Annotated in this window: 49 protein-coding genes (1 of these 49 cut by a window edge); 33 read left to right on the top strand and 16 right to left on the bottom strand. The window is 72.2% G+C overall.

What is annotated here, in order from left to right; genetic code table 11:
* The 8 genes from ACTWQF_RS26100 to ACTWQF_RS26065 all read right to left on the bottom strand — a co-directional run.
* On the bottom strand, nt 1-38 hold the beginning of the coding sequence (locus ACTWQF_RS26100) for a dihydrodipicolinate synthase family protein (protein ID WP_443282130.1). 919 nt of this gene lie to the left of the window's left edge; the window shows 38 of its 957 coding nt (coding positions 1-38); the start codon lies at nt 36-38; the stop codon falls past the left edge of the window.
* Nucleotides 35-1600, bottom strand: coding sequence for an FAD-dependent oxidoreductase (locus ACTWQF_RS26095; protein ID WP_443282129.1), 1566 nt, complete (start codon nt 1598-1600; stop codon nt 35-37). Before ACTWQF_RS26095 ends, ACTWQF_RS26100 begins: the two co-directional genes overlap by 4 nt.
* Nucleotides 1597-1938: a (2Fe-2S)-binding protein gene (locus ACTWQF_RS26090; protein WP_443282128.1), complete on the bottom strand. Its 342-nt coding sequence runs from the start codon at nt 1936-1938 to the stop codon at nt 1597-1599. The genes ACTWQF_RS26095 and ACTWQF_RS26090 overlap by 4 nt, the downstream gene beginning before the upstream one ends.
* The gene (locus ACTWQF_RS26085; protein ID WP_443282127.1) at nt 1935-3167 is read right to left on the bottom strand and encodes an NAD(P)/FAD-dependent oxidoreductase; all 1233 of its coding nucleotides are present in this window, start codon (nt 3165-3167) and stop codon (nt 1935-1937) included. Before ACTWQF_RS26085 ends, ACTWQF_RS26090 begins: the two co-directional genes overlap by 4 nt.
* Before the next feature lie 214 nt (nt 3168-3381).
* Entirely contained in the window at nt 3382-4023 is a 642-nt protein-coding gene (locus ACTWQF_RS26080) for a helix-turn-helix domain-containing protein (protein ID WP_443282126.1), read from the bottom strand.
* A gap of 117 nt (nt 4024-4140) precedes the next feature.
* The gene (locus ACTWQF_RS26075) at nt 4141-6366 is read right to left on the bottom strand and encodes an ABC transporter permease (RefSeq protein ID WP_443282125.1); all 2226 of its coding nucleotides are present in this window, start codon (nt 6364-6366) and stop codon (nt 4141-4143) included.
* Entirely contained in the window at nt 6363-7163 is an 801-nt protein-coding gene (modA, locus tag ACTWQF_RS26070; RefSeq protein ID WP_443282175.1) for a molybdate ABC transporter substrate-binding protein, read from the bottom strand. The genes ACTWQF_RS26075 and modA overlap by 4 nt, the downstream gene beginning before the upstream one ends.
* Before the next feature lie 198 nt (nt 7164-7361).
* Complete coding sequence (locus ACTWQF_RS26065; protein WP_443282124.1) at nt 7362-7757, bottom strand: TOBE domain-containing protein; 396 nt, start codon at nt 7755-7757, stop codon at nt 7362-7364.
* A 252-nt stretch (nt 7758-8009) separates the two neighbouring features.
* Between ACTWQF_RS26065 and ACTWQF_RS26060 the strand changes: the two genes are divergently transcribed.
* Nucleotides 8010-8789: an SAM-dependent methyltransferase gene (locus ACTWQF_RS26060; RefSeq protein WP_443282174.1), complete on the top strand. Its 780-nt coding sequence runs from the start codon at nt 8010-8012 to the stop codon at nt 8787-8789.
* A gap of 23 nt (nt 8790-8812) precedes the next feature.
* Here the strand turns inward: ACTWQF_RS26060 and ACTWQF_RS26055 are convergent, their stop codons facing one another.
* Nucleotides 8813-9487: a response regulator gene (locus ACTWQF_RS26055; RefSeq protein WP_443282123.1), complete on the bottom strand. Its 675-nt coding sequence runs from the start codon at nt 9485-9487 to the stop codon at nt 8813-8815.
* Complete coding sequence (locus ACTWQF_RS26050) at nt 9457-10632, bottom strand: sensor histidine kinase (protein WP_443282122.1); 1176 nt, start codon at nt 10630-10632, stop codon at nt 9457-9459. Before ACTWQF_RS26050 ends, ACTWQF_RS26055 begins: the two co-directional genes overlap by 31 nt.
* A 110-nt stretch (nt 10633-10742) precedes the next feature.
* On the opposite strand from ACTWQF_RS26050, the gene ACTWQF_RS26045 reads away from it, so the two are divergent.
* The 26 genes from ACTWQF_RS26045 (at nt 10743) to ACTWQF_RS25920 (ending at nt 42378) form a co-directional block, all read left to right on the top strand.
* Nucleotides 10743-11615 carry an ABC transporter ATP-binding protein gene (locus tag ACTWQF_RS26045; RefSeq protein ID WP_443282121.1) on the top strand — a complete coding sequence of 291 codons (873 nt, stop codon included), beginning with the start codon at nt 10743-10745 and terminating at the stop codon, nt 11613-11615.
* A gap of 50 nt (nt 11616-11665) precedes the next feature.
* On the top strand, nt 11666-14032 hold the full coding sequence (locus tag ACTWQF_RS26040; protein ID WP_443282120.1) for an ABC transporter permease: 2367 nt from the start codon (nt 11666-11668) through the stop codon (nt 14030-14032).
* 278 nt (nt 14033-14310) lie between these two features.
* Entirely contained in the window at nt 14311-15291 is a 981-nt protein-coding gene (locus ACTWQF_RS26035) for a pentapeptide repeat-containing protein (RefSeq protein ID WP_443282119.1), read from the top strand.
* Between the two features lie 376 nt (nt 15292-15667).
* Nucleotides 15668-17419 carry a tetratricopeptide repeat protein gene (locus ACTWQF_RS26030; protein WP_443282118.1) on the top strand — a complete coding sequence of 584 codons (1752 nt, stop codon included), beginning with the start codon at nt 15668-15670 and terminating at the stop codon, nt 17417-17419.
* A 327-nt stretch (nt 17420-17746) separates the two neighbouring features.
* Nucleotides 17747-19477, top strand: coding sequence for a thiopeptide-type bacteriocin biosynthesis protein (locus ACTWQF_RS26025; RefSeq protein WP_443282117.1), 1731 nt, complete (start codon nt 17747-17749; stop codon nt 19475-19477).
* A 20-nt stretch (nt 19478-19497) separates the two neighbouring features.
* A complete protein-coding gene (locus tag ACTWQF_RS26020; RefSeq protein ID WP_443282116.1) occupies nt 19498-20865 on the top strand; it encodes a lanthionine synthetase LanC family protein in 1368 nt (455 codons plus the stop codon).
* 230 nt (nt 20866-21095) lie between these two features.
* Nucleotides 21096-22922: a glycoside hydrolase family 15 protein gene (locus tag ACTWQF_RS26015; protein ID WP_443282115.1), complete on the top strand. Its 1827-nt coding sequence runs from the start codon at nt 21096-21098 to the stop codon at nt 22920-22922.
* 258 nt (nt 22923-23180) lie between these two features.
* Nucleotides 23181-25043: a fatty acyl-AMP ligase gene (locus tag ACTWQF_RS26010; RefSeq protein ID WP_443282114.1), complete on the top strand. Its 1863-nt coding sequence runs from the start codon at nt 23181-23183 to the stop codon at nt 25041-25043.
* The gene (locus tag ACTWQF_RS26005) at nt 25040-26941 is read left to right on the top strand and encodes an acyl-CoA dehydrogenase family protein (RefSeq protein WP_443282113.1); all 1902 of its coding nucleotides are present in this window, start codon (nt 25040-25042) and stop codon (nt 26939-26941) included. Before ACTWQF_RS26010 ends, ACTWQF_RS26005 begins: the two co-directional genes overlap by 4 nt.
* Nucleotides 26935-28767 carry an acyl-CoA dehydrogenase family protein gene (locus ACTWQF_RS26000; protein ID WP_443282112.1) on the top strand — a complete coding sequence of 611 codons (1833 nt, stop codon included), beginning with the start codon at nt 26935-26937 and terminating at the stop codon, nt 28765-28767. The genes ACTWQF_RS26005 and ACTWQF_RS26000 overlap by 7 nt, the downstream gene beginning before the upstream one ends.
* 34 nt (nt 28768-28801) lie before the next feature.
* Nucleotides 28802-29140 carry an acyl carrier protein gene (locus tag ACTWQF_RS25995; RefSeq protein ID WP_443282111.1) on the top strand — a complete coding sequence of 113 codons (339 nt, stop codon included), beginning with the start codon at nt 28802-28804 and terminating at the stop codon, nt 29138-29140.
* Between the two features lie 2 nt (nt 29141-29142).
* Nucleotides 29143-32181, top strand: coding sequence for a type I polyketide synthase (locus tag ACTWQF_RS25990; RefSeq protein WP_443282110.1), 3039 nt, complete (start codon nt 29143-29145; stop codon nt 32179-32181).
* Nucleotides 32181-33278, top strand: a complete 1098-nt coding sequence (locus ACTWQF_RS25985; RefSeq protein ID WP_443282109.1) for a 3-oxoacyl-ACP synthase III family protein — start codon at nt 32181-32183, stop codon at nt 33276-33278. Before ACTWQF_RS25990 ends, ACTWQF_RS25985 begins: the two co-directional genes overlap by 1 nt.
* Nucleotides 33271-34422, top strand: a complete 1152-nt coding sequence (locus ACTWQF_RS25980; protein ID WP_443282108.1) for a hypothetical protein — start codon at nt 33271-33273, stop codon at nt 34420-34422. The genes ACTWQF_RS25985 and ACTWQF_RS25980 overlap by 8 nt, the downstream gene beginning before the upstream one ends.
* Nucleotides 34423-34426: 4 nt before the next feature.
* Entirely contained in the window at nt 34427-34654 is a 228-nt protein-coding gene (locus ACTWQF_RS25975) for a phosphopantetheine-binding protein (RefSeq protein ID WP_443282107.1), read from the top strand.
* A 114-nt stretch (nt 34655-34768) separates the two neighbouring features.
* Nucleotides 34769-35647: a 4'-phosphopantetheinyl transferase superfamily protein gene (locus ACTWQF_RS25970; protein WP_443282106.1), complete on the top strand. Its 879-nt coding sequence runs from the start codon at nt 34769-34771 to the stop codon at nt 35645-35647.
* The gene (locus ACTWQF_RS25965; protein WP_443282105.1) at nt 35637-36965 is read left to right on the top strand and encodes an FAD-dependent monooxygenase; all 1329 of its coding nucleotides are present in this window, start codon (nt 35637-35639) and stop codon (nt 36963-36965) included. Before ACTWQF_RS25970 ends, ACTWQF_RS25965 begins: the two co-directional genes overlap by 11 nt.
* Entirely contained in the window at nt 36962-38065 is a 1104-nt protein-coding gene (locus ACTWQF_RS25960) for an alpha/beta hydrolase (protein WP_443282104.1), read from the top strand. Before ACTWQF_RS25965 ends, ACTWQF_RS25960 begins: the two co-directional genes overlap by 4 nt.
* Nucleotides 38062-38430 (top strand): DUF4260 family protein, encoded by a 369-nt coding sequence (locus tag ACTWQF_RS25955; protein ID WP_443282103.1) that lies wholly within the window; start codon nt 38062-38064, stop codon nt 38428-38430. Before ACTWQF_RS25960 ends, ACTWQF_RS25955 begins: the two co-directional genes overlap by 4 nt.
* 138 nt (nt 38431-38568) lie before the next feature.
* Nucleotides 38569-38778 carry a hypothetical protein gene (locus ACTWQF_RS25950; RefSeq protein WP_443282102.1) on the top strand — a complete coding sequence of 70 codons (210 nt, stop codon included), beginning with the start codon at nt 38569-38571 and terminating at the stop codon, nt 38776-38778.
* A gap of 5 nt (nt 38779-38783) precedes the next feature.
* On the top strand, nt 38784-39317 hold the full coding sequence (locus tag ACTWQF_RS25945) for a DUF6879 family protein (RefSeq protein WP_443282101.1): 534 nt from the start codon (nt 38784-38786) through the stop codon (nt 39315-39317).
* Nucleotides 39314-40156 (top strand): helix-turn-helix domain-containing protein, encoded by an 843-nt coding sequence (locus ACTWQF_RS25940; RefSeq protein ID WP_443282100.1) that lies wholly within the window; start codon nt 39314-39316, stop codon nt 40154-40156. The genes ACTWQF_RS25945 and ACTWQF_RS25940 overlap by 4 nt, the downstream gene beginning before the upstream one ends.
* 270 nt (nt 40157-40426) lie before the next feature.
* Nucleotides 40427-40723, top strand: a complete 297-nt coding sequence (locus ACTWQF_RS25935; RefSeq protein WP_443282099.1) for a hypothetical protein — start codon at nt 40427-40429, stop codon at nt 40721-40723.
* Between the two features lie 205 nt (nt 40724-40928).
* Nucleotides 40929-41153, top strand: coding sequence for a hypothetical protein (locus tag ACTWQF_RS25930; protein ID WP_443282098.1), 225 nt, complete (start codon nt 40929-40931; stop codon nt 41151-41153).
* Nucleotides 41146-41553: a hypothetical protein gene (locus tag ACTWQF_RS25925; protein ID WP_443282097.1), complete on the top strand. Its 408-nt coding sequence runs from the start codon at nt 41146-41148 to the stop codon at nt 41551-41553. The genes ACTWQF_RS25930 and ACTWQF_RS25925 overlap by 8 nt, the downstream gene beginning before the upstream one ends.
* Nucleotides 41554-42030: 477 nt before the next feature.
* Nucleotides 42031-42378, top strand: coding sequence for a hypothetical protein (locus tag ACTWQF_RS25920; RefSeq protein ID WP_443282096.1), 348 nt, complete (start codon nt 42031-42033; stop codon nt 42376-42378).
* 82 nt (nt 42379-42460) lie between these two features.
* Here the strand turns inward: ACTWQF_RS25920 and ACTWQF_RS25915 are convergent, their stop codons facing one another.
* Entirely contained in the window at nt 42461-43819 is a 1359-nt protein-coding gene (locus ACTWQF_RS25915; protein WP_443282095.1) for a cytochrome P450, read from the bottom strand.
* A 142-nt stretch (nt 43820-43961) separates the two neighbouring features.
* On the opposite strand from ACTWQF_RS25915, the gene ACTWQF_RS25910 reads away from it, so the two are divergent.
* A complete protein-coding gene (locus ACTWQF_RS25910) occupies nt 43962-44567 on the top strand; it encodes a response regulator transcription factor (RefSeq protein ID WP_443282094.1) in 606 nt (201 codons plus the stop codon).
* 24 nt (nt 44568-44591) lie between these two features.
* Here the strand turns inward: ACTWQF_RS25910 and ACTWQF_RS25905 are convergent, their stop codons facing one another.
* The 3 genes from ACTWQF_RS25905 to ACTWQF_RS25895 form a co-directional block, all read right to left on the bottom strand.
* Complete coding sequence (locus ACTWQF_RS25905; protein ID WP_443282093.1) at nt 44592-45731, bottom strand: sensor histidine kinase; 1140 nt, start codon at nt 45729-45731, stop codon at nt 44592-44594.
* Between the two features lie 141 nt (nt 45732-45872).
* Nucleotides 45873-48164 carry a TOMM precursor leader peptide-binding protein gene (locus tag ACTWQF_RS25900; protein WP_443282173.1) on the bottom strand — a complete coding sequence of 764 codons (2292 nt, stop codon included), beginning with the start codon at nt 48162-48164 and terminating at the stop codon, nt 45873-45875.
* 39 nt (nt 48165-48203) lie between these two features.
* Complete coding sequence (locus ACTWQF_RS25895; protein WP_443282092.1) at nt 48204-48560, bottom strand: hypothetical protein; 357 nt, start codon at nt 48558-48560, stop codon at nt 48204-48206.
* Nucleotides 48561-48856: 296 nt separating this feature from the next.
* Between ACTWQF_RS25895 and ACTWQF_RS25890 the strand changes: the two genes are divergently transcribed.
* The 3 genes from ACTWQF_RS25890 (at nt 48857) to ACTWQF_RS25880 (ending at nt 51613) form a co-directional block, all read left to right on the top strand.
* Nucleotides 48857-49720 carry an AfsR/SARP family transcriptional regulator gene (locus ACTWQF_RS25890; protein WP_443282091.1) on the top strand — a complete coding sequence of 288 codons (864 nt, stop codon included), beginning with the start codon at nt 48857-48859 and terminating at the stop codon, nt 49718-49720.
* Between the two features lie 113 nt (nt 49721-49833).
* Nucleotides 49834-50709, top strand: coding sequence for a thioesterase II family protein (locus ACTWQF_RS25885; RefSeq protein ID WP_443282090.1), 876 nt, complete (start codon nt 49834-49836; stop codon nt 50707-50709).
* Between the two features lie 49 nt (nt 50710-50758).
* Nucleotides 50759-51613 (top strand): AfsR/SARP family transcriptional regulator, encoded by an 855-nt coding sequence (locus ACTWQF_RS25880; protein WP_443246518.1) that lies wholly within the window; start codon nt 50759-50761, stop codon nt 51611-51613.
* A gap of 236 nt (nt 51614-51849) precedes the next feature.
* Here ACTWQF_RS25880 and ACTWQF_RS25875 read toward each other — a convergent pair whose 3' ends face one another.
* Nucleotides 51850-52929: a hypothetical protein gene (locus ACTWQF_RS25875; RefSeq protein ID WP_443282089.1), complete on the bottom strand. Its 1080-nt coding sequence runs from the start codon at nt 52927-52929 to the stop codon at nt 51850-51852.
* Nucleotides 52926-54416 carry a DUF6002 family protein gene (locus ACTWQF_RS25870; protein WP_443282088.1) on the bottom strand — a complete coding sequence of 497 codons (1491 nt, stop codon included), beginning with the start codon at nt 54414-54416 and terminating at the stop codon, nt 52926-52928. Before ACTWQF_RS25870 ends, ACTWQF_RS25875 begins: the two co-directional genes overlap by 4 nt.
* Before the next feature lie 218 nt (nt 54417-54634).
* Here ACTWQF_RS25870 and ACTWQF_RS25865 point away from each other — a divergent pair, with 218 nt between their 5' ends.
* Nucleotides 54635-55888, top strand: a complete 1254-nt coding sequence (locus ACTWQF_RS25865) for an aldehyde dehydrogenase family protein (protein WP_443282087.1) — start codon at nt 54635-54637, stop codon at nt 55886-55888.
* A gap of 167 nt (nt 55889-56055) precedes the next feature.
* Nucleotides 56056-57582, top strand: a complete 1527-nt coding sequence (locus ACTWQF_RS25860) for a serine/threonine-protein kinase (RefSeq protein ID WP_443282086.1) — start codon at nt 56056-56058, stop codon at nt 57580-57582.
* The last annotated feature ends 89 nt before the right edge of the window (nt 57583-57671 follow it).

Raw genomic sequence — 57671 nt, 5'->3', positions numbered from 1 at the left:
GCGGGTTGCTTCTGGGCGGGTTGTTTGTCGTCGGTCATGAACTGCTCTCCTCGGGAGGGTCGGTGGGAACGGGCGAGACGGGAGAGGCGGCCAGTTCGCCGAGCCGGAGTGGCTGGGCGATCGGCCTGCGATGCGGACTGGCGGCGGGCAGGCCCTCGGCGGACCGGTCGGCGGGCCCGTCGCCGAGCCGGGTGCGGAGCTCGGCGACTGTGGGGCCGCAGATCCTGGCCTGACATGGACCGAGCCCGGCCCGGGTACCCAGCTTCGCGACGCGGGGCGCTGACTCCGCCTCGCTGCCGAACGCCGCACACAGCGCGCCGTAGTCGGTCTCCTCACAGCGGCACACAAGCGTGTCGGTGCGCAGCCATCCGGGCCAGCCCGCACCGATCGGGTGTGCCAGCGCGAGCCGCCGCGCGAACGCCCGCCCCTGGTCCCGGCTGCGCCGCAGTACCCGCAGCGCCCGCGCGGACCGGTCACCCCCGGCGGCCGTCCACCCGGCGACGGCGCCCTCGGCACGCGCGGCGGGCGCACCGGCGATCCCGGTGATCTCCCCGGCGGCGAAGACGCCGGGCACGCTGGTGCGCTGCTCGTCGTCGACCGCCACGAACTCCCCGGCTCCGCCGGCCTCCGACGCCTCCAGCACGGCCGGCACGTCCGGCACGTTCGGCCGGGAGGCGGCCCCAGGCTGCCCGCCGCGCAGGGCACACCCTGCTGCCAGCGGGAGCTCCAACTGGGGGCTGAAACCGTGACTGACGCACAGCGCGTCCACCGGCACGGTGCGCTCCGTTCCCGGCACCACCGACCAGTCCGGGCGCAGCCGCGCGGTGACGACCTCCTCCAGGCGCCCCGCACCCCGCGCCTCGACGACCGTACCGCCCAGTCGGTACGGCACCCGGTGACGGGCCAGCGCGGCGGTGTAGTCGGCCAGTTCGGCAGCCTTGCCCAGCTGCGTGGCCAGCTCCCACGGGCGGCGGCCCCAGCCACGGGCCACGGTGCCCGGGGTGTTGGCCTCCAGCACCTCCAGCACCCGGGAACCCGCCTCCAGCAGGGAGGCCGCCACCGGGAGCAGGAACGGGCCGCTGCCCGCGACCACGACCCGGTCACCCACCAGCACCCGCTCACCCTTCGCCAGCGCCTGAGCGGCTCCCGCGGTGAAGACGCCCGGCAACTGCCAGCCGGGGAAAGGGAGTACCCGGTCGTGGGCGCCGGTCGCCAGCACCAGTGCGTCGGCGTCGAGAGTGCGCCGCGTACGGCCGGAGCCGTCCACGGGCCCGCCGCACAGCAGATGCACACGTGGCGGCGAGCCGGGCGGTTCCTCGCCCTGTCCGGGTTGCTCCAGCGCCCAGACCGAGGTCTCCGGCAGCCAGCTGCAGCGCGGGTGCGTCAGCACCTGGTGGCGGCGCCGCTCGAACGCCGCCCAGCCGCGCTGGAGTTCGGGGCGCTCAGCGGCGTACGCGTCGGGCAGCATGCGGTGGTACTGGCCGCCGGGCTGCTCCGCGGAGTCGATCAGCGTCACCCGGGCGCCTGCCGCCAACGCGGCGTGCGCTGCGGCCAGCCCAGCCGGCCCCGCGCCGACGACCGCGACATGGCGGAGGGTCATTTCGCCTCCTCGGCCTGCGGGCCGGCCTGCGGGCGGTGGTGTGCGCGAGTCTGGGTGCGCACCACGTCACCGTCCACGGCCCGCCGCAGGCAGGCGCGTACGTCGCGGTCGTCATTGACGGTTACCAGGCAGTCGAAGCAGACGCCGATACCGCAGAACACCCCGCGCGCGGCGCCCGAAGGGCCGGTGCGCCAGGCCGTCCGGCCGGAGGCGAGCAGCACACCGGCCAGCGTCTGACCCTCGATACCGTCGGCCGGTTCGCCGTCGACGCTGATCCGCAGCGGCCGGTCCCGACGTCCGGTGGAGTCGCTCCCGGCGGGTACGAGTCTCGGGCTCATGCCCCCTCCTGCTCCTGCTGTCGGTCCTGCTTGTGCTGCCGGGGCGCGGTTGCGGGTTCGAGTACGGCTGGTCGGTCCACCCGGAACGCGTGGGCGTCGATCTCGGTCGGCTCGCCCAGTACGAGGTTCCGCAGCAGCCGTCCGGTGCCCACCGACAGCCCGATCCCGGCCCCTTCGTGACCGCTCGCGTGCCACAGTCCGGCCAGCCTGGGATCGGCGCCGATGACCGGCAGATGATCGGGCACGTACGGCCGGAACCCGCCGTACGCCCGCATCACCGGCACCCCGGCCAGCGAGGGGAAGAGCCGCAGGGCCTTGGCGGCAACAGCCGACAGCACCTCGGGCCGCAGCCGGTCGTCGAAGCCGACCCGGCGCCGCGAGGAGCCGATCAGTACGCTGCCCGCCTGCGTGGACTCGACCACGGCGGAGGTCTGCAACTCCTCCTCGCTGCTGCCGACAGCGCCCACATAGTCGGCGTCGTACACCTTGTGGAAGACGGTCGGGGGGAGCGGCGTGGTCACCAGGACGTCGCCGCGCCGTGGTTCGACGGCGACGGGTGCGCCGAGCCGGGCGGCGAGCGCGCCCGACCAGGGGCCGGCCGCGTTGACGAACAGGTCGGCCTCCACCAGCCCGTCGGACGTGCGCACACCGGTCAGCCGACCGCCGCGGCCTGCCCCGGCCAGCACTTCTTCGCCGGTCCGCAGCGTGGCCCCTGCCGCGAGGGCGTCGGTGAGCAGCGCCGCTGCCGCGCCCGCGGGCTGGACCTGGGCGTCCTGCGGATAGTGGACGGCTGCCGTATGGGCGTGGGTGACGAAGGGCTCGGCTGCGCGGAGCGTGTCCGTGGTCAGCGCGTCGGCCCGTACCTCGGCGCCGCGTTGCGCGGCGGCGAACTCGGTGAGCCCGTGTGCTCCCGCCTCGGTGGTGGCGACGACGATGCCGCCCTTGGGGTCCCATTCGGCGGCTTCGACGGCCCGTCGCCCGGCCGGGGAGCGTTCGGCGATCGCGGCCAGCGTCTCGGGCCACAGCCTTCGGGAGAGCTGCGCGAGCCGGAGTTCGGGACCCGGGCCCTTGTCTGAGACGAGGACGTTGCCCTCGCCGTGCGAGGTGGTCGCCGCCGCAGCGCCGCCACGGTCGAGGAGCGTCACCTCCAGCCCGGCCAGGGCCAGTTCACGAGCGCAGGCCGCTCCGATGATGCCGGCGCCGAGCACCACGACTCGCGTGCCGTTCACCGAACCCTCCTTGTTCGTCAAAGCGAACGATGGGGACGCTATGCGAGCGCTCGGGACGTGTCAACGGTTTCGCGGCACGCTGCTGATGGGCTGCCGGTGGGCTGTGGGCGCGCTGTTGGGCTGCCGGTGGGGTGCCGGTGGGGTTGCTGGGGCAGTGCCGGGGGACTGATGGGCGGGTGCCGCGGCCGGCGGTGTGCGCCTGTTCGGGGTGCCTCTACTCGCCGGCCGGCGTGCCCGGTCCGCCGCACAGGGCGCCCTCGCCGGGGAGGGAGTGCGGGGCGTCGTGGTGCAGCCGCTGGTCCGCGCGGTACTGGAGGAGCAGCACCGAGCGCACCGTGCCGTCCAGGGCGGCGTAACTGTGCGGCAGCGTGGCGTCGAAACCGACGTAGTCCCCGGCCTCCAGCTCCACCTCGTGCCCGTCCACCGTGATCTGCAGTCGCCCGGCCTGCACGATGGTGTGCTCGATACCGACGTGACCCAGCGAGTCCCGTCGCTCACCGGCCCTGACCTGCTGGTCGTACACCTCGAAGACAGCCTGCCCCTCCTCGATCCGCTGGAGCGGGCGCAGGTCGATGCCCTGGCCGCTGAGCATCTCGACGTCCTTGGCCCGGACCACCCGCAGGCCCGCGGGCTGCTGGGTGTCCAGCAGATCGGAGATCGGCACCTCCAGGACGCGCGAGAGGCTGAAGACCGTCTCGATGGTGGGGTTTCCGGTGCCTGACTCCAACTGGGACAGCGTCGCCTTGCCGATCTTCGACCGTCTGGACAGCTCGGAGATCGACAGCCCCCGCTGGGCCCGCGCCCGCTTCAGATTGAGCGCCAGCATTCCCCGGATCGACCCCTCAGGACCGCTCACGGCCCCTCCCTTCCCTCACGGCGACCGTTCGCTTTACGGAACGATTTCCTGGCGTGCCGGGTCATTATCCCGAACGAAGGACTGTGAAGGTTCGGCTGACCCCTCCACCCTCAGCTCTCATCTCTCCACGAGGGTGATCTCCGTGGCCTTGACGCTGGTGAACACCTCCGCACCGTCCACCAGCCCGAGCTCCGCAGCGGCCTCCGTGGTGATCTCGGCAACAAGGTCTGGGCCGGACCGGCTCCCCGGGCCGGGCGGGGTGTCCGGGTCGGACCGGCTCTCCGGGTCGGGAGGGCTGTCCGGGTCGGGAGGGGCGTCCAGGTCGGATGTGTGGTGCAGGCCGTGTGAGCTGTGTGAGCCGTGTGGGCTTCCAACGCTGGGCGTCGATGTGACGAGCACCCGCAGCCTGCTGCCGACCGCCGTGATCTCCCGTACCGTCCCCGGCCACACGTTTCGCGGGCTGCCGTGCGGGCGGTCGCGGTGCAGGGCGACCGCCTCCGGAGCTATGACCGCCAGCGCGGCGGTCCCCTCCGCCACCGGGTCGGCGACCACCAGGCTGCCTCCGTCGTCGAGCATCAGCGTGCCGTCCCCCGCGGCCGTTCCCGCCAGTGCGTTACGTCCGAGCATCCGTGCCACCCACGGCGAGCGCGGATGCCGGGTGACCTCGGCGGGCGAAGCGTCCTGAAGGGCCCGGCCGTCCTCCAGCACCAGCACCCGGTCGGCCAGCGAGACCGCCTCCACCGGGTCATGTGTGACCAGCAGACAGACGCCGCCGAATCCGGCGAGATGGCCGCGCAGCGTGTGCCGTACGTGCGCGCGCGTCGTCTGGTCGAGCGCGGCCAGCGGCTCGTCAAGCAACAGCAGCCGGGGCCGCGCCGCCAGCGCACGGGCCAGCGCCACCCGCCCCGCCTGTCCGCCGGAGAGCTGACCCGGTCTGCGGTGCGCCAGGTGCCCGACACCCAGCCGCACCAGCCACTCCTGGGCCTGGCGGCGCGCCTCGGTACGCCGTATGCCCTGTGCGCGCAGCCCGTACGCCGTGTTCGACAGTGCGCTCAGATGCGGGAAGAGCGCACCGTCCTGCGGGACCCATGCGACACCGCGCTGGTGCGGGGGCAGCGCGCCTACCTCCGAGTCCCCCAGCGACAGTTCGGCCCGGGCGCGCGGCGTGAGACCGAGGAGCGCGCGCAGCAGCGTCGTCTTGCCCGCACCGTTGGCACCGACGACAGCCACGGTGGTGCCGGGCGCGGCATCCAGCGTCAGCTCTGTGAAACCGGTGACGCGGGCGTGCAGCGGCCAGCTTCCGCGGGGGCCGGTGCCGTCGACGGGATGCCCGGCGGGGCTGACGGCGATTCCGGAGGTGGCGGGGTCCCTTTCGGCGGGGGTGGGGGCGGCCGGGTCGGGGACGGTGGCCTCGGGCGGCGAGGCGGTCCCGCCAGGAGTTGGGCCGGGAGCTGGGATGACTCCCCCGCGGGTGCGCCCGGCGCCCGTCCACCGGCCGCGCAGCCCGACCAGCACCGCCATGGCTATGACGAGCAGCAGAAGCGAGACGGACGTCGCCGCCTCCGGCTGTTCCTGGAGCAGCAGGTACACCTGGAGCGGCAGCGTCTGCGTCGTCCCCGGCAGGTTCCCCGCGAACGTGATCGTCGCCCCGAACTCGCCCAGCGCCCGCGCCCACGTGAGCGCCGCACCCGCCGCCAGCCCCGGAGCGACGAGCGGCAGCGTCACCGTGCAGAACACCCGCAGCGGCCCGGCACCCAGCGAGGCCGCAGTCTCCTCGTAGGCGGGCCGCAGCCCGGCCAGCGCCCCCTCCAGGCTGATCACCAGGAACGGCATCGCCACGAACGTCGCCGCGACCACCGCACCCGAGGTGTGGAACGGCAGGACGATGCCGAACGTGTCCTCCAGCCAAGGCCCCAGCAGCCCGCGCCGCCCGAAGCCCAGCAGCAGCGCCACGCCTCCCACGGTCGGCGGCAGCACCATCGGCAGCAGCACCAGCGAGCGCACCACCGACTTGCCGGGGAAGCTGACCCGCGCCAGCAGCCAGGCCAGCGGAACGCCCAGCACCAGGGAGAGCGCGAGCGCACCGAAGGACACCAGCAGCGAGAGCTTCAGCGCCTCGGTGACGCCCTCACTGCCCAGATGCGAGCCCAACTCCCGCCATTCCGTTCGCGCCAGAATGCCGAGCAGCGGCACCAGCAGAAACGCGATCGCGAGCAGCGCGGGCAGCGCCAGCGCGAACGGCGTACGCGGTCGGCTATGGGGCCTCACACGACGGGTGCCGGACCTCGCGGGGCCGGTACCGGACCCCGCGGGGCGGGTGCTGAGCTTCGCCGGGCGGATCATGGGTGCTGGAAACCGGCCTTACGCAGCAACTTCTGCGCCTTGGGGGTGCTCAGCCACTTCACGAACGATGCGGCCTCCTTCTGGTGTTCGGACTGTGTCAGAGGGGCGGCGGGGTAGGAAGCAATGGCGTTCTGGCGGTCAGGGATGTCGACGGCGTCGACCTTCTTGGGCGCCGTGGCCGCGTCCGTCTTGTAGACGAGACCCGCGTCCGCCTCGCCCAACTCCACCTTGCTGAGCACAGCTCGTACGTTCGGCTCCTGCGAAACGGGCTTGACCTTCAGCTTCTGCGCGTCCAGCACCTGTTTGCCGTAGCGCCCGACGGGCACCTCCCGCGCGGCCAGCACCACCTTGAGCTTGCTGTCCGTCAGGTCCTTGAGGCCCTTCACCCGCCTCGGGTTGCCCTCGCCCGTGGCGATCACGAGCCGGTTCTTGGCGAAGACGGCCGGCTTGCCGGTCTCGCCCTTGAGGCCGTCCATGGTCCTGGTGTCGGCGGTTGCCAGCACATCCGCGGGCACACCCTGCTTGACCTGCGCCGCTAGCGCCTGCGACCCCGCGAAGGAGAACTTCACCTTCGTGCCGGGGTGCTCCCTCTCGTACGCCTTGCCCGCCGCCTGGAACACATCGGTGAGGGACGCGGCTCCGAGCACCGTCAGCTCGGTCTTCCCGCCCTTGCCCGCGCCACCCTTACCGTCTCCGTCGCCGCTGGCCTCACCGCCACTTCCGCATGCGGTGAGGGGGACGAGAACGGCAACGGCGGCAAGCGCGGCAGCCGCCCGCCGAGGCGTCAGAGTACTCATGGCCATGGGGAAACTCCTGGTGAGGCGAGGCGGCATAAGACGAGGGGAGGGCACGACGGGCCCGCGAAGGTCCTACCGGCCCGGGAGGTCCGACGGAGCCCGCCGAGGTCCGACGGGGCCCGCCGAGGTCCGATGGGGCCCGCGAAGGGGGCGACGGCGATGACGGATGGCGGGGACGGTGGACGGCGGGGCCGGACCTCACGGACGGTCGATATGGACATTGGTCGACTTCACCCGGGCGGTGGCCTGCATACCGACCTTCAGCCCCAGCTCCTCAACGGCCTCCCGAGTCAGCAGGGAGACCAGCCGGTGCGGGCCCGCCTGGATCTCGACCTGCGCCGCCACGTCCCCCAACTTGACGGCGGTGACAATGCCGGGGAACGCATTGCGGGCCGACGTGTAGGGATTCTCCTCGTCCTCGCCGGTGTGCTGGGCGAGCTCGACGGAGAAGGCTGCCAGGTCACGCCCCTCGATAAGCCGGCGACCGCTCTCATCACGGTGCGTAACGACCCGGCCCGCGTCGGCCCAGCGTCTGGCCGTGTCCGGACTGACGCCGAGCAGCCGCGCGGCCTGCCCGATGGTGTACGACTGCATGTGCGACAACGTATGAGGTCTTACCTCGCATCTGCAATGTTTATCGCCTCTCTCTATAGCATCTGCCAGCCCCTCCTGGAGGAATCGCCAACTACGCCTCTCCCCCGAGCGGCCGGGCGAGCGTGACCGCGCCACCGGCGCTGCGCTGCCGGAACACCCACCCCACGGCCTAGACTCGGCCGACAGCTCCTGGGCGCAGGCGTCGAGTGGAGAGGCACCGAGTTGAGTGAGCGCAGCGACCCCCCAGGGGACATGCCCCCGGTTGCCCACGTCGCCCACAACGCCAGGGTGTGGAACTACTGGCTTGGCGGCAAGGACTTCTACGACGTGGACCAGCAGGTCGGTGACCGCGTCACCAGCATGTTTCCCAGCATCCGCGAGGTCGCCCGCGCGGACCGTGCCTTCCTCGGCCGCGCCGTAGGGTTTCTCGCGGGCGAGGCCGGCATCCGGCAGTTCCTCGACATCGGCACCGGGCTGCCCACCGTTGAGAACACCCACCAGGTGGCCCAGCGCATTGCGCCCACCTCGCGGATCGTCTACGTCGACAACGACCCCACCGTTCTCACCCACGCCCGCGCCCTCCTCGCGGGCTCCCTGGAGGGAGAGACCGACTACATCGACGCAGACGCCCACCAGCCGCAAGCCATCCTCGATGCCGCCACGGACACCCTGGACTTCGCCGAGCCGGTCGCCGTCATACTGCTGGGCATCCTCAATTTCATCGCCGACACCGACGAGGCAACAGCCATCGTGGAGACGCTGACGGCGGCCGTCCCCTCCGGCAGCTACCTGGCGCTCACCCATCCCACCCTCGAACTGGGCGGCACCGGCAATATCGAGGCCATGCGCTTCTGGAACGAGAACGCCACGCCCCCCATCACCGCCCGCACCGGCGCCGAGGTCGCCCGTTTCTTCCAGGGGCTGGAACTGCTGGAGCCTGGCATCGTCTCGTGCGCCCGCTGGCGGCCCGGCTATGTGGCCGAAGACGAGAAGACCGTTGCTCAGTTCGGTGCCGTGGCCCGCAAGCCCTGACCCCTCTCCTGGGTGCCGTCCTCCTACGTGCCCTCCCCTCGCAGATACGTCAGCACGGCGACCACACGGCGGTTGACGTCCGGATCGTCAGCCGGGAGCTCGAGCTTGAGCAGGATCCCCGCGATGTGCTTGGCGACGGCCGCTTCCGTCACCACCAGGCGGCGCGCGATGGCCGCGTTGGAGTGCCCTTCCGCCATCAGCGCCAGCACTTCGCGCTCCCGGGGAGTGAGCCGTTCCAGCGGCCCGCGGCGACGGGCGAGGAGCTGGCGCACCACCTCCGGATCCACGACCGTGATTCCGTCGGCGACGCGGCCGACCGCGTCCATGAACTCCTTGACATCTCCCACCCGTTCCTTGAGCAGGTACCCCATACCCGCACCCTGCTCGCCGTTCTCCAGCAACTCCTCGGCGAAGGTCTGCTCGACGTACTGGCTCAGCACCAGCACGGCCAGTTCCGGCTGCTCCGCCTGGAGTGCGCGCGCCGCCCGCAGCCCCTCGTCGGTGAAGTCCGGCGGCATCCGCACATCCGCCACGACCAGCTGCGGCCGGTGCTCCCGTACCGCCGCGAGCAGGGCATCGCCGTCACCCACCGCTGCCGATACCTCGTGACCGAAGCGCTGGAGCAACTGGACCATCCCCTCGCGCAGCAGCACTCCGTCCTCAGCGATCACGATTCGGAGAGGACGCTCGGCCTGCATGGGATCTCCGCTCTCACCCGCGTGGGTCCGCCCCGCGGACTGGACAGGAACATTCTGCCGTCGGCCGCGGCCACCCGGTCGGCCAGACCGGTCAGGCCCGAGCCCGCCTCCGTGTGGGCACCGCCCACTCCGTCGTCCGTCACCTCCAAGTGCAGCACTCCCTCCTTGACGCGCGTCCTCACCCGGCAGCGCGCTGCCCTGCTGTGCTTCGCCGCGTTTGCCAGCGCCTCGGACGTCACGAAGAACGCTGTGGTCTCCGCGGCGGCCGGCAGACGGCCCGGTAGCTCGATATCCAGGTCGACAGGTATTGGCGAGCGGCCCGCTATGTCCCGTACCGCCGCGTGCAGGCCCCGCTCGCTGAGGACCTGCGGGTGCACGTTGCGGATCAGCTCCCGCAACTCGGCCAGAGCCTCCTTGGCCAGTGCATGCGCCTCACCGACCTCCTTGGCCGCGACGCTCCCCGCCGGAAGGTCCAACGCGGCCAGCCCCAACCGCACGTTGAGAGCCACCAGTCGCTGCTGTGCCCCGTCATGCAGATCACGTTCGATGCGGCGGCGCTCGGTCTCGAACGCGTCCACCAGCCGGGCCCGGGAGCGGACGACCTCACGCAGCTCACCGTCCTTGGGCGCCAGCACGGAGCGCGTGACGGCCCCGCGGACTCCCGCCCACGCGCCTATCGGATACGTCGCGACGATCAGCAGCATTGCGCCGGCTATCGGGCCGGTGATCTTCTCCCAGCTCGTCGCCGTCGGCTGGAGCGGCGAGAGCAGCAGCATGCCGGGGATACCGAGCGAGACCAGCGCCACGGCCAGGTCGGCCCACGCCACGGCGAGCACCGACACCGCGCCGTACCCATAGGTTCGCCGGTCCATGGGCGGGAGCGGAACGTCGGGCTCCACCAGGCCGAGACGCCACCGCTCCAGCGGGCCGGACAAGGCGGCGCCGAACGCTATGGCCAGCACCGCGCACAGCATTCCCGCCACTCTGCCGAACGGTGCGGCCAGCACGGCCGCGACGGTCAGATACACCGCGGCCGCCAGCACGCCGCCGGTCAGCAGATAGACCAGCGAGCGCCATGGCCAGGCGGTGAGTGGAAACCGCAATGGCGCACGGCCGAGAGCTTCCAGGACGGTTCGCGAGATCACCCAACGACCGTAGCCGGGCCGCGCAGGCCGGGGCAGTAGTGCCAGGTGTAGTCCTGATACTCGCCCAGGCACTGCTGCGTCCGGGGCGTCCTGCGGCGTTCCCTTGAGCCATGACCAAGGAACAGACCACGTCGCGGGCCGCCGGCCCGACGGCTGGACATCCCGCCGCACGAACTGAAGCGCCCGCGCCCGTAGAACTTCGCGAAGTGGAGAAGCGGTACGGAGAGGGGGAACGAGCCGTCACCGCCCTTCGCGGCGTGACCCTCAGTTTCGGGAGCGGCACCATGACCGCCGTCATGGGCCCGTCCGGCTCCGGCAAGTCCACGTTGCTGCACTGCGCGGCCGGTATAGAACGGCCAACTCGAGGAAGCGTGCTGGTCGACGGGGCCGAGCTGGGCGTCTTGGACGAGAATGCGCTGACGGTGCTGCGCCGCGAACGGATCGGCTTCGTCTTCCAGGCGTTCAACCTCGTCTCCGCGCTGACGGCTGCCCAGAACGTCGAGCTGCCGCTCCGGCTCGCCGGGCGCCGGGCCAGGCCGGGAGAAGTGGCCGCTGCCCTCGAACGGTTCGGACTCGGGGAGCGTGCCGGGCACCGGCCCAGCGAGCTGTCAGGCGGCCAGCAGCAGCGGGTGGCCTTGGCCCGAGCCGTCATCACGCGCCCGGCCGTGCTGCTGGCCGACGAACCCACAGGCGCGCTCGATACACACACCTCGCGCGGGGTCCTTCGCCTGCTGCGCGAACTGGTCGATGCGAACGGCCAGACGATCATCATGGTCACCCACGATCCCGCAGCCGCCGCCTATGCGGACCGCGTGGTGCTGCTTGCCGACGGCAGACCCGTCAGTGAGCTGCGCGGCAGCGAGGGCGCGGAGGCGATCGCGGCACGAATGGCCGCGCTGGAGAAGTCCACAGCAGCAGATAACGCTACCGCTGACAGCGACTCCCGGCCCGCAGCCGAGGGGGAAGGGGCGGTGCAGCCGTGATCAGTCTTTCGACAGTACGGGAGCGCTGGCCGGCGTTTCTGGGATCGTTCGTGGCCGTAGCGCTCGGTGTCACCGTGGTGACGATGAGCGCGCTGATGCTGCTTTCCGGCGGCACCGCAGTGCCCGAACGTCTGGCCGGCGCACCCGTGTTGGTGCGGGCGCCCGCAGGGGAGCAGGTGGGAGGCCAGTTCGCGGAGCCGCCGCCGTGGGCGCCGGGACACGCGACAGAGCTGGGACGAAAGCTGGCCAGACTCAAGGGGGTGCGCGCGGCCGTCGCCGACCGCTCCTTCTATGCCCAACTGCCGGGTAGGGAGCAGGAAAAGGGGGAGCGGCAGGGTCACGGCTGGTCCTCGGCAGCCCTCGCCTCGTATGGCCTGCACGACGGGCGGGCGCCGACGAAACCCGACCACATCGCCCTCGACCGCAGCTACGGGCACCAGCCCGGAGACCGGGTCACGGTACTCACCGCCGACGGTCCCCACCGATTCATCGTCTCCGGCACGCTGGACGGACCCGGCTACTACGTCACCGACGCGCGTGCGGCAGCGCTTGCAGGCGGAGTTCGCGTCTTCGGACTCACCCTCGAGCCCGGCACATCCGCCGCGGACGTGGTGGATGCTGCCGAGCGGGCTGTAGCAGGCACGGCCGGGGGAGGCGAGGTCCTCGCCGGGAAGGACCGTGACGCCCTGGCGCGGCAGCAGGACGAGATGACCCGGTGGATCGGTGCACAGGTGCTCACCGCCATGGCCGCGCTCTCGGCCTTCGTGACCGTCTTCATCGTCTCTTCGACGTTCGCGTTCAGTGTGGCGCAGCGGCGCCGCGAGTTCGGGCTGCTGCGGATCACCGGGGCCACCCCGAAGCAGGTGCGCCGCACGGTCTGCGCCGAGGCGATAACCGTAGGGATGCTCGGAGCCGCCGTGGGGGCGGTGGTGGGGTCGGCCGTTGCACCCTCGGTTGCCGGAGTACTGGTGGACGCGGGTCTGCAGCCGCAGGGCTTCGCGGTGCACTCCCGCTGGTGGGTGCCGTGTGCCGCCCTGGTGCTGGGAAGTGTTGTGGCGCTGGTGGGGGCGTGGTCGGCTGCACGGCGCGCGGCACGGGTCGCACCGATGGAGGCGATGCGGGAAGCGGCCGTCGATGAGCGCCCCATGACCCGAAGGCGATGGGTGGCTGGACTGGTGGTGACGGCGCTGGGAGCGGCCTGCGCGGTGGGAACGGCCTTCGCCGACAGCGACACCATGGTGCTGCTCGGACTGGGAACGGCAGCGGGGCTGACCGCTGGGCTCGCCCTGCTGATACCTGCACTGGTACGGCCCGTCGTCGGAGCGCTCACCCGCCCGCTGGCAGGCCGTCCGGGGGCGACGTCACTGCTCGTACGGGAGAACATGCGAGCAGCGGTGCGCCGCACCTCTGCCACCGTGGCTCCGGTATTGGCCACCGTGACGTTCGCCGTGCTCATCACCAGCACGGTGCAGACGACGGAGACCGCCGACACCGACCGGCAGGCTGCCACTGTGCGGGCGCGCACCGCACTGGCGCCTGCGGGCACCCCGGGCCTCAGCGACGCGGCGACAGCGACAGCCGGCGTGACCCGCAACGCGATGCTGAGCACCACCGTCTATGGAGGACGCGGGCAGGTGGCGCTCACGGCGACCGGGGTGGGTGGGGGCTTTGCGAGGTTGTACGGCCACCACGTGCCACCGATGGACAGTGTCGTGGTAACCGAGTCTGTGGCTGCCGCGCACGGCTGGCGACAGGGGCGGAGTGCGATCCTCACCTTCGAGGACGGCCGCAAGGAGCGGCTGCGGGTGGCGGCGGTGCTGGGCGACGGGGAGGTGCCGTATCAACTGGTGCTTCCACGTGCAGTGGTGCGGGCACACGATCCGTCGGCTCTCGCGGACGTCGCCTACCGCACGGGCGAGGACGCATTGCCGCAGCTCGGCGGTGCACTGGGGGCCCGCGAAGTCTCGGTGCAGCGCTATGCCTCTTCGACCGAGGCCCAAGAAGACCGGCTGGTGTGGATATTCACGCTGATGCTGGTGGCAATGACTGCGGGGTACACCGCCATAGCCGTGGCCTCCACCTTGCTGACGGCCACCGCGGACAGAGCCCGGGACCTGCGGATCCTGCGGCTCTCGGGGGCAACGTCCGGGCAGGCGTTGCGGGCGGTCGCGGGGGAGACGGTGTGCGCTGTTGCGTTGGGAGCCGTGCTGGGCATGGTCGTGGTCATACCCGCGCTGCTGGGGATGGTCCATGGGCTGCGGGAGAGCCTGGGCGTCCCGGTGGAGGCGGTGGTCGCCTGGCCGTGGGTGGCGGGTTCCGTGGGTGGCTGCCTGGTGCTGGGTCTGGTGGCGAGCGTCGTTCCGGCATACAGCCTGTTGCGGGGCCCGGCGGGAAGGCCGGGGGCGCGTATGGGATAGCCCGATATGCCGGTGACGAAGCCCGTCCGTTCCACCGGCCTCGCGAGGGCCTTCGCCCGATATTCGTCGGGGTTGGCCTTCGTCGAAGGGGCGCGTTCGTCGGAGCCTTTGTGGGGGCGGGTCCCGGTTGGGGGCGCCCCCGTGGGGAGTCTCGGTGGGGGCGGGGTCGGCGTCTTGGTGGAGCAGGTGTCCTGGGTGGAGCGGAGGGAGGAATTGGCGAGTATGGGCGCCGCTTGATGAGGGCGGGGGTGACTTCCGGGGCGGGTTAGGTTGGGAGGGTGAGTGAGACGAGCGGGCAGGGGAGCGCGGAGCGGTTGCGGGCCGACTGCGGGAGCTGTGCGGGACTGTGCTGTGTGGCGTTGCCCTTCACCGCGTCGGCGGACTTCGCTGTCGACAAATCGGCTGGAAAGCGATGCGCGAACCTGACCGCGGAGAATCGGTGCTCGATCCATGCGCGGCTGCGGGAGAGCGGGTTCACCGGCTGCTCGGTCTTCGACTGCTACGGGGCCGGGCAGCGGGTGACCGCGCGGGAGGGGCTGGCGCCGGGACCGGAGATGTTCGAGGTCTTCCGGGTGACGAGGCAGCTACACGAGTTGCTGTGGTTGCTGACGGAGGCCGAAGCTGCGGGGTACGACAGGGAGGCTGGCCTCTTGATCGCGGAGATCGATGCGTTGGTCGAGGGCGATGCCGATGTACTGCGAGGCGTGGGGGTGGACGCGTGGCGGGGGCGTGTTGGGCCGGTGCTGGAGCGGGTCAGCGAGCGGGTACGGAGCGGCCTGGGCGGGCGTGATCTGCGGCGAGCCGATCTGATGGGAGCCCGGCTGCGGGGCGAGCGGCTGCGCGGGGCCACTTTGCGGGGAGCGCTACTGATTGCCGCGGACCTGCGTGGTGCGGATCTGCGTCAGGTGGACTTCCTCGGGGCGGACCTGCGTGATACCGATCTGCGGGGTGCCGATCTGTCGGGGTCGCTCTTTCTGACCCAGCCGCAATTGAATGCCGCCCGCGGTGATGCGACCACCACCGTGCCCGACACGCTGACCCGCCCCGCCCACTGGCTGCCCGGCACTCCCCCCGGGCAGCATGAGGCCCCGCGGCAGGTGCGGGGTATGCCGCGTGGGAAGGCCACCGCGGGCGGCGGTGGCGGCGTCGGCGGGAGGAACGGCAATGAGCAGCGCACCGGGCGTGGAGGACGCGGCAAATGGAACGGGGGAGCGGCTCGCCGCAACGGCACCGGCCGACCCGGACGCCCCGCCGAGTGAGGAGCCCGCGCCGAACGGACCGGCGCTGAAGGAGCCTGCCAAGGATCGGCCGGCTTCCGAAGAGCCTGCCGGGGACGGTCCGGCCTCCGCGGAGCCTGCCGGGGACGGGTCGGTCCTGAAAGAGCTTGCCGGGGATAGGTCGGCCTTGGAAGAGCTTGCCGGGGACGGTCCGGCCTCCGCGGAGCTTGCCGGGGACGGGTCGGTCCTGGAAGAGCCTGCCGGGATGGGGCTGGCTGGGGGCTCGGCGTGCGGGGCGTCGGCGAGTGGCGGGGCTGGCGCGGGCTCGGGGGAGGGGGCTGCTGGCAGGGCCGCGCCGGGCGGGAGGGCGAGGGCCGGGCGGGGTGGCTGTCGGCAGCGGGACCGGCACGGGCTGGAGATGAGTGGGCTCGGCAGCGGCGACGGCGGTGCGGAGGCAGCGGCGTGGTACGAGAGCGCGGTCGACTCGCTGCTGTTCTTCCGGGGTGATGTTGCCGAGTCCGTCGGTGCGATGCGTCGGGTGGCGCCGGGGGCGCCGCTGGGCCAGGTGTTCGCCGCGTATCTGGGGCTGCTCGGTACCGAGCAGAGCCAGGCGGCAGCTGCGGGTGAGGAGTTCGCGCGCTTCCGTGCCGAGGCGGATCACACCAACTTCACCGAGCGCGAGCGGGCGCACCTGTGTGCGGCGTCCGTCTGGCTCGGCGGCGACATCGAGCGGGCCGGTGCGCTGTTGCGCGAGATCAACGTCAGCTGGCCGCAGGACGCTCTGGCGCTGGCGGTAGGGCACCAGATCGACTTCTTCACCGGGAATGCCGCATCGCTGCGTGATCGGATCGCCGGGGCGCTGACGGCCTGGGACGATGAGGATCCGCACTATGGTCCGCTTCTGGGTATGTTCGGCTTCGGTCTGGAGGAGTCGGGGCACTATGCCCGGGCGGAACAGATGGCATCGGCCGCTGTGGAGCGGCAGCCGGGCGACGTATGGGGCATTCACGCAGTCGTACACACCCTGGAGATGCAGGGGCGCTTTGCGGAGGGCATCCGCTATCTCGACGCTCGTACGCGGGACTGGGGCGCCAACAACATGATGGCTGTGCACAACTGGTGGCACTACGCCCTCTATGCGCTGGAGTCAGGCGATACGGGCCGCGTGCTGGAGATCTATGACGCCGTGCACGATCCCGCCTCTTCCGCGGGCCTGGCTCTCGAACTGCTGGACGCGGCCGCGCTGTTGTGGCGGCTCTACCTGGATGGAGAGGAGGCCCGGCGGGCTGTCGGTGACCGTTGGGGCCCGCTGGCCGATGCCTGGGCGGCACGCGGGGACGGTCCCCACTATGCCTTCAACGACACCCATGCCGTCATGGCATATCTCGGTGCCGGTCGGGTGCGGGAGGCCGAGGCGCTGGTGGCCGACCGTACGGAGTGGGCGGAGCGTCCGCATCCGGGTGTCACCAACCACACCATGACGGCGGAGGTCGGATTGCCGGTCTCCCGGGCGTTGATCGCCTTCGCGCGGGGGCGGTACGAGGAGGCCGTCGATCTGTTGCTGCCGGTGCGCGGGCGGCTCCATACGTTCGGCGGCAGCCATGCACAGCGGGATGCGGTGGAGCGCACGCTGGTCGAGGCGGCGCTGCGGGCACGCCGGTTCGAGCTGGCCCGCACCCTGCTGAGCGAACGCCTCAATCTGCGCCCCACCAGCCCCTACAACTGGCTCGGCCAGGCCCGTCTCGCCGACGAGTTGGGCAGAGCGGCGCTGGCCGCCACCGCCCGTGCAAGGGCCACCGATCTGGCCGCCCCGGGCAAGGGCGCGCTGGCCGGTGCCGCCGCCCCGGCGGAAACCCTCGCCTTGGCGGAGTCCGTCGCCCCCACGGAGAGTGTCGCTTCTGCGGAGTCCCTCGCTCCCGCCGAGTCCCTCGCTTCCGGGCGATCTCCCGCTTCCGCCGAGTCCCTCGCTTCGGCGGGATCTCCCGCTTCCGCGGAGTCCGTCGCTTCCGGGGGATCCCTCGCTCCCGCGGAGTCCCTCGCTTCCGCGGAGTCCCTCGCTTCCGCGGGATCTCCCGCTCCCGCGGAGTCCGTCGCTCCCGCGGAGTCCTCCGCTCCGCCGGAGACCTTCGTCTCGGCGGAGACTCTTACCCAAAGGACCTCGGCAGACTGACAGCAGCTCCCGACGCCTGCCCCCGGCCCCCGGCCCCCGGCCCCACGACCCCTCCGCTCTCCGGGAATTCCCCTCCCGTGCCGTCATACGTGGCGCACCGCTTGCGGGTTCGGCGCCTGCTGCCTGGTGGCAGTGCTCCGGCGTACAACTGCCGGTTATATGAAGAGAGGTGGTCGGTCGTTCGATGGTCGGAAAGGCGGGCAAGTCCCTTTTGTGAAGTGATTGCGGCAGCGTAATCACCGGCGAAAGGGGCTGGAATTGCCCGATGCTTGGTATTTGCTGCGCCCGCCGCATTCCCGGTCTGCCGTGGGGGGACGGTTGCGGGAGATGCGCTCGCGTGGTCGGGCGGCTCTGTCGGTGGGCGTCGCCGCCGGACTCGCCGCCGCGCGGGATTCGAGGGCAGAGGCGCCCTGGGCGCAGGTCAATCTGGCTGTGGAGCAGGAGGAGCGGGCCCGCGCGCATTTCTGTGCGGAACTGGGCATGGTGGCACGCGAATTCCTCGGCGCGGATCGAGCGCGGAACTTCTTCTTCATGCACAAGGAAGCCGGAATGCGGGTGCGCTTTCAGGCGTCCGTTGCGGACGGCGCCGCACCGTTGCGCGCCGCGTTGCTGCGTCGGCTCGCCCGGTGCGAGGGTGCGCGGACGCGGCCGGTGTGCGTGGTGTACGAGCCTGAGCAGTATCTCTTCGGCGGTCCGGCGTCGATGGCGTACGTGCACGACCTGTTCACCCTCGATTCCTTTGCCTGGCTGGATCACCATGTCGCGCACGCGGGCTGCGAGGGGCAGTTGACGGCCTGGCGGCAGTCGCTGTTGCTGCTGCGGGAGCTCTTCGGCGGGCTGGGTATCGTCGGCTGGGAGCACCGTGGGGTGTGGCACGCCCTGAGCCGCGAGGCCGGGCGCGGGCTGAGAGGCGCGGCGGCGGGCGTCGATCCGGCGGCACGGCAGCAGGCCGCCGCGGCCATCGTCGCGTACTGGCGCGCATCCCGCGAAGAGGCGCTGCTCGCCTTCCCCGAGAAGCGTCGCCCCGCACTGAACCGGCACGCCGAGGCGGTCCGTCAGGCGGCAACCCGCTGGCGACAGGGGTACTTCGAAGCAGGCGAGGCAACAGTAGGGCCGCGCACGGCCGTCGCCTATTTCACCGTCTGCCACTGGAACCGAGGCCGACTGTCCCTCGCTCGCCAGGGCCTGCTGACCGACGTGCTGGCATCCGAGGGGGGGTTCCCCATGCGGGCACGCCGACCCGGCGCTGACATCGCCGTCACGAGGCGCGAACGAGGCCACCCGGCATCCGCGGGCCCACCCGACCCTGCGACGAGCGCGGCGCCGCGCAAGTCGGCCGCGGGTGCGCCGGTGTTGCGCGGGGCGGCAATTGGAGGGATGCTGCCCGATTCCTCGGCGGAGTCCCTCGGCTCGGCGGGACCTACCGACTGGTCGGTTCGGGTAAGGCGCAGCCTGATCGCGGATGCCGACGGGGTACGGCTCCTGCCTGTGCACCACGCCACCTGTGCGCCCGCGCCGCCGTACGACCGGCTGCTGCGGCTGCTGACCTCCGCCGGGCACCCGCCCACCGTGCGGATGGTGCGGCTGGACGGGCTCGCCGGGGCGTTCCCCGCAGCGGCGCGGGTGCCGCGGCTGACGGTCGGCGGGCTGTTGATGGTCAGCCTCGCGCAGTGGCGGCTGCCCCGCGCCGCGCTGTGGCGGCCCACGGACCCGGAGCCCGCCGAGTTGGCGGCGTTCGCCGCGCTACGGCGGTCGGCCGGGCTGCCCGGTTCGGCCATGTGCGCACCCGCCCGGGCGCCAAGCCGCTGCCCCATCGATCTCGCGGCGCTGCCCGGGCCGTCGGAAGCCGCCGAACCGCTCGGCGTGGCCTCCCAGTTGCTGCTGCGCCTGCCGTACGACCGTACTGCCGAAGAGCTCGCAGAACGCGCTGCTGCCGCCTGGTGCGGCGCGGCAACCGGCCTCCCCGGCGCCCGTCCGTACTCCCACAGCGGCGGTGCGCCGGGGCGGACACCACATCAACGGCGACGGACGCCACATCAACAGCGAACAGGACAGTGAACAGAAAGGAGGGGCCTGCCATGACGCAGCACACTCTCACCGATGCCGGGATCCGTACGGTGGCCCTACGGGTCGCCGTCGCCGCGCTCGACCGATGGGCCGACCGCGCCAGACAGGCCGCGGTGCGGCGGCCGCCTGACGTATCCGTCGGCGTGCCGCCCGAACTGGCCGGTGATCCCGGAATCCCCGTACTGGCGCGGCAGGTGGCCGAGGCCGGAGGTGCCGAGGCGGCGGCGGTCGCGGCCCGCGCCTGCGCCGTTTGGGCCCGTGCGGCGGGACGCGGACCGGGCCACCGCGGGTTGTACGACGGCGGGCTCGCGGGGACGCTCGTGGGGCTGCGGCAGTGTGCCGTACTGCACCCGGCGCTGCATCCGGTCGCCGACCGGCTGCGGGACCGGCTGCTGGACCGGCCCGTCAGCGGCCAAGTGCCGTACGGAGCGGTCACCTTCCCCGACTACGACCTGATCCTCGGCCCCTCCGGCGTCCTCCTCGCGCTGACCGGAGACCTGCCCCAAGCGAGGAGTACGCGGGACAGGGCGGCCGGGGCGCGAAGCACATCGGCCGGGACGGACGACACGAGGCGCGCGCCCAAGGGGTTCGGTAAAGGGCTGGCCGAGGGCGTTCCGAACGGGAGTGCCCCTGGCGAGGCGGGGCTGGCCGCGTACGCCGAGCACCTCGCCGCCCTCTGCGACGCTGCCCAACTGCCCGGCCTCCGCACCCACTACCCCGACCATCCGCTGCTGGGCCGGCTGCACGGGCGTGTTAACACCGGTATGGGGCACGGGGTCGCAGGCGTCACGGTGGCGCTCAGCGCGGCCGTACGGCGGCTGGGTCCGCGTCCCGAACTGACCGCCGCGCTCGGTCACACCTGCCGCTGGCTGGTGGGCGAGTCCTTCGACGACGCGCGGGACATCCGCTCCTGGAACGGCTGCGGGCCCGACGGAGCGCCCCGGCTGCCCGGCGCGAACGCGCGCCAAGGGTGGTGTTACGGCACCCCCGGTGTCTCCTGGGCGCTGTGGGAGGCGGCCGATGTGCTCGAGGACGGGGCGGCGTCCAGCTGGGCGGCGTCCGCTTTCACCTCGCTGGCCGAAGGCTTCCACGAGGGCTATCACCTCTTCGGGGACCATCCCGGCGACCGGCTCGGCCTGTGCCACGGTGCTGCGGGCGTGCTGGCGATCGCCGACGCGCTGCACTGCCACGGCCGGCTGCCCGCCGCCACACAGCTGCGGGGCCGGTTGCTGGTCCATCTCGTCGCGCACGAGGACGAGTTGGCGGCACTCGCCGAGGAACGGTACGGGCTGCTGGGCGGCGCGGGCGGTGTCCTCGCCGCCATGCTGACAGCCACCGGCGGCAGCCGCACGTGGCTGTCCTGCCTGGGGCTTCGCTGAGCACGTACCCCGCATGGGGGCTGCGCTTGCCCACCCTGCGCCCCTGGCGCAGACTGCCCAAGCTTCGCGGAGAGGGGCGTGCCCCGAAGGGGCGCGGGGAACTGCGCGACCAGCCACAATCGCGCCGCAGCCTGCGGACGTCGGACAGGGGCACACGCGACCCAGCCAGCCTCTAGCGGGTCTCCACAGCAGCAGCCTGTGCTGGTGGCCGGTGCTTTCGGGGAGGCCGAGTGGCGACGCTCATAGAAGACTACGCGCTGATCGGGGACATGCAGACGGCCGCACTGGTCGCCAGGGACGGCTCGGTGGACTGGTTGTGCCTGCCGCGCTTCGACTCACCCGCGGTCTTCGCGGGCCTCCTCGGCACCGACGAGCACGGGTTCTGGCGGCTGGCCCCAGCCGCCCGCGGACCGGCCCCGAAAGCAGCGGCGCGGCGCCGCTACCGGGGCGACTCGCTCGTGCTGGAGTCCGAGTGGGACACGCCCGAGGGCACCGTACGGGTCATCGACTTCATGCCGCCGCGCCGGAACGCGGCACCGTGCCTGGTGCGGATCGTGGAGGGCGTCTCCGGGCGGGTGCGGATGAGCTCCGCGCTGCGGATGCGGTTCAGCTACGGACGCGTCGTGCCGTGGGTACGGCGGGAGGGCGGACGGCGCGGCACCGGCCTGGCGGACCGTACCGTGGCCGTCGCGGGGCCGGACTCGCTGTGGCTGGACACCGACGCCGAGACGTACGGCAGCGACCTGACCACTCACGCCGACTTCACCGTCGCCGCGGGCCGGCGGGTGACGCTCACCCTCAGCTGGCAGCCCTCGCACCTGGCCGCGCCGCCCCGGCCCGACGCGGAAGAACTGCTGTGCGGCACCGAGCGGTTCTGGTACGGCTGGACCGCTCAGTGCAGCTACACCGGGCGCTGGCGGGAGGCCGTCGTCCGCTCCCTCATCACCCTCAAGGCCCTCACCTATGCGCCCACCGGCGGCATCGTCGCCGCGCCCACCACCTCGCTGCCCGAGGAACTCGGCGGGGTACGCAACTGGGACTACCGCTACACCTGGCTGCGGGACGCCGCCATCACGCTGGGCGCGCTGCTGCGCACCGGGTACCGCGAGGAGGCCCGGCGCTGGCGCGAGTGGCTGCTGCGGGCGGTGGCCGGTGACGCGCAGAACCTCCAGATCATGTACGGCGTCGCCGGTGAGCGGGAGCTCGCCGAGTCCGAACTGGCCTGGCTGCCCGGGTATGAGGGCTCCCGGCCGGTACGCATCGGCAACGGCGCCGCCGACCAGCTCCAGCTGGACGTGTACGGCGAAGTGATCGACGCGCTGTGGCTCGGCCAGACCTCCGGGCTGACGCCCGACGCCCGCGACGACAGCACGCACATCCTCCAGATGAAGCTCATGAACTACCTGGAGTCCAACTGGCGCGAGCCTGATGAGGGCATCTGGGAAGTCCGCGGGCCCAGGCGGCACTTCACCCACTCCAAGGTGATGACGTGGGTGGCCGCCGACCGTACGGTGCGCCGGCTCTCCCGGCTCGGCCTGGAGGGGCCCGTCGCGCGGTGGCGTGCCCTGCGGGACGACGTACATCGTGAGGTGTGCGCCAAGGGGTACGACGCGGACCGCAACACCTTCACCCAGTCCTACGGTTCGCGCGAACTGGACGCCTCGCTGCTGCTGATACCGCAGGTGGGCTTTCTGCCGCCGGACGATCCGCGGGTTGTCGGCACGGTGGAGGCGGTGCAGCGGGAGCTGTGCGAGGACGGTTTCGTACGGCGCTACCCCGTCACCGGCGAGGGGGACGGGCTCCCCGGTGGGGAGGGCGTCTTCCTCGCCTGCTCCTTCTGGCTGGCGCACGACCTCGCCCTCATCGGCCGCCCCGCCGAGGGCCGCCGGCTCTTCGAACGTCTGTTGGCTCTCCGCAACGACGTGGGCCTCCTCGCGGAGGAGTTCGACACCGCGCGCCAACGGCTGGTCGGCAACTTTCCGCAGGCCTTCAGCCATGTCCCCCTCATCGACGCCGCGTTGCGCCTCGGCGGGCCCGTCGAAGAACGTGAGGGCTGACGCCGTCGGCATGGCAGCGCCGCTTTAAAGCCGTCCACGAGTGGGCCCACTCACGCTGGGGGCCAAGTCGGCTACCCCGGGAGGCACTGTGTGGCGTGCGGCGTTGGCAGCGGTGTGGAGGGCCCTCTCCACGTACGGAATGCTCTGGGTGGTCCCGCATTTCGATGTGAGGGAGAAGCAGGCGGCGGCCCCCGATCCGCAAGGATCCACGGTGAATGAAGGGGGACTTGAGGGGGTCGAGTCAAGCTCTGGCCAGAGATGACACGTTCGCGTGTCTTCTGGAAAGGCCCGCCCGTCGGGCGGGCCGCCAACGGGGCTATGGGGGCGATGATGGCTGTGCCCAGGAACTTCTCGGAACTCGCACTGCGGAGAATCCACGAGCGGCCCGAAGCGACCGCTTACCAGTTCGTACGGGCAGGCCGCGACGACCGGCTCGAAGCCGACTCCCTCAGCTACGGCGACCTGGGCACCCGCTCCCTCCAGCTGGCCGCCTGGCTCCAGGAGCGCGGCTGTCACGGGCAGCGGGTGCTGATCCTGCACACCGACGGCGCGCAGTTCGTCATCAGCTTCCTCGGCTGCCTGTTGGCCGGCGCCGTTGCCGTCCCGGCGCCGCCGCCCAGCGGCGCCCGGCAGAACGTGGAGCGCGTCGGGAACATCATCAAGGACGCCGCCGTCAGCTATCTGATGACGGACTCGGCGAACGCCTCCGCCGTCTCCCAACTGCTGGCCACCATCGGTCACTCCGACGTCGTCTGCCTTGCCACCGACCGGGCGACGGGCGCGGCCGGCGGACCGGAGTGGCACGAGCCCGGACTCTTGCCGGACGACGTCGCCTATCTGCAGTACACCTCCGGATCGGTCAGCGATCCCAAGGGCGTCATGGTGACGCACCGCAACATGCTCGCCAACCAGGAGGCCATCCGGCAGGGGATGCGTACGACGGGCGACTCGGTGGTCGGCGGCTGGCTGCCGTTCCACCACGACATGGGTCTGGCGGGCCATCTGCTGCACCCGTTGTGGCTGGGCAGCAGGGGCGTGCTCATGCCGCCGATCAGCTTCGTCAAGCGCCCGGTCAACTGGCTGCGCATGGTCGACAGCTACGGCATCACCACGGGCGGCGGCCCGAACCTCGGCTACGACCTGTGTCTGCGCCGCGTCACCGACGAGCAGCTGAGCGGGCTGGACCTCTCCCGCTGGACGACGGCCGTCAACGGGGCCGAGCCGGTGCGGGCCGAGACGATGGACGCGTTCGCCGAGCGGTTCGCACCCGCCGGGTTCCGCCGCTCGGCGTTCTATCCGTGCTACGGGCTGGCCGAGGCGACCCTGCTGGTCTCCGGGGGGACTCCCGGCTGCCCCGCGCTGGAGCGCACCGTCGACTCGGGCGACCTGGAGCGCCACTCCCTGTGCGAGGCGCGGCCGGGCAGACCGGGCCGCACCCTGGTCAGTTCGGGCATCCCGCGCGGCTGCGAGGTGCGGATCGTCGACCCGGAGAGCCACGCGCAGCTGCCGGACGGGCGGGTCGGCGAGGTGTGGGTGCGCGGGGACAGCGTGGCGCACGGCTACTGGAACCGGCCGCTGGACAACGCGCACGCCTTCCGCGCCACCACTGCCGACGGCACCGAGGGTTTCCTGCGTACGGGGGATCTGGGCGTGCTGGACGGCGGGGAGCTGTTCGTCACCGGACGGCTCAAGGACATCATGATCGTCGCCGGGCGCAATCTGTACCCGCAGGACATCGAGCGCAGCGTGCAGCAGGTCAGCGCGCTCTTCGGCTCCAGTGCCGCGTTCTCCGTGGAGTCGGACCGGGACCATGTGGTGGTCGTGCAGGAGGTACGCACCAGCCGCAACTACGACACCCGGCTGGCGTCGCTGGCGGCGGATGTGCAGCAGTGCGTGGCCCGGGAGTTCGAGGTGGCCGCCGAGAACGTACTGCTGGTGCGCCCCGGCACCGTGCGCAGGACCACCAGCGGCAAGCTGCAGCGCCGCGCCATGCGGCAGATGTTCCTGGAGGGGCAGATCCAGCCGCTGCACGAGGTGATAGCGCCCGAGGTGCGCAAGCTGGTCGACGCCGGGGCCGACGCCCGCGCAGGCAGCCGCCGCGGCGCGGGGGAGCGACGATGACGGTGCTGCGCGGGCGGCGTACGCGGCAGGGGCCCGAGCCGGCCCCAACCCGGGAGCCGGCCTCCGCGCCGGTCACCCGGGAACCGGCTTCGGCGCCCGTGGCGCGGGAACCGGCTTCGGCGTCCGTCGCGCGGTGGCCGCTGGCCGAACGGCTGGACGCCTGGCTCGGTGACCCCCACAGCACCGGCCCGTTCGGTTACGCCACCGCGGCCCGCGAGGACGCCGCCGAGGAGTTCCCCTCAGACGCTTGCGCCGCGCTCGACGAACTGGGCGTCCAGCACTACTACGTGCCGGCGCAGTACGGCGGCACCCTCACCTGTCTGCCGCAGTTGCTGGAGCTGATCCGCACCCTCGCCCGGCGGGATCTGACGACGGCGGTGGGGCACGGCAAGACCTTTCTGGGTGCCGTGTGCATCTGGGTCGCCGAGGAGGGCGCGGGCGCGGCGCGGCTGGCCGATCTGGTGCGCGCGGGGGAGCCCGTCTCGCTGGGGCTGACCGAACGCGCCCACGGCAGCGATCTGATGGCCGGCGAGGTCGTCGCCGAGCCGACGCCCGACGGCTACCGCATCACCGGCGAGAAGTGGCTCATCAACAACGCCACCCGCGGCCGGCTCGTCTGTCTGCTGGCCCGTACGGCGCCGGAGGGCGGGCCGCGCGGCTTCAGCCTGCTGCTCGTCGACAAGGCGGAGCTGCCGGCCGGCACCTTCCGCACCCTGCCCAAGGTGCCCACACTCGGCATCCGGGGCGCCGACATCAGCGGCCTCGCCTTCGACGGGGCACCGGTGGGCCGCGAGTGCCTGGTGGGGCGGGAGGGTGAGGGCCCGGAAACCGTGCTGAAGGCGCTCCAGATCACCCGCTCGCTGTGTACGGCGCTCTCGCTGGGTGCCGCCGACCACGGGCTGCGGCTCGCCCACGGGTTCGCCGCCGAGCGGGAGCTGTACGGGCGGCGGATGCTGGATCTGCCGCTGGTGCGGCGGACGCTGGCGGAGTGTTACGGCGACCTGCTGGCCGCCGAGGCGGTCAGCGCGGTCGCGGCGCGCAGCATCCACACGCTCCCGGGCGAGCTGAGTGTCACCTCGGCCGTCGCCAAATATCTGGTGCCCACCCTGGTGGACCGGATGCTGCTGCGGCTGCGCGGGGTGCTGGGGGCGCGCGCGTTCCTCAGCGACTACCACGCGCACGGGCGCTTCCAGAAGCTGGAGCGCGACCACCGCATCGTCGGCATCTTCGACGGCAACACGATGGTGAACCTGTACGCGCTCACCGCCCAGTTCCGCACGCTGGACCGCGAGTTCACCGCACCGGACCCGCATTCGGACCGGCATTCGGACCGGCAGTCGGACTGGGAGACCGACACCTTCTCCCTCGTACGCGCGCTGCCGGATCTGCGGCCTGACCGGCTGAGCCTGCTGGCCCGGCGCGGCAGCAGGCTGATGGCCTCGCTGCCCGTGAACACGGCGGCTCTCGAACGTGCTGCGGCCGGTGATGTGCGGCTGGCGGCCGCGGCGCGGTCGGCACACACCCTGACGGCAGCCTGCGGCGAGTTGCATGCCCGGATGGGCGCTGCCCGGCTGGTGCCGGGCGGGGCGCCCGCCGAAAGCTTCGAGCTGGCGCGCGGCTACAGCGCCTGCTTCGCCGCGGCCTGCGCGCTGGGGCTGTGGCGGCACAACAGCCAGCCGTCGCCGCTGTGGCTCCAGGCGGTGCTGGACCGGCTCTCGAGCGCCCTGGAGGAGGCTGTACCCGGCAGCACCGGGCCGTTGCCGCGGCCCTGGGGGGTGGAGGAGGAGGCGCGGGAGCCGCTGTATGAGCGGCTGCTGGAACGGATGGCAGCACAGTACGCGGCGGGGGAGCTGTTCTCCCTGCTCCCGTGCCGCATAGCAGAGGGACCACCATGCTGACGCCGACCGAGGGTACAGAGGGCACCGGGGCCGAAGAAGAGCTCCGTGTCCAGCATCGGATCGCCGACCTGGAGCGCCGCTTCGGCGATCCGTCCGACCCGGACAACCCGCTGGGCCTCACGGCGCTGCTGGCCGCCGACGAGCGGGGCGAGCTGCTCGCCGAGGCGGAGGACGTACTGACCGACTTCCAGCTGAACGCCGAGTTCGTCCCGCGGGAGTGGGGCGGCAGGCTGGAGCGGGTGGACACCATGGGCCGGGTGCTGCGGGCCGTCTTCCGCAGGGACGCCAGCCTGGGGCTCGGGTACGGCGCCACCTCCTTCCTCGCCGCGATCGCCGTATGGGCGGCCGGCACCGAGGAGCAGCGGCGGCGGGTGGCCGAACTGCTGCTGGGCGGCGGACGGCTGGCCATCGCGTACCACGAGCTGGCGCACGGCAACGACTTCGTACGAAACGAGTTCCGTGCGACCCCCACCGCCGACGGCGGGTTTCTGCTCGACGGCGTCAAGCAGGTCATCAACAACGTCGTCCGTGCCGAGGCGCTGGTCCTCTTCAGCCGTACCGACGACGCCGCGGGCAGCCGCAGCCACTCCGTGCTGCTGGTGGAGAAGGACCGGCTGCCGGACGGGCATCTGCGCTATCTTGCGCGCTACGCCACCGTGGGGGTACGCGGCTGCCAGAACGCCGGTATCGAGTTCACCGGCTGCCCGGTGGCGGGCGACGCGCTCGTCGGCGAGCTGGGTGACGGTGTCGAACTGGCGCTGCGCTCCTTCCAGATCACCCGCAGCGTCGTACCGTCGATGATCCTGGGCGGGGGCGACACCGCGCTGCGGACCGCCGTGAGCTTCGCGCTGAACCGGCAGCTGTACCACCGCTCGGTGCTGGAGATCCCACACGCCCGTGCCACCCTCGTCGGCGCCTTCACCGATCTGCTGATCTGCGACTGCCTGGCGCTGGCCGCCACCCGCGCCGTCCACCTGCTGCCCGCCGAGACGAGCGTGTACGCGGCGGCCGTGAAGTATCTGCTGCCCAAGCTGCTGACGGAGACCACCTACGACCTGTCCGTCGTGCTGGGGGCCAACTTCTATGTGCGCGGCGGCGAGTACGGCGCCTTCCAGAAGCACGTGAGGGACCTGCCGATGATCAGCCTGGGGCACGCGGGCACCGCGGCCTGCCAGGCGACGATCATCCCGCAGCTGCCCCGGCTGGCCCGCACCGCGTGGTTCACCGGCCCGCCGGCACCGGACGGGCTCTTCCGGATCCGCGACCCGCTGCCGCCCCTGGACCCCGCACGGCTGGAGCTGGTGGCGACGGCGGACGGGCTGGCCTGCTCGCTGGCGGGAGCCGCCGAGGAACTGGCGGGCGAGGGCGGCACGGAGGCCGGTGCCCGCACCGGCGCGGGACTCCGCGCCCGCACCGGCGAATACGGCGAGGCGCTGGTCGCGCTGGCCGGCGAGCTGGAGGCGGAGCTGCGCGGCCTCCAGGAGGAGTGCGCCGCCATGCCCGCCAAGGACCGCACCGTACTGGCCAGCCCCCGCGCCTACGCGGGCGCCGACCGCTACGCACTGCTGCTGGCGGCGGCGGCCTGCCTGGGGGTGTGGCGCAACCAGCACCGGTCCGCGGATGAGCACGAGGGGCACGCCGCCTCCACGGACTTCCTCGCCTCTCCGGTGTGGCTGACCATCGCCCTCACCCGGATCGCCAAGCGGCTCGGCCGCCCGCTGCCCAAGCTGCCCACAGGCTGGGAGGAACACCTGCTGGACGAGGTGCTGTCGCGGTACCACGAGGCCCGCAGCTACGACCTGTACGACACTCCGCTCGCCGGCTGAGGAGCAGGACGAGGAGCAGGACGAGGAGCATGCCATGGTGCCGCAACCGATCGGAGCCCACGTTCCCGACCCGCCAGGGGCGCAACCGGCGTTGGGAGAGCGCGAGTTCGCGCGCTGGCTGACCGCCCGGCTGGCGGAGTTCCTGAACCGGTCGGCGGAGGACATCGACCCGCGCACGCCGTTCGCGGAGTACGGGCTGGACTCCGTCGCCGCGCTGAGCCTCTACGGCGACATCGAGGACGAGTTCGCGCTCTACCTGGAGCCGACCGTCGCCTGGGACCACCCCACCGTCGAGGCACTGGCCCGCTGCCTCGCCGACGAGTACGCGCGTAGCGGCGGCAACGCACGCGCCGACGGATCCGCGGAGGTGTGACGATGCCGCGCCACGACTGGGCAGCCGGCCCGGCGGCACAGATGAGTTCGCGTGCCATCGCCGTCGTCGGGCTGGACTGCGCGTTTCCCGGGGCTCCGGACCCGGCCGCGTACTGGCGACTGCTGAACGGCACCGCGCACGCCGTCGGCAGCCCGCCGCCCTCCCGGTTCCGTGCCGGGGCCAAGGGTGCGTTCCTCGCCGCCGCCGACGCCTTCGACCCCGGATTCCTCGGCATCTCCACCGCCGAGGCGAGCGCCATGGACCCGCAGCAGCGGCTGCTGTTGCAGTGCGCATGGCGGGCCGTCGAGGACTGCGGGGTGCCGCCGCCCGAGCTGGCCGGCAGCCGCACCGGAACCTATGTCGGCGCGATGGCCGACGACTGGGCGCGGCTGGCGCTGGCCGACCCCGCGGGCATCACACCCCGCACCGGCACTGGCAGCGGGCGCTCGATGCTCGCCAACCGGCTCGCCTACCAGCTCGATCTGCGCGGTCCCAGCCTCACCGTGGACACCGCCTGTTCCTCGTCGCTGGTGGCCGTGCATCTGGCCTGCAACGCGCTGCTGACCGACGAGTGCGACCTGGCGCTGGCCTGCGGCGTCAACGTCGTCATCGGCACCGCGCTGGACCAGATCTACCAGCAGGCCGGGCTCGCCGCCGCCGACGGGCGCTGCAAGCCGTTCGCCGCCGAGGCCGACGGGATCGGCCGCGGCGAGGGCGTGGGCGTGGTGGCGCTGCGCAGGCTGGACGAGGCGGTACGGCACGGCGACCCGGTGTACGCCGTCATCCACGGCAGCGCCGTCAACCAGGACGGGCGCAGCAACGGCATCATGGCGCCGCACCGCGCTGCCCAGCGGGAGGTCGTCACCGCCGCGTGCGTACGCGCGGGCGCCGAGCCCGGCCAGATCCGCTACGTCGAGGCGCACGGCACCGGCACCGCGCTCGGCGATCTCATCGAAGTCCTCGCTCTCGACGACGCGCTGGGCGCCCGGCAGGGCCCGCGTGCGGTGCCGCTCGCGCTCGGCTCCGTCAAGGCCGCCATCGGCCACGCGGAGGGCGCCGCGGGTATGGCGGGCCTGCTCAAAGCCGTACTGGCGATGCACCACGGCACCGTGCCGCCCGGGCCCTGGGAGGGCACCGAGAACGGCCAACTCGCCCTCAGCAGACGGCAGATGGAGCTGGTGACCGAACCGCTGGAGCTGGCTGCCGAAGGGCCCGGCTGCCGTGTCGGCGTCTCCAGCTTCGGCATGGGCGGCACCAACGCCCACCTCGTACTGGGCCCCGCGCCGCACCCGCCGCCCGGCAACGAGCCGCATGCGTCGGCACCCGGCATCTTCACCCTCTCCGCCGACACCCCCGAAGCGCTGCGCGCCAACCTCCGCGTCCAGGCAGCGGCAGCCGAGGCCACCCCCTCCCGGGATCTGGCGGCACTGTGCCGTACGAGCAACCGGGTGCGGTCAGCGCAGCCGTGCCGGTTCGCCACGGTGGCCGGCACCCCGGAGGAGCTGGCCGAAGAGCTGCGGACCGCGGCCGGGTCGATGCCCGAGCCGGTCGCAGCAGCCGAAGAGCCCATGGTGGCCTTCGCGTTCACCGGTCAGGGCGCGCAGTACCCCGGGATGACGGCCGCGCTGTACGCGGGCTCGCCGCTCTACCGCGGCTTCCTCCAGGACGCGTCGGCCGCGCTGCGCCCCTGGACCGGCGAGCCGGTGCACGAGCTGATCCTCGCGGGCAGCGAGCGCGTGCACCGTACAGGGCTGACCCAGCCCGCGCTGTTCGCCGTCGAGTACGCGCTGGCCAGGACCCTGACGGAGCTGGGGCTGCGGCCGTGCGCGGTGATCGGGCACAGCATCGGCGAGTTCGCCGCCGCGGTGATCGCCGGCGGGCTGGAACTGGCCGACGCCGCCCGGCTGGTGGCGCGGCGGGGCGCGCTGATGGAGGCGTTGCCCGAGGGCGGCGGCATGCTCGCCACCCGGGCCCGCGCCCGGGAGGCGCGGGCACTGGCCGTGGACGAGCCGCTGTGCGCGGTCGCCGCCGTCAACGCACCCGGCGCCACCGTGCTCTCCGGCGACCTGGCGGGGCTGGCCCGGATCCGGGAACGGCTGGAGCGGGGCGGCTTCGGCTGCACCCCGCTGACGGTCTCGCACGCCTTCCACTCGCCGCTGATGGAGCCGATGCTGGACGCCTTCGCCGAAGCGGCGGACGGCGTGCCCGGGGCGCCGCCGCGGATTCCGTTCCACTCGACGGTGCTCGGCGCGCAGCTGCCCGAGGGGGCCGCGCTGGACGCCGCGTACTGGACGGAGCAGATCCCGGCGACCGTGCGGTTCGAGGAGGCCGTCGGCTCGCTGTGTGCCGAACCGCCCACCCACATCGTGGAGATCGGCCCCAAGCCGGTGCTGACCGGGCTGCTGCGCCGCATCACGGCAGCGCGCGGCATCCCCGCGCTGGCCCCCTGCCGGAACGCCGACTCCGGCCCCCGGCAGCTCGCCGAGGTGGTGGCCCGCCTGTACCAGGACGGGCTCGACCCCGAGTGGGAGCGGCTGTACGCCGAAGCCGACCGGCGCACCGTACGGATGGAGCCCCACGTCTTCGCCACCCACTGGCGCTCCTGGCGGCAGCCGCCGACGATGCCGTACGAGACACCGGCCGCGCCCAGCAACGGGAACGGCGCCGCGCACAGCAACGGCAGCAACGGAAACGGACATCGGAGCAGCGGGAACGGCAACGGCTCCGGCCCGCACCACACCCTCCCGCAGCTCGGCGATCCGGCGGCGGCCCCACCGGACAACACCGCCCACATCCAGGCTGAAATCCGCACTGTGGTGGCCGAGATCATCGGCGGGGCACCCAGCGAGCTGGACGAGGACTTGCGCTTCTACGACGACCTGGGCTTCGACTCCGTGATGCTGATGGAGCTCAAGTACCGGCTGGAAGTCCGCTTTCCCGAGCTGGGCGAGCTGTCGCTGCCCGAGATGCTCTCCAGCCTGGTGAGCATCGGCTCCCTCGCCGCCTATGTACGCGGCCTGCTGGCACCGGCGGCCGTGTGATGGCCCGCGCCCGCGCGGCGGACACCCCCTCCGTGCATCTGCTGGGCACCGGGACCGCGCTGCCGGGAGAGCCGGTCGGCAACGACCGGCTCTCCCGGCGTCTCGGTATCCCCTCCGCGTGGGTGGAGACCTTCATCGGCACCAGGACCCGGCACTTCACCGTGGACCTGGACAGCGGCCGGGTCCGCTGGTCCCTGGAGGACCTGTGCACCGACGCGGCGGACCGTGCGCTGGCCGACGCGGGCACCGAACCGTCCGAGATCGGCTTCATCGTGCTGGCGACGGCCACCCCGGACGCGCTGATGCCCACCACCGCCGCACTGCTGGCCGACCGGCTCGGCATCGGGGGCGCCGCCGCCTACCAGCTCCAGTCCGGCTGCAGCGGCGCCGTTCAGGCGTTCGCCGTGGCCCGCGCCCTGCTGTCGGTCAGCCCGTCCGGGCTGGGCCTGGTCGTCGGCGGCGACGTGTGCAGCAAACACCTGGACCTGGGCCAGGACTTCCGCGACCTGCCGCCGGGCGCGCTGGTCAACTACGTACTGTTCGGCGACGGTGCGGGCGCCGCCGTCGTCAGCGGCACGCCGCGCCCCGGCACCCGAGCCGTGCTCACCCATCTCGAACACCGGCTGGCCGGGCCGGGACTGCCGCCGGGCCAGCGCGTCGAGTGGTTCGGCGCGGCCGATCTGCGGGCCGGCGGTGTGCGGCGCCCGGCGGTGACGGAGGACTACAAGGCGGTGGAGCACCGGGTGCCGGAGCTGGCCCGGGAGCTGCGCGACACGCTGCTCACCGTCTCGGGCTGGCGCCGCGAGTCTGTCGACTACCTCCTCCCGCCACAGCTCAGTGGCCGGATGACCGAGCAGATCACGAGCGAGCTGGGCCGTGGATTCGAGTGGGAGCCGGTCTCCTGTGTCGCGGAGACCGGCAACAACGGCAACGCGCTGGTCTTCCTGCAGCTCGACCGCCTGCTGCCCCGTCTCACCCGGGCGCAGCGCGCCTTGGTGCTGGCTGTCGAGTCCAGCAAATGGATCCGTGCGGGCTTCACCGTGGAGGCGCCGGAAGGGGCACCGCCGGCAGTACCCCAGGAGGCACCCGATGCGTGAGAGGGACTGCGTGCCGACCGGGTACGCCCACCACCCGGACACCCCCACCGTGCGCGTCGCCGTCACCGGACGGGGCACCGTTGGCGAGCTGGTGCCCGCACTGACCGGACAGCTGGCGCGGCACGGCATCCTGGCCCGCACCCGGGTGTGCGGCAGCGGCGAGCGGTTCGCGGGCCTCGCCGATCCGCGCTCCCCGCTCTACGCCCACGCCCCCGATGTCACCCTGTGTGTGCTCGACCCGCTCACCGTCTGGGACAAGGTCCCGACGCCATGGCAGCCGATCGAGGTGAGCGTCGCGGCCGAGCGGCAGCGCAAGGTGCTCGGCGAACTCGCCGAGGCGCACGCCGCCCACGCGCCTGCCGGGGCGACGCTCGTGCTGAACACTGTGCCGCTGCTGCACCGCTTCACCCACCAGCTCACCTCGCTCACCCAGCGCGCCGAACTGGGCGGGCTGTGGCGGCAGTTCAACGCCGACCTGCTGTACATGGCCGACCCGTCCGCCGGGGTCGCCGTGCTCGACCTGGAGCCGGTCACCAGCGCGGGCGTCCGCGCTGACGAGCCGCGCACGGGCGCCTACGCCGACGCGCACTGCACCACCGAGCTGCTGGCCGGTTACGCGCGGGAGGCCGCGCACCTGATCCGCGGGCTGCGCGGCGCCGCCAAGAAGTGCCTGGTGCTCGATCTGGACCGCACCCGCACTCTGCGCGGCGCGGCCTTCGCCGCCTTCCAGCGCACCATCAAACAGCTCGCCTCCCAGGGCGTCCTGCTCGCCGTGTGCAGCAGGAACGACCCCGAGGCCGTCGCCCGCGCCCTCGCCACACACCCCGAATCGCCGTTGGAAGCCGACGATTTCGCCACCGTCCTCGCGGACTGGGGCTCCAAGGCCGAGGGCGTGCGCACCGTAGCGGCGCGGCTGGGCCTCGCCCCGGAGGCCGTCGTCTTCGCCGACGACACGCCTTTCGAGCGGGAGAGCGTCCGCGCTGAAGTGCCCCGTGCCGTCGTGGTCCCGCTGGGCGGCGAGCCTGCGCTGCACGTCGAACGTCTGCTCGCGGACGGCTGGTTCGACACTCCGGTCCTCCCCGACGAGGAGCGGAGAGCCCCAGCCGGACGCTGGGCACATCCGGTAGGAGGGGGGAGGTGGTGACGGCATGCGCACCGTCGAAGAACTGATCGAACTCGCCAATACGCACCTCGGAACGGCGCTCGCAGCCACCGATGCCGGGGCGGAGCTGACCGAGCTGGCCGAGTGGGACTCCGTACACCTGTTGCGGCTGGTCGCGCTGCTGGAGCAGGAACTGGGCCGGCCGGTACCGGTGGACGCCGTACTCCAGGCACGCAGCCTGCGCGACATCTGGGCCGTGGCGGTGAGCACATGACCGCGCGCGCCCCGGCCGCCCGGCAGGCACTGCCGGGCACGCCCGCGGTGGACTCGCCGGGTCACCGCGCGGCGGACGTACTCGACGGCGTGGGCACACGCCTGGAGGGCTGGCATGGCGATCACCTTGGGCCCCGCGACGGACGAGCGAACGGCAGAGACCCTCGCCCGGCCGGTGCGGGTGAGCGGACCGGAGGGACCCTGGGAGCGGGTCCGTGAGGCGGTCGAGCGCCACGGAAGCGTCGTCGTGCACGCGCGGTTGGCGCAGTGGCTGCCCGACGATCTGGACGCCCCGGGGCTGCGGCCGCTGCTGGGCCGGGACCACGCACGCTTCCGGAAGATGACCCACCCGCAGGTCCGGGCCCGTTTCGTGGCGTCCCGGCTGCTGCTCAAACATGTGGCGTGCGCGGTCATCGAGGCGGCACCGGAGGCCGTCGAACTGGCCTACAAGCCCGGCGGACGCCCTTATCTGCGCGGCCTCGACCAGATCGACATCAGCCTCAGCCACACCGAGGACCTGCTGCTCGTCGGCCTCACCCGGCGCGGCTGGATCGGCGTGGACGCGGAGGCCAAGGACCGGCCGATGCTGGGCCTGGGCACCGAGAACCAGGTCTGTACGCCGTACGAGCGCCGCACCCTGGCGCAGATCGCCGAGGAGCGGCGCAACGCCGCACTGGTACGGCTGTGGACGCTGAAGGAGGCGTACAGCAAGGCCATCGGGCAGGGCATGCGGTTCCGCTTCACCGAGTTCGGCTTCAGCCCGCAGGACCGCAACGTACAGGTGCTGCGGCCCGACGGTGCGCCGGGCACCGGCGAGGAGTGGGCGTTTCACACCTGTCTGATCGACCGGGCCTACACCGTCAGCGTCGCCCTCTTCGACGCGGGCTTCGGCGATACGAGCGACACGGCTGCGGCCACCATGCTGGACGCGGGGCTCATCGCGGCACTGGTGGACGGGACGGACGGAACGGGGGAGGGGAACCGTGCGGAGTGAGACACCCAGGTCGCCCGGATCGCCGGGGTCGCCCGGGGAGAAACACAGCGGGACCGCGACACTGAGCGCGGACGTGTGCGTGGTCGGCGGCGGACCCGGCGGCCGGGCCCTCGCGCTGGCGCTGACCCGGCTGGGCTGCGACGTCGTCCTGCTGGAGAAGCGCGACCCGGCCCGCGGCACGGGCCCCGCCTTCCGGGGCGAGTCCGTCTCGCCGGACGGCGTACGGCTGCTGGCCGCACTCGGCGCCTGGGAGCGGGTCCGTGAGGCGGCGCACCGGGTGGACCGGCTGGAGATCGAGGACGCGGGCCACCGCGTGCTCGACGTACGGTTCGCCGACTTCCCCTACCGCTACCGGCACCCGGTGGAGCTCGCCCAGCCCACCCTGCTGGCAGCCCTCGCGGAGCTGACCGGCCCGCAACCGGGCGCCTGCACCGTGCTGGAGCCCGCCACCGCGGTCGGCCTGCTGGTGGAGGGCCCCGCGGTGACAGGCGTACGGGCGAGCACTCCGGCCGGAACGGTGCGGGTCCACGCGGCACTGACTGTCGGTGCGGACGGCCGCTACAGCGCCGTACGCCGCCTGAGCGGGCTTGCCGAGCGGGCGCGGCAGATGCCGCTGGAGCGGGACGTGGTCTGGCTGAAGCTGCCCTTTCCCGTCGGCTGGGACCGGCGCGCCTACCGGGTCCGGATCGTCGGCAGCAGCCACGGCCTGTTCCTGCCCAGCACGGACGGCACGGTCCGGGTCGGCCTCAACATCCCCAAGGGCGGACTGCGGGCACTGCGCGCGGGCGGCCTCGACCAGCTGCGTGCCCGGCTCGCCCAACTGGCACCGCAGACCGACCAGTCGGTCCGCGCGGGTGTGCGCAGCTGGTCGGACACCGTGCTGCTGGACATCTTCACCACCGACGTGCCGCGCTGGTCGGCGCCCGGCGTCGTACTGATCGGCGACGCGGCGCACACCCTCTCGCCCGTCCTCGGCCAGGGCGTCAACCACGCGCTGGCCGACGCCGTGGAACTGGCCCCGCTGGTCGCCGAGGCACTCAGCCGCGACCGGCAGGCCCGCGGCCGGGCACTCGGCACGGCCCTGCACCTCTTCCAGCACCGACGGGAGCCGGACGTACGCCGCTCGCGCGCCCTCCAGCTGCGGCAGGAGCGGATGTTCACCCTCACCTCCCCCGCCGCGACCGCGCTTCGTCGCACCCTCTACCGCGCCCTGGACGCGAGCCCGGCACTGCGGCGCCGGGTGCTGGCCCCCGCCTACTTCCCGGGCCATGCCCTGCTGAGAGAGTCGGCCCGCGCGGAGGAGGCGACACCCGCATGAGCCTCACCGAAGCGCCGATGCTGTCCGAACTCCGCGCGCTCGCGCCCCTGCACGCCCGCGCACAAGGCATCCCCGCCGCCCGCTGCCACGCCCTGCTCTCCCGTATCCGTACGGCACACGGCGACGAGGCCGACTCCTGGCCCGTGGTCTGGAGCCGTGCCGGGGACGCGCTCGCCGCCCGTGGCCGCCACCTGGAGGCCGCCCGCCACTACGCGCTGGCCCGCTTCCCCTACGTGGACGGACCCGCGCGGGAGCGGGCGCAGCGGCTGTGCGTGCGGTCCTTCGACAGCTGGCGGTCCACCTACCCCGGCATCGGCCGCACGGAGCTCGAACTCCCCCCCGCAGCAGGCCGGTTCGCGGCGTGGACGGCCGGTCTGTCCCGGCACGCGCCCCGCCCGCTGATCCTGGTGTGCGGCGGCATCGTCTCCGTCAAGGAACAGTGGGCGCCGCTGCTCGCCCGCGCCGCCGCGCTGGGATGCGCCATCGCCGTCACGGAGCTGCCCGGCGTGGGCGAGAACACCCTGCCCTACGACGCCGCCGCGCCCGCCATGGTGAGCGCCCTCCTCGACCGGCTCGCGGACCGCGCCGATGTCCGCCGCACCCACGCCGTGGCCCTCAGCTTCGGCGGCCACCTCGCGCTGCGGGCCGCACTCACGGACCGCCGCCTGGTGGGCGTCTCCACGGTGGGCGCCCCCGTGCGGCACTTCTTCCGCGACCGCGACTGGCACCCCGGGCTCCCCGCGACAACGGTGCACACGCTGACGCGGCTCACCGGCCGTCCGCCCGCCGAGTTGGGCGAATGGGCACTGACGGCGGACGAGCTGGCCCGGCTGACAGATCTGCCCGTCACCTACGTCGCCGCGCTGCGGGACGACATCGTTCCGCTCAGCGACGCGGCAGCGCTGGCCCGGGACCCGGCAGCGCGGCGACGGTTCCTCCTGGTCGACGACGAACACGGCGCCCCCGCCAACCTCGGGCGGATCCGCCCCCTGCTGCTCGGCTCGGCCCTGCGCGGCCTGGGCGTCCACCCGGTACGCCGCACAGCACTTGACGCTGCCGCCGGACTGCTCGGGCCGCGCCGGGGGAGAGTGCGGACATGAACGGCTGGACCTGGCACACCCCTTGGGGGCGAGCCCTCAGCGGCGCGGTCGGCGTGACGGCCCTCTACGCGGGCGCCCGGCTGGGAGGCCCCCGCAATCGAGTCCTCTGGACCTGCGCGGTCCTGCCCGACATCGCCCTCCTCTACGGCGCCGCCTCGGCCCCCACCTTCGACCCCCTCCCGCCCTATGCGGTCCGCCCCTACAACGTCCTGCACTCGCCCGGCGTCCCCCTCGCCCTCTTCGGCGCCGCCCGCACGCTGGGCAGCCGGAGACTGACCGTCGCCGCGTGCGGCTGGCTCGCCCACATCGCCGTCGACCGCGCCTTCGGCTACGGCCCGCGAGCGCGTGACGGCTCGCGCCTTTAGCTTGCGCTGCGCCAGGATGCTCTCGACGCTGCGGCGGACGCCGTCCCCGAGTCACTTTGCCCGATCCCTGACGCAGCATGCTGAAGCGCCGCTACTGTGCGAAGCGGTCCGGTAACTCGACAACGATCGGAGAGCACCATGGCCCGACAGCTGCGCATGATCGGCACCACCTCGGACGACGGAAAATGCCCGACGGTCTATGAGGACACCGGCACAGGTGACATCGTGATCCAGGGCTACACGGTCACCGATCCCGAGGAACTGGCTCAGCTCAGTCATGTCCTTGACGGGGAGTCCGCCGTTGTGGTCCCACGAGAACTGCTGACCCGTTACGCGCCCAAGGAGTAGAGCACGTGCCGGACTTCATCGACGACTCGACGTTCGGCGACTACTTCGAGAAGTTCGAGCACGTCGCATGGCGGCTGGAGACCCGCCGCGGCTACGCGTCCGACCGGGAGGGCGAGCGGTACCAGCTCTTCCTCGCCGGCCGCCTGCCCCTGGACACAGCCCGCCCATGGTGCGCGAACGTGCAGCGGCAGACGGCACAAGGCAAGAGGTTCGAGCGAGTCCGCATCATTGACGACCCGCCCACAGAGGAACAGCTGTTCCTCTTCGCGGGCGCGGCGAGCAACAACGCGGCCGGGGAGGACATCCGGAACATGTGGCGCGCCGACGCCGAAAGAGTCGGCCTACCAGCAGAGGACTTCTGGCTGTTCGACTCACGCCTCGCGCTGCGCATGCACTTCGATGAGAAGGACGGGTACCTCGGCGCAGAGCTGGTCGAGGACCCGGCGCAGGTGTTGCGGTACTGCCAGGCCCGAGATGCTGCCTGGCACTTCGCTGTACGGCGCGAGGAGTTCCGGGCTCAGCTGCCCGACAGCGCGTGAGTACCGACTTCCAGCAGGCTCGACAGTCCCTCGGTGCGCGCCTCCGCGAGATGCGCACCGAGGCCGAGCTGACCACAAGGCAACTGGCGGAACGCTGCGGCTGGACGCACTCGAAGGTCTCCAAGCTGGAGAACGGCCGTCAGACTGCGACGAACATGGACTTGGAAACGTGGACACGGGAGACCGGGCGTCCCGAGACGCTCGCGGAATTGAAGTCCCGCCTGCGAGGGCTGGAGACCACCTACCGTTCGTGGCGTCGGCAGCTCGCCGCGGGGCACCGCGCGGTGCAGGAACTCAACGTTGTCCAGGAGCGGCAGGCGGAACGCATCCGCCTGTTCGAACCCGCCATCATCCCGGGTATCTTCCAGACCCCCGAGTACGCCCGCTGCGTCCTGACGGACGTGTCCGAACGGCACGGCACACCACGCGATATCGACGCCGGGGTGCGGGCACGCATGCGACGCCAAGACGTGCTGTACGAGCCCGGGCACAGCGTCGAGGCTGTCATCTGGGAAGCGGCGCTCTACGTTGCACGCTGTGGGCCCGCCGACATGGCCGCCCAACTGGACAGGCTCTCCGGCCTGATTGGCCTGGAGACCGTGCGGCTTGGAGTCATCCCCCTCGGCACGCGCCTGAAGCTGTCTCCTAAACACGGCTTCTGGATCATCGATGAGGGACTGATCGTCGCCGATACGTGGAACGCCGAGATGTGGCTCGACACGGCCGAAGACGTTGCGCTGTACGTCAAGGTGTGGGACTGCCTCACGAGCGCGGCCGTGTATGGCGCGGATGCTCGTCGGCTGATCGCACGGGCCCGCGCATCTCTCGACCTGTCGTGAGCACCAGCGCGAACCGCGCGAACCAGTACGAGAACCAACGAGAACCAAGCGGGACAAGCGAGAACCAGCGCTTCTACGTTGCTGCGCATGGTGACGAGTACCCCATGTACTGCTACTGCTCGCGGTGGCTCATGGTCACGCGGCGCATGCTGGCTGGCCGAGTCCACGCCCCGTCCCACGGCCGTCTTCACGGCCTGGTCCCGAGACGGCTTGGCCACTGTTCCTCTGCCCAAAGAGTGGACGGTCGTTGAGGCTGACCTGCTGGACAGCATGGACGCCATACCGGCCCTCTCCCGCGCGGGCAAGCTCGGCCCTGTCCTCGTCCACCCGGAGAGCCGCCGGGCTTGGTGGCTCCTTCCGCCGGACGCAGCCGACCACTTGGACGCCCTCCGCCGCCTCACGGTGTGGGGCAGCGGCCAGACCCTGCTGTGTCCAGCACCCGGGGACTACGGGCATGGCCGCGGCTGGCTGGAGAGCCCGGACGGTACGGGCCGACTGACCGACCCTGTCGCGCTCGGCGCTGCGTTCAGCGGGCGTATGCGCCTACCCGTGGCGGCATTCGTATGAGCGCCGCACCGACGACACCAGTCAGTGACCCGGCAGTCCGCGCGGTCCTCGATGCGGCCTTGGCCGAACGTGTGGCGTGCCGACGCTGCGGCGTGCTGCCGACCGTCGTGATCGGCACCGAGCCCACACCAAGCGGTGATCAGCCCGACTGGATCACCGTGCAGGGCACCTGCTCCTGCCCACCCGCAGAGAAGGAGAGGACCACATGACGGCCGGATACTGCGCGTGGCACCAAGGCATGGCCGACGACGTCGCGCTCATCATCATCCACGAGCAGGGCTCGGGAGCAGGAGGTGGGGAGTACGCCTGCTTGCCGTGCGCGCGAGCGCTGGCCCATCAGTGGACGACTTCCCCCGGTGCCAAACAGGCGATCGCGGCGCTGGCGAAGCGAGTCGCCGCGGCCGAGGCCCGGGAGGCCGGTCGTGTCTGACACCCGCCACCTGACGCTCCGCCGGTTCATGACCGAGCACCTGCGGACGCGCGGTCCCGAGGAGGCCATGGAGTCGGAGTTCCTACAGACCTTCTGGGAGAACTCCAGCGTGGGGCAGCGCGCTCTGGTCCTCACGCATCTCGCCCGCCGGGCCGCGTACCTGGAACTGGCGCATCCAACCGGGCCCGTGGCCGGGCAGTTCGCCGTCGAGTTGCAACGGTCTGCTCGTGAAGCCCCGGCCGACTTGTGCGTTGCGCCGGACGGGCTGCCCGCGGACCCGATGGTCCAGTTGGAGACCGGGCTGCTGCTCTCGGACGCCATCCTCACAGCCTTGGAGTCGTCGGCCGACGGTGGCCCGCTGTCCGAGCGAGGGCGGTGGCGACTTGACCGTCCGCTGTGAAGGCTGCGGCACCGGGCACGACGTCGAAGTCGTCCGCTGTCCATCCAACACCGGCCCGGACCGCGACGTGCCGACGTGCCGGAGCTGCAGGAAGCGACCCGCCAACCTGCCGCCCGTCATCGACGAGATCATCCGCCAGGCGCAGAAGCGACAAGGCGCCCCCTCATGACTCCCACCCCTGGCCGGAGCGATAACCGCGCCCCCAGGCGGGCCGCCGCGCACGGCTTCCACTCCAACGCGTGACGGCCACGGCCCCGGAGGCGGGTCCCCGAGAAATTCAGCAGAAGGAGGAGCAGCATGCATGCGCTGATCCAGGCCGCCGCCGATCCCGAGGACGACGAGCCTACCGACCCCGCCGGTGAACCGGACTGCGGCAGCGGCCAAGGCTGTGGCGGCGGTGACCGGTAATAACTCCACACGCGCGGCGCCCCGTTCGCGGAGTGGGGCGCCGCGCCCGCCAGGAAGGAACGCCGGACGGTGCACTGGCACGCGTATGCCTATACCGGGGGACAGTGGCCCAAGGACAGCGAGGCCCGGAACCTCCAGGCAGCCGTACCCCCGAACACGATCGGCCACTGGTTCCGCAAGCCCCAGTCCATGCGGGTCGGCACCTTCACCGACCCTGGCCAGACCTACGCATGGCTGGAGACGGAGGTACGCGCCACGCCGCCCCGCGATGTCGAGGGGAAGCTGGCCTATCTGCGGGGCTGTGTCTACCGGGACGCCGACGCGTACGCGGGCTACTACGCGCACGGGCAGTTGGTGGTGCGTTGTGCGCTGGCGTGCCCACGAGACGGCGAGCGCTGCCCCGACCCGCCCCAATGACCGCCCCCTACAGTGCGGAATCAGCCTTCGACCCCGACGCCGAGCCCGTCTTCCGCTCTGGACCCAGTACGCCGACCACGACTCACCCCCACACCACCGGCAGCTCCACAAGCCGGTTGACCAGCAACCCCGTGTGCATGGTGACGCTCTCAGCAGGGGCAGCCAGCCGCATGGTGCGGAAGCGGGTGGCCAGCACGCGGAGGGCGATGGCGAGCTCCGCGCGGGCCAAGGGGGCGCCCAGGCAGTAGTGGGGGCCATGGCCGAAGGCCAGATGCGGTGGCTGGGCGGCGTCAGCGGCACGGCCCGGAACAAAGCGGTCCGCGTCCGGGAAGCGGGCACCGTCGCGGTTCGCCGAACAGATGGAGGCGATCACCGCGCTGTTGGGGGGCAGCACCCGCCCCGCGATCTCGACCGGCTCCGTGGTGACCCGCAGCGGCCCACCGTCCCCGATCGGGTTGATCCGCAACAGCTCCTCGACCAGGGCGGCCAGCTCTTCCTCCCCGTCCGGCACCAGGGTCAGCCGGCCGGGGTGCCGCAGCAAGGTGAAGACGGAGGTGCCCAGTACACCGACCGTGGTCTCGTGCCCCGCGATGAGCAACGTCATGGCGAGGGTGAGCAGTTCGTGCTCGCTCAGCCCGCCCTTCGCGCCGCCGCCCTCTTCGTCCCGTACCGCGACCAGCGCACTCAGCAGGTCCTCGCCCGGCGCACGCCGCTTGTCGGCCGCCAAGTCCCGCAAATAGCCCAGCAGCGCCTGTTTGTGCTGCAGCATCTCCTCGGGCGTGTGCGCCGTCAGCGACAGCACCGCGTCGGACCAGGTGCGGAAGCGTTCCCGGTCCGCGTAGGGGACGCCGAGCAGTTCGCAGATGACGGCCACCGGGAAGGGAAAGGCGAAGGCCGCGTTCAGGTCGGTGGGGCTGCCGGAAGCGATCATTGCATCGGCCAATTCCTCGGCCAGCTCGGCGATACGGGGCCGCATGCGCTCCACCCGGCGCGGGGTGAAGGCCCGGGCGACCAGGCCGCGCAGCCGGGTGTGCTCGGGCGGGTCCATGGTGAACAGGCCGCCCGCGTCGAACGGGACGGCCGTCAGCTTCGGTGCCCCGGGCAGCACGGTGGCGGCGCGTGAGCAGCGCGGGTCCGCGAGCACGGCCCGTACGTCGTCGTAGCGGCTGACCAGGTGACCGGTGTCGCCGCTGGGCAGGGTGACCTCGGCGACCGGCTCCTCGGCGCGCAGTACGGCATAGGCGTCGGGCACCTCGGTCGCCGACCGCCGCGGCGGCGGGTAGCGGAGGGAGCCGGGACGGGAGTCGGCATGAGCGCCAGCACGGGCGCCGGTACTGGAGTCGGCATCAGCGCCGGCACTGGACTCGGCATCAGCGCCAGCACGGGCGCCGGCACGGGCGCCGGCGCGGACATTGGTACGGGCGGCGGAATCCTGGGCCATGCACGCACTGTTCAACTTTGGCCTCGATTCGTGGTCGAGCCGGTGTTGCCCGCGGCATCAGGCGGTATTCTCTCGTCCCTAACCGCCAGTCAGGGCGGCCGAGTCCGCGGGGGAACTCGACGATGATCTCAGTGGTGCTCCGATGATCTCAGTGGTGCTCGCCGAGGACATGCATATGGTCCGTGGCGCCCTGGTGGCGCTGCTCGACATCGAGACGGACATCGAGATCGTCGCCGAGGTCGACTCGGGCTGCGACATCCTCCCGACCGTCTTCGCGCACCGCCCCGACGTCGCCGTCATCGACATCGATCTGCCGGGCATGGACGGGCTGACCGCCGCCGCCGAGGTGCACGAGAAGCTGCCGTCCTGCCGCACCCTGATCCTCACCAGCCTGGGCCAGCCCGGCAATCTGCGCCGTGCGCTGGAGGCACACGTCTCCGGCTTCCTCCTCAAGGACGCCCCGCCCAGCAAACTGGCGGACGCCATCCGCCGCATCCAGGTGGGGGAGCGCGTCATAGACCCCGAACTCGCCCTGGACGCCTGGTCGGCGCGGGAGAACCCGCTCACGGCGCGCGAGACCGAGGTGCTGCGGCTGGCGGCCGAGGGCGCGGAGGCCGCCGATATCGCGGGGCAGCTGTTCCTCTCGGTGGGAACCGTACGCAACTATCTGACGACCATCGTCATCAAGCTGGGGGCCCGCAACCGGGTGGACGCCCTGCGGATCGCCCGCGAACAGGGCTGGCTGTAGGAAAATTTACGAATTGCGGAAGACCTACGAATCCTGCACCGCGGCCGGAATGCTGGCCTCCAGGTGGAAGCAGCCGTCCTCGTGCACATCAGCCCGCAGGGTGCCGCCGATCGCCGCCACCCGCGTGGCCAGGTTGCCGATACCGCTGCCCCCGTCGGAGTCCGGCTGCGGGGTGGTCGGGTCCAGCGGGTCGGGGCGCGGCTGCACCCCGTCGTTGACCAGCCGCAGCACAGCGTGGTCCGGGCCGCCGCGCACGGTGATCTGGCAGTGCCGGACCTTGCTGTGCCGCAGGATGTTGGTGACGCCCTCGCGCAGCACAGTGGCCAGCACCGTGCCGACCGTCTCCGAGATGTTCTCCAGCGTCGAGTCGACCTCCGCCTCGATCCCGGCCGCCTCGAACACCGAGACGGTCGAGGAGATCTCGACAGGCAGCGAGATGTTGCGATAGCTGCGTGCCACCGCCCGTACGTCGGACAGCGCCTGCCGGGAGATCTCCAGCACGTGGGTCACCTCCTCCTTGGCGCGCGGAGGGTCGGCGTCCACCAGCCGGTGCGCCAACTCGCTGCGCAGCGTGATCGCCGAGAGGCTGTAGCCGAGCAGGTCGTGCAGATCACGGGCGAAGCGCAGCCGCTCCTCCTCCACGGCCAGCCGGGCGATCTCCTGCTGGGCAGCGCGCAGTTGGATGACGATCTCGGACAGCTTGGTGAGCCCGTAGACGACGGCACAGGTCGTGAGCGCGGACACCCCGTTGTAGGCCACGCGCAGTGGCGGCCAGCCGGAGGCCGAGGTGACGAGTACGACGCTTGCCACGCACCCGGCTGTCCCCAGCCACGACCACGGCTTCGACAACGTGAGCAGCAGCGATCCCGCCAGCAGCCCGGGCAGCCCGATCCAGGCGGTCCCCAGCAGCAGCATCGGTGGGAACGTACAGAGAGTCTGCACCCCCAGCACCCAGTACTGGCGCGTGCGGCTCATCCGCATTCCGCGGGGCGTGGAGCGGACCACTTGGGCGCAGAACATCACTGCGATCGCCGGGCCACCGACGAGCACCTGCTTCAAGGAGGCGCCGATGGTGAGCAGATGCAGCAACGCGGCGCCCATGATCCCGGAGAGGGCCACGACGAAGACGGTCAGCACGATGCGGGGAGCCGTGTCGGCATCCACCCCGTAAACAGCCGGTCGCTGCCCCCCATGCGGTTGCTGATGTAAAGAGGTTTGCTCTCCCCCTGGCCTCACCTGGCGATCCCCCCTCGCCCTGACGAAGGTGTGCTCAGCATAGGCGAGGGGGTCCGGTGCCACCATCGGCTAGACGAAGACCGGGATGGGGTTAAGGCCGTTGTAGTCGACCGGCCGGTCGAGGCGGCCGAGTTCCACCGGCACATCGAAGAGCCTTCCGGGTGCGAATCGTGCCCAGAAGTGCCGCAGCCCCGGCACGATGACCTTCACGACCGGGATGCCCAGATCGGGCCGCGTCTGGTCGAGAACCAGCAGCTCCATTCCGTGCCGGCGCAGCAGCGCGACCGCGTCCGCCACGTCCTCGCGCAGATCGGCGCGCGGTGTGCAGGCGTAGTCGGCGGCACGCAGCACGGCAGCCTCCGGGTCCGGCGCCAGATAGGGCTGATCGGCGACCCTACGCCGGATGCACCAGTCGCGGAAGACCGGGTCCTCGAAGCTGAGTTCGGTTTCCAGTGCCGCGGGCAGCATCTGCGTCATCTCCGTCAACGCCCTGCGCAGCGCGAGCGCCGGGTCCAGATGGCAGCCGAAGCCGAAGACGATGTCCTCGCGGCCGCCCCGCCCGCCGCCCGTGCGGCCGGCGTACCGGGAGAGCGCGCACATCACCGGAACACCCAGGTCCGAGGTCAGGTCCAGGACCCAGAACTCGCGGCCGATCGCGGCGTACGAGGCGCGCATCCGGGGGATCCACTCCTCGTCGAAGGACTCCGGGTCGACCTGCGGCTGGCGGGTGCGGTTGTACCACCACAGTGCCACCGCGTCCCGCTCCACGAGTTCCAGGAAGCCCTGCAGGATGGCGTCCTCCAGGCTGCTGCCCGCCGCGTTGCCGTTGGAGTCCGCACGGGCGAAGACCGGCGCTCCGGTGTGCTGCGGGGTGGCGAAGTAGAGCATGGCGGTGGGCAGCAGCCGGTGCCGCCGCTCGGTCAGCGACCACACCGGGGTCCAGTCGATGACCGCCTTCTCGTCGAACGGGTCGCAGACGAACTGGAACGGCGAGTGCAGCGCGTTCCACTCCCGTCGGCGGGCGAACTGCCGCTCGTCGTAGAGCTGGCAGGCGTTGGGGTGTACCGCTGCCTCGCCCAGCTCCACGTACCGCGCCGGGACGCGGGCCTCGTCGCCCTGGAAGGTGCCCGAGTACCGCTCCAGTGCCTCGCACAGGGCCCCGACCTTCGCGTCCAGCTCTGTGACACCCTTGCCCGCGCTGTGGCTGCGCAGCGCCGAGCGCAGGTTGCGTATCCCGTTGCCCCGCAGCGCCGGGTTGCTCCCGGAGACGAACGCGTTGAGGTCGGCGGGGCAGCGCGGGTCGCGCTGCAGCAGCCGCACCACGCCGGTGACCTCGCCGACGAGGTGCTCGTACCGCTGCAGCATCTCGCGGCTCGTCATCGACCGGTGGCCACCGCCGGTGGCCACCTTGGGGCGGGAGACGAGCGTGACGGGCTGCCGTACCCGCGTCGCCACCAGCGTCGGATCACCGCAGGCCGGGCACTGCGGTCGGCGTTCGACCGGATGGTGCCGGCCCTCGCCGCGCAGGCTGTCCAGGGTCCAGACCGCCGACTGGCCCGCGTCCCGGAAGCCCCCCAGCCAGGTCGCGGCCTGGAGCGCCAGCAGGTGGAGCGCGCAGGCCCGGCTCGCGGGGATGTGCGCACGCGGCGGCGTCACCGGCGCCGAGAGGCCGAGTGCCCGGCCCACATAGCTGTGCGCGGTCCTGTGGTGTCTGAGGCGGTGGGCGAGACAGTGCCAGCAGGCGCCCGCTTCCGGCTGGAAGAACGGCCCGATCCACGGCTGGACGCCGTACGGCTTCGCCAGCAGCCAGGGCCGGCCGGCCCGCCGCTGCGCGGTGTCGATGTCGGCCAGAACCGGTGAGAGGTAGTCCTCGCACAGCACCACGGTGAGGGTGTGCTCCGCGGACTCGTCCGACTCGGCCAGCCCCAGCCCGGCCGCCCGGAACGCGTCCCGGGCGGCGCGGTGGCCCTCAGCTCCGTCGACGGAGAGCAGCCTGACGCGCCCCGCGGACAGTTCGGCGTCGGCCCGCACCCCGTTGAGCCCGGCGGACTCCCAGAACGCCGAGGTGGCATCGGACTGGACGGCGGCAGGGCCGGACGCCGGGGCGAAGCTGGCGACCAGGTTGGCCTCCGTCAACTGGCCCAGCAGACTGCCGAGTTGGCCGGGCGAGAGTACTCCGCGGGTCTCGCGGGCCAGTTCGGCCAGGTCCCGGCTGCCGTCGAGCAGCGGTGCCAGGGTGGCCATCGCGGCGCCCTCGACGGCCGTGACTCCCTGCTCGGAGATGAGATACGTGGCATCGCCGGGCACGACGGCCGGCCGCAGATTCTTACGGAACCCCAGCCGGGGCAGCGCGGTTTCCATCTCCATTCTGTTTTCCCCCGTTCCTTTCGCCGCTCTGCGTCAGACGGCGGGTTCGCCGGGCGAGAAGGGAGGAGCGGGAACCCGGGGCTCTGCCACGGGCACGGGCACCCACGTCTGGCAGTCGGTGGTGTGGCCGACGGCCTCGTGCGGATCGAGGCTCGTGATCGTCACCTCCGCGCCGAGCCCGGCAGGCAGTGCGGGAAGGTGTGTCCCTTCGTCGGCGTTAATGCCGAATTCGGCCAGTACCTCGCGAGGTTCGACGGCGTAGCGCACCGCGAGCGCCGGATCGAGACAGCACTGGGCGGTCAGTTCGGCGAAGCGCCAGTCCTGGTCGATGGAGTCAACGGCGTCCTGTGCGGAGTTGACGGTGACCTTGGCGAGCGCGTGACCTGACATCGTGACGTCTCCCGTCTGATGAGAGAAACCCATGGCCCCCCGTGGACTCATGGGGCGACGCTGGTGTGGGGAGTGGCCCGATTCTCTGGGTCCGTTGCGCAGAATGAAGTGTGAGCGGGTGCCGGTACGGGGGCCAGTGGGCGCTTCACGACCCTCCATGTGAAGAATTCATGGGCCGTCCCGCCGCATCTCCGCACCAAGATCGTGAGTTCCTCACTGTTCCGCCGCACTGATGGAGTGCGATTCTCCGAATCCTGCTATCAGTTCAGCGAGAACCGCCAACGGGGAGGCCCCCAATGCGTATCAGGGTGCTGGGAACTCTGCACGCCGAGACGGCGGGCGTCTCGATCGCGCCGAGCGCGGCCAAGCCGCGGCAGATCCTGGCCCTGCTCGCTCTCCAGAGCCGGCACATCGTGCCGGTGTCCGACCTCATGGAGGAGGTGTGGGGCTCTGGCCCGCCGCGCAGCGCCCCCACCACGCTCCAGACGTACATCCTGCAGCTCCGCCGCAGGCTGCGCGCCGCGCTCGGCGAACCGGGACCGCTGCCGGGCACCGGTAACGGCGCCACGCCCCGCGACCCGTACGCGCCCAGCGACAAGGAGATCCTGGCCACTCGGCACGGCGGCTACCAGCTGGAGATCGCCGACTGCGACGTCGACGCCCTGGAGTTCGCGCGGCTGACCCGCACCGGGCACGCCGCCTACGAGGCGGGCGACATGGCCAAGTCGTCGCGGCTGCTGGACTCCGCGCTCGCACTGTGGCGCGGCCCCGCGCTCGCCGACCTCCCGCACGGCAAGCACCTGTCCATCGAGGCCACCCGGCTGGAGGAGAGCAGGCTGGGCGCGCTGGAGCGGCGTATCGACGCCGACCTGAGGCTGGGACGCCACCGTGAGGTGCTGGCCGAACTGTGCGCCCTGCGCGGCCGCTATCCGCTCTACGAGAACCTGCATGCGCTGCTGATGGTCGCCTTCCACCAGGACGGCCGCTCCTCGGACGCGCTGATCGCCTTCCGGCGGCTGCGCAGCACCCTCGTGGAGGAGCTGGGCCTGGAGCCCTCGCCCCGGATCGACCGCCTTCACCAGGCCATTCTCCGGGGCGAGGATGCCTTGGACGCCTGGCGCGGAAGCGGTTCGGGGCAGGCTGCCGGTCTCGCGGGGTGATGAGCCCTTCCCGGGGCCGGTCCACCTCGCTTCGAGCTGTCGTCCAGCGCCGGTCGTGAGGATCTGGCCCTCGGCGACCGGCCCCGTCATGGGGACGGGGGAAGGGGGGAGGGATGAACGCGTATCTCGCGGCACCTCCCGGCCACCGGCCGACGGACGCACCGCCCACCATGGGCGAGGTGCCCGCCACCGGACTGCGGCTGTTCTGCTTCCACCACGCGGGAGCCGGCGCGCTCACCTTCGCGCGCTGGCGCCGCGGTTTCGACTCCGGCGTGTGTGTACTGCCGGTCCGGCTCCCCGGACGGGAGACCCGGCTGCGTGAGCCCCGCATCACCGACGGGGTCCGGCTGCTGGACGAGCTCGACACACAGCTCGGCCCGCTGCTGGAGGAGCCCTACGCCCTGTACGGGCACAGCCTCGGCGCTCTCGTCGCCTACCGCTTCGCCCAGCGCGTTCGGCGCGCGGGCCGCCCGGCGCCGGTGCTGGTCGGGTTGGGCGCCTGCCCGCCGCCGCATCTGCCCACGCCGCTGACCGACCAGCGCGAGCTGCCCGACGCGGCACTGCTGGCCGCGCTGGACCGCTACGGCACGCTGCCCTCCTATCTGTTCGAGCGTCCGCGCTGGCTGAGCACCCTGCTGTCCACCATGCGCGACGACCTGCGGCTGGCCGCCAGCCTGCGCGCGGTCGGCGAGCGGGCGGTCGGCGGGTGGGCGGCCGGCGGTGCGGCGGGAGACGGTACGGCGGACGGGGGCTGGGACGAGCCGCTCGACTGCCCCGTGCACGCCTTCGCCGGCACCGGGGACGAGGCCGCACCGGCCGCCGCCGTCGCCGAGTGGCGGCGCTGGGTGAGCGGTCCGTTCGCCCTGCACACCGTCCCCGGCGGCCACTTCTTCGTCCGCGACACCGCGCTGCCCGAGCTACTGGCGGCACAACTGCGCCTGCGCACCGGGCCGGAGCGCATCTCGCACCTGTCCGATTCGTCAACCTGATTCGTCAACCTGATTCGTCAGTTCACAACGCACCCGAAGGGAGCGAGAGATGGACATCAGCGTGCTGGGACCCTGCCGGGTCGTCCAATCGGGGGTCTCCGTCGTCCCGACCGCGGTCAAACCGAGAAAGGTGCTCGCCCTGCTGGCCCTCTACCCGGACCAGGTGGTCTCGGTCGCCTCCTTGGTGGAGGAGCTGTGGGGGGAGTCGCCGCCGCGCAGCGTGCAGACCACGCTGCAGACGTACGTACTGCAGCTGCGCAACCTCATCGCGGCGGCCCTGGGCGACCGGCTCCCCGCCGACCTGCCGAACGGCGCCAAGAGTGTGCTGATCACCGAGTCGGGCGGCTATCTGCTCGACACCCAGGGCGGCATGGTCGACGTCTGTGAGTTCGAACGGCTCTCCGGTGCCGGGCACCGGGCGCTGGAGGCCGGCGACTTCGTGGGCGCCTCCGCCTCTTTCCGCAGGGCGCTGGAACTGTGGCGCGGCCCCGCACTGGTGGATGTGCAGTGCGGACCGCTGCTGGAGATCGAGGCCACCCGGCTGGAGGAGTCGCGGCTGGGCATCCTCAACCAGCGCATCGAGGTGGACCTCACTCTGGGGCGCCACCACGAACTGGTCGGCGAACTCTCCGGGCTGGCAGCACAGCACCCGCTGCACGAAGGCATCCAGGCCCAGCTCATGCTCGCCCTCTACCGCTCGGGCAGGCGCGGCAACGCGCTGGAGGTCTATCAGCGGCTGCGCGGCGTCCTCTCCCGCGAACTGGGCCTGGACCCCTCGCCCGACCTCCAGCGACTCCAGTGCGCCGTGCTCGACTCCTCGGTCGAACTGGAGCTGACCGGCGCCGCCCGCGATGTGGCTTTCAGCGGTAGCGGGGGACCGCTGAGGGCGCTGCGCGGCGGCTGATACGCCTTCGCGGCGTATCGGCCCGTAAGGGGGTGCCCCTGCCCGTTGTCCGCGGGCTGCGGGTGAGCTGTGCTTGCTCGCGCAGTTCCCCGCGCCCCTGACGGGGCGCGTATCCCCTGCGCTGCGAAGCTTGGGCAGTCTGCGCCCTGGGGGTACCCCCTGCTCGAAGAGCTTGGGGGAGCAGGGTGGGCAAGCGCAGCACCCCATGCCGGGTACGCAAGATCCGCCGGACAGCCCTAGCGGGCCAGTACGGCTCCGCCGGGGCGACCGGCGAACAACAGGGCACGCAGCGCCAGAGGCGAAGGCGAAGGGGCAGGCCGCACATACTCCTGCACCACGCTGTCGCCCTGTGCGAAAGCCCGCCGCACCGCCGCGGCCCATGTGCGCTCGTCCGTCCCGTGGCCCACCACGACGGGCCCCGCCCCGGCGACGGCCCGCTTCAGCACGAACCGTTCGCGCTGGGTCAGCAGCAGTCCGGGCAGCTCCTGCTCGGTGCCGTGCCACGAGGTGCGGCCCGCCAGGGTGATCCGCGTCCAGGGCAGCCGGCGCTCCACCAGTGCGCGCTCGCCGCGTGTCATCCAGGGCAGCCCCTCGGAGACGAGAGCCAGCGCCCGTTTGTCCGCCAGCAGCGAGCTGCTGAGCGGCGGCAGCAGCAACAGCCCGGCGCGCTGCGCGTCCCGCAGGGGCGCGAGGTCCGTACCGCCTGTCTGCCGTGCGCCGCTCAGCAGGCCCAGCGCGTAGCGCAGCCCGCCGGGACGGCCCAGGGCGCCGGGCAGTCGGCCGGGGTCCAGCAGATCGGCGGTGAAGCAGCGCTGCCGCAAGTCGTGCACGTCGTCGGGGTGGAAGCCGGGGCCGATCAGGGCCAGGCTGCGCGGCAGCCCCCGGCGGGCGCACAGGTCCGCGAGCGCGTCGGCGAGCGCGGCACGCGGGTCGTACCCGAACAGCCGCTCCGGCAGCTTCTCCTGGCCGGCCGAGCTGAGCGCCGCTATCTCGCCCGTGCTGCCGAGGACGGTGCCGGTGTCCAGGCCCACGAGCCGTGGGCCCGTCCCGTCGGCCACGAAATCGGCGCCGGCCAGCAGGGTGCAGCAGTCCGTCTCCGTGGTCTCCAGTCCCGAGGGCGGCAGATGGTCGGCGGGGTCAGCGCCCAGTGCGCACAGCCGCTCCGGCCAGGTCGGTGCCAGCGCCAGTACCGCTCTGCGCACCAGTGTCAGCAACGCCGCGGCGACCTCGAACAGTTCGTCGTAGGACTGCCGGGACAGTACGAGCGGCCCGGCGGGCGGCGGGCGGTCGCCGGACCGGCCGGGCTTCGCCGTCACGGCCGCCACCCGTGCGGGGCGAGTGCCCGGCTGACGACGGCGTGCAGTTCGTCGACGGAGTCCGCGTACCGTGCGCGCGTGTCCGGCACCGGAGCGCGGTCGTCGTCCGCGCTGTAGGAGCCGGTGCTGTGCACCACCACCTCCGGCTCGGCCAGCAGGCCCCGCTGAACGGCGTTCATGACTCCGGTCAGCGCCATCACCAGCGACCACTCGGCCAGCCGCGCCGGGTCGGCGGGGAGTTCGACGCCTGCCGGGCGCAGCATGGCGCGTACGGACGGATAGCGGGCCAGGCACTCGTAGCGCGAGACGACGATTCCGCCGCCCCCGTGCGTGCGCACCAGCGCGCTCGTCTCGGGCGCCGTCCCGGGGGCGCGGGTGAAGAAGGTGGGCTCCAGGATCTCTTCGGGACTGTGCGTGGTACGCGGAAAGTGCGGGTCCAGGCTCTCGGGCGGCTGCCGGTGGACGCGGCGCGCCCGGTCGTACTCGTACGGCGGCACGCCCTCCCGGGAGAACGATCCGGTCAGCAGATGGAGGACCAGGTCCGGGTTGTGCAGCTGCTGCACCAGCAGATAGCGCGCCGAGGCCGGCCCTGCCGACCCCACCACACCGTCCGGGTCCACCAGTGTGCTGCCCAACCGGTGCCCCAGCAGCCCGGACCCGGTGGCGACCGCCTGCGCGTGCACCCGCCCCGCGGCCGGCGCGGCACCCAGCGCGTCCCGTTCCACGAAAGCGCGCAGCGCGTCCACCGCCCGCTGGTCGACCGGATCGCGTACGTACCACAGCGCGGTGCCCGTCCCGGTACGCAGCGTGCGAGCGCGCTCCCGGCAGTACGCGGCGGCCAGCTCGTGCACGGCGCCCGGCTCCGAACCGTGGTAGACCACCAGCGGGTTGCGGCGGCGCAGCTGCGGGTGCCGGGCCAGCGCCGAGTCCGCCACCTTGTGCCGCGAGCAGGCGGGCACCAGGCTGACGACCCGCACCTGGTCCGGGCCCGCCAGCCCGCACTGCTGGGCGCGCAGTACGGCATCGCGGAGCGCGGTGGCCCGGTTGCCGGACGAGGGGGCCAGCAGCGTGACGTCCTGGCCGGTCCGCCGCACATGCTGCACAGCGCGCGCGACCATCACCAGCGCCCCGCCGGATTGCACCGAACGAGACCCCGGGCCGTGGCACATGTCGAGCAGGTGCAGCCGGGTGCCGCGATAGTCCGGCAGCCGTACGATGCGCGCTGCCGCGGGGGCCAGGAAGGTGCGCAACGGGCCGTCGAGTGACGGGAGTTCACCGTCAGGGGTGAAGGCGGCGGGCTCCTGGGGGGCGCCCGGTTCCGCGGCAGCCGTGGGCTCGTGCAGAGCGCGCACGAGGGCACGGACGGTGTCCCAGTGGCAGGTCAGCGGCTGACCGGCCGGTGCCGGCTGCTGCGGGGCAGCGGCGAGGCCGGTGTGCGCGGCGAGGTCCGGGTGGGCAACGAGGCCGGTGTGCGCGGTGAGAGTCATGATGGTCCCCCTCGTGGTCGACTCCTGGTCCAGGTCGCCCCTCTCGACACCCCGCCCTTGTCCGCTTACGCTGAAATCACCGTCACTGGCATGACATCGAACGACATCGGTGATTCCTCGGAAATGCGGCGGTGAGCCGCAGGGAAAGGTAACCCGGCGGGGTCGAGGGCCGGTTGAAGCCGGTCGGACCGACCCCGCCCGCGCCCGAGGAGTCGTCGATGACCCAGCCCTCCATGCCCGTGCTGGAATCCGTCACCCGCACGTGGCCCGACCTCGAGGCCGCGCACGAGAGGGCCACGGGCGCCGGCACCGCGCTGCTGCACAGCCGCACCGAGCTGCTGAGCGCCCTCACCCGGCTCGCCACCTATGCCAGTGCCCGCGACGAACTGCTGCGCTCGCTGCGCGCGGTGGCCGGAGCGCCCTGGGAGCTGGCCCGCACGGGAGTGCCGCAGCTGTCCCGGATCTCTGTCGTCCTCCCGCAGCACACCGCGCTCTACTCCTACGTGCGCGACTGCCTGGTGCCCGCGCTCTACTGCGACGAGGTCGTGGTACGGCCCACACCGCGGATCCGGGAGACGGCCTACGAGGTGCACCAGACCATCAGCCGCAGGCTGGAACCACAGTTGGCGGCGCGCATCCGGTTCACCGACGCCGACGAGAGCGACTTCATGCCCGTCTGCGCGGAGTCCGACGCCGTCGTCCACACCGGCTCCGCCGAGGCCGGCAGCCGGCTGATGACCGGGGTCGGCGACGGACCGCTCATCCTCCTCTCCGGGCACGCGCCCAACCCGCTGATCGTCGGCCCGCGCACCGACCCGGCCGCCGCCTGCCGTGCCGTGCTGCGCGCCCGGCTGTACAACTCCGGGCAGGACCGGCTCTGTCCCGATGTGCTGTTCGTCCACCGGCTGCGGCTGAACGCGCTGGTCGAGCAGTTGCGCGCCGAGCTGTCCGTGCTGACGGTCGGTGCCCGCAGCTGGCCCGACGCCGTCCTCACCGCGCTCACCTACGGGGAGGCCGTCCAAGGTGCGGCCCGGTTCCTGGCCGAGCACGCCGACCGGGTGGTGGTGGGCGGCGGAACCGATCTGGAGCGGATGCAGGTGGAGCCCTCCCTCCTCGTCTTCGACGAGGATCCCGGCTTCCACCCGCCGCAGCTGGCCGGGCCGCTCTTCTGCGTCGTCCCCTACGAGGACCCCGAACTGCTGCGTGCCTGGGCGCGGCACCCTCTGGAGCTGGAGCGCGGGATGTACGCGGCCGTGCTCGGTGAGCCGCGGCTCACCGGCCAGACCCTCGGCACGGCCGTCGTCCTCCGCGACGCCACGGCGTTCGATATGGAGGACGGCAACCAGCCCTTCGGCGGCTACGGCGTGCACGCCAGCGGCGTACGCCGTGAGGGCAGGCTGATCGGCAGGCCGCTGTTGCTGTCGCGGGAGGCCGCGCAGAGGCGGGCCGTGATCACGGGTCCGCTGCGGTAGCCGTTCCGGGAAGGGGCTGTCCCTGCCCGCCGCCCGCAGGCTGCGGGTTGGCTGTGGTTTGTCGCGCAGTTCCCCGCGCCCCTTCGGGGCGCAGACCGTCCGGTCGGTCGGATGAAGCGCCAGCTATGGTGGCGAGGCACTGTGAATGGCCGGAAGCGAGGTAGGTCGTGTCGGACGAGGGGCGGCTCATCGCCGGGCGCTACCGGCTGACCGAGCAGATCGGCCGTGGCGGCATGGGTACGGTGTGGCGCGTCCAGGACGAGGTCCTGGGCCGCCAGGTCGCGCTGAAGCGGCTGCACTCGCAGCCGCAACTGTCCGAAGCCGACCTCGCCACGCTCTACGAACGCATGCGCCGTGAGGCGCGCAGCGCCGCCTGCATCGTGCACCCCAATGTGGTCGTGGTCCATGACGTCGTGGACGACAGTGGTCAGCCCTGCATCGTCATGGAGTACGTTCCTGCGGTCACACTCAGCGATCTCCTCAAGGAGAAGGGCACTCTTCCGCCCGAGGAGGCGGCCCGTATCGGCCTGGGCATGGTCGCCGCGCTGCGGGCCGCGCACGCCGCCGGTGTGCTGCACCGCGACGTCAAGCCCGGCAACGTCCTGCTGAGCACCGAGGGCCGGGTGGTGCTCACCGACTTCGGCATCGCCATGACCGCCGACGCCTCCACGCTGACCAAGACCGGCGAGATGGTCGGCTCTCTCCCCTACATGGCACCGGAGCGGATACGCGGGCAGAAGCCCGGCCCTGCCTCGGACCTGTGGGCGCTGGGGGCGACGCTGTACCAGGCCGTGGAGGGCCGACTGCCGTTCCACCGGGACACCGCGATGGAGGTCGCGTACGCCATTGCCGTCGATCCGCTGGAGCCCGTGAAGCGGGCCGGGCCGCTGGCGCCGCTCATCGAAGCGCTGCTGCTCAAGGATCCGGACCAGCGGCCGTCGGCGGAGCAGACCGAGCAGGCACTGCGGGCAGCCCGGTCCGGCGGACCGACCGGATCGACCGATGTGCTGCTTCCGACAGCACCAGCACAGACCGCGGAACCCCCGCGGCCGGACGACGGACGCGAACCGCGCCGCCGAGGCCGCAGGAGGGGCCGGGTCCTCGTCACGGCCATCGTCGCCGTGGCGGCTGCGGCCACCGCTGTCACGGGCGCGATCTACGCGACGTCCGACCGTGACACGGACGCCGGGAAAGAGCGCTCCCAGAAAGAGCGCCCCAGCGCAGCACCGTCGTACTCGCCACCCCCCGTGCCCAAGGGCTTCCACAAGGTCAGCGAGAAGAAGTTCGACGCTTCCTTCCCCGTGCCGGACGGCTGGAAGGTCATCGGTCGGACGAGCGATTCGGTCACCTACGGCGACAAGACCCGCCGGGTCGGCATCACCGTCGGGATGGTGGACCCCGCGGGTTCGCACCCTGTGGAGCACTTCAGGGACATAGAGGCGAACACCAAGAAGAACTACTCCGTGTACCGCAGGCTGCGCATGCAGAAGACCACCTTCCGGAAACAGCCCGCCGCGATCTGGGAGTTCACCGTCCAGGGGAAGGCCCGCATGTACCGCGCCATCGACCTGGGCTTCGGCCGCGCGGGCGGCCGGGAGTACGACCTCTACCTCTCGGCCCCCAACGCCCAGTGGGACACCCACCGCCCCGTTTTCGACACCTTCAGGGACGGATTCACCCCGACCGGCCACTGACCTTCCTGCGGCGCTGCCGGTTTCTCCCGCCGGCGGGGGAGGAGCCGCGTATGCCACAGCCGCCGCGGCTTACCGCAGCGGATCGAGCG

Origin of the sequence: Streptomyces sp. 8N114 (assembly GCF_052245835.1) — a bacterium.
Taxonomy (GTDB): Bacteria; Actinomycetota; Actinomycetes; order Streptomycetales; family Streptomycetaceae; genus Streptomyces.
Note: the sequence above shows the minus strand (reverse complement) of the source record. Positions and strands in the feature narration are given on the sequence as shown.

What these genes read in the sequence shown, in the direction of transcription:
- ACTWQF_RS25990 (WP_443282110.1), top strand. Translation starts at nt 29,143, where the DNA reads ATGCCGCGCCACGACTGGGCAGCCGGCCCGGCGGCACAGATGAGTTCG.
- ACTWQF_RS25890 (WP_443282091.1), top strand. Translation starts at nt 48,857, where the DNA reads ATGCGTATCAGGGTGCTGGGAACTCTGCACGCCGAGACGGCGGGCGTC.
- ACTWQF_RS25910 (WP_443282094.1), top strand. Translation starts at nt 43,962, where the DNA reads ATGATCTCAGTGGTGCTCGCCGAGGACATGCATATGGTCCGTGGCGCC.
- ACTWQF_RS25950 (WP_443282102.1), top strand. Translation starts at nt 38,569, where the DNA reads ATGGCCCGACAGCTGCGCATGATCGGCACCACCTCGGACGACGGAAAA.
- ACTWQF_RS26010 (WP_443282114.1), top strand. Translation starts at nt 23,181, where the DNA reads ATGACACGTTCGCGTGTCTTCTGGAAAGGCCCGCCCGTCGGGCGGGCC.
- ACTWQF_RS25870 (WP_443282088.1), bottom strand. Translation starts at nt 54,416, where the DNA reads ATGACTCTCACCGCGCACACCGGCCTCGTTGCCCACCCGGACCTCGCC.
- ACTWQF_RS26030 (WP_443282118.1), top strand. Translation starts at nt 15,668, where the DNA reads ATGAGTGGGCTCGGCAGCGGCGACGGCGGTGCGGAGGCAGCGGCGTGG.
- ACTWQF_RS25995 (WP_443282111.1), top strand. Translation starts at nt 28,802, where the DNA reads ATGGTGCCGCAACCGATCGGAGCCCACGTTCCCGACCCGCCAGGGGCG.
- ACTWQF_RS26025 (WP_443282117.1), top strand. Translation starts at nt 17,747, where the DNA reads ATGCGCTCGCGTGGTCGGGCGGCTCTGTCGGTGGGCGTCGCCGCCGGA.
- ACTWQF_RS26095 (WP_443282129.1), bottom strand. Translation starts at nt 1,600, where the DNA reads ATGACCCTCCGCCATGTCGCGGTCGTCGGCGCGGGGCCGGCTGGGCTG.
- ACTWQF_RS26020 (WP_443282116.1), top strand. Translation starts at nt 19,498, where the DNA reads ATGACGCAGCACACTCTCACCGATGCCGGGATCCGTACGGTGGCCCTA.
- ACTWQF_RS26065 (WP_443282124.1), bottom strand. Translation starts at nt 7,757, where the DNA reads ATGCAGTCGTACACCATCGGGCAGGCCGCGCGGCTGCTCGGCGTCAGT.
- ACTWQF_RS25865 (WP_443282087.1), top strand. Translation starts at nt 54,635, where the DNA reads ATGACCCAGCCCTCCATGCCCGTGCTGGAATCCGTCACCCGCACGTGG.
- ACTWQF_RS26090 (WP_443282128.1), bottom strand. Translation starts at nt 1,938, where the DNA reads ATGAGCCCGAGACTCGTACCCGCCGGGAGCGACTCCACCGGACGTCGG.
- ACTWQF_RS26055 (WP_443282123.1), bottom strand. Translation starts at nt 9,487, where the DNA reads ATGCAGGCCGAGCGTCCTCTCCGAATCGTGATCGCTGAGGACGGAGTG.
- ACTWQF_RS25880 (WP_443246518.1), top strand. Translation starts at nt 50,759, where the DNA reads ATGGACATCAGCGTGCTGGGACCCTGCCGGGTCGTCCAATCGGGGGTC.
- ACTWQF_RS25980 (WP_443282108.1), top strand. Translation starts at nt 33,271, where the DNA reads ATGCGTGAGAGGGACTGCGTGCCGACCGGGTACGCCCACCACCCGGAC.
- ACTWQF_RS25935 (WP_443282099.1), top strand. Translation starts at nt 40,427, where the DNA reads ATGGACGCCATACCGGCCCTCTCCCGCGCGGGCAAGCTCGGCCCTGTC.
- ACTWQF_RS25885 (WP_443282090.1), top strand. Translation starts at nt 49,834, where the DNA reads ATGAACGCGTATCTCGCGGCACCTCCCGGCCACCGGCCGACGGACGCA.
- ACTWQF_RS25975 (WP_443282107.1), top strand. Translation starts at nt 34,427, where the DNA reads ATGCGCACCGTCGAAGAACTGATCGAACTCGCCAATACGCACCTCGGA.
- ACTWQF_RS25930 (WP_443282098.1), top strand. Translation starts at nt 40,929, where the DNA reads ATGACGGCCGGATACTGCGCGTGGCACCAAGGCATGGCCGACGACGTC.
- modA (WP_443282175.1), bottom strand. Translation starts at nt 7,163, where the DNA reads ATGAGTACTCTGACGCCTCGGCGGGCGGCTGCCGCGCTTGCCGCCGTT.
- ACTWQF_RS25895 (WP_443282092.1), bottom strand. Translation starts at nt 48,560, where the DNA reads ATGTCAGGTCACGCGCTCGCCAAGGTCACCGTCAACTCCGCACAGGAC.
- ACTWQF_RS25955 (WP_443282103.1), top strand. Translation starts at nt 38,062, where the DNA reads ATGAACGGCTGGACCTGGCACACCCCTTGGGGGCGAGCCCTCAGCGGC.
- ACTWQF_RS25985 (WP_443282109.1), top strand. Translation starts at nt 32,181, where the DNA reads ATGGCCCGCGCCCGCGCGGCGGACACCCCCTCCGTGCATCTGCTGGGC.
- ACTWQF_RS26045 (WP_443282121.1), top strand. Translation starts at nt 10,743, where the DNA reads ATGACCAAGGAACAGACCACGTCGCGGGCCGCCGGCCCGACGGCTGGA.
- ACTWQF_RS25960 (WP_443282104.1), top strand. Translation starts at nt 36,962, where the DNA reads ATGAGCCTCACCGAAGCGCCGATGCTGTCCGAACTCCGCGCGCTCGCG.
- ACTWQF_RS26075 (WP_443282125.1), bottom strand. Translation starts at nt 6,366, where the DNA reads ATGATCCGCCCGGCGAAGCTCAGCACCCGCCCCGCGGGGTCCGGTACC.
- ACTWQF_RS26000 (WP_443282112.1), top strand. Translation starts at nt 26,935, where the DNA reads ATGCTGACGCCGACCGAGGGTACAGAGGGCACCGGGGCCGAAGAAGAG.
- ACTWQF_RS25900 (WP_443282173.1), bottom strand. Translation starts at nt 48,164, where the DNA reads ATGGAAACCGCGCTGCCCCGGCTGGGGTTCCGTAAGAATCTGCGGCCG.
- ACTWQF_RS26005 (WP_443282113.1), top strand. Translation starts at nt 25,040, where the DNA reads ATGACGGTGCTGCGCGGGCGGCGTACGCGGCAGGGGCCCGAGCCGGCC.
- ACTWQF_RS25970 (WP_443282106.1), top strand. Translation starts at nt 34,769, where the DNA reads ATGGCGATCACCTTGGGCCCCGCGACGGACGAGCGAACGGCAGAGACC.
- ACTWQF_RS26060 (WP_443282174.1), top strand. Translation starts at nt 8,010, where the DNA reads ATGCCCCCGGTTGCCCACGTCGCCCACAACGCCAGGGTGTGGAACTAC.
- ACTWQF_RS25915 (WP_443282095.1), bottom strand. Translation starts at nt 43,819, where the DNA reads ATGGCCCAGGATTCCGCCGCCCGTACCAATGTCCGCGCCGGCGCCCGT.